Origin of the sequence: Streptomyces sp. NPDC060064, assembly GCF_042736455.1 — a bacterium.
GTDB lineage: Bacteria > Actinomycetota > Actinomycetes > Streptomycetales > Streptomycetaceae > Streptomyces.
In genome coordinates this window covers 1-55,173 of sequence record NZ_JBHWWF010000031.1, presented here as the reverse complement: position 1 = coordinate 55,173, position 55,173 = coordinate 1, and the positions used below count along the sequence as shown (strand labels likewise).

Genomic DNA, 55,173 nt, shown 5'->3' with positions numbered 1-55,173 from the left:
CGACGCACGCCACGTGAAGTGGCACCTGCCCGACAGGCAGGCAGGCAGCCCCTGCTGACCCTGACCTCGGCCCTGTGGATGCGCCGCGGCGCCTGGTCGCACTCCCGTCTTCAACTCGCCACCGGCGCCGCATCGTTGTACTGGATCACCCAGCTGTCGGCGATCGTCTACCCCGGCACGGCGCTCGTCGACCCGCCGAGGACCTTCGCCCCTCAGCCCGCACTCGCCGCCGCGATATTGGCCCTCAACGCGCTCGAGTATGTCGTCGAGAGCCGACGGATCGGGCGCAGCACCAGGCAGAGGCGCATGAAAACCGCTGACCTCAGCGCCGCCGGCACCAGCAGTCCCTGACGATGCGAGCGCCGCGATGCCCACGCCTGCGGCGTGGAACGAGGCCGCGCCCACCCTTCAAGTAGATGCTCGCGGCCAACACCGTCTCATCAGGCGTGTTCCGGGTCCGGCCGCCCTGCGGTCGCACCCGGTCCTCCCGAACTCTCGGGAGACGGCTTGCTGAAGAAGGTGACCGGACGCTGCTGCCGCTCTCCGTCGACGACGATGTCGACGGACTCGTTGTAGAAGGCCACCCGGTGCTTGATGATCCACACGGAAGGCAGAGGATCGGGATAGCTCCAGGCGATGTCGGGCCGCACGTCGGCGCCGCCCGCCCACGACCAGTAGTCGGTCGCCACACCCTTGTACGGGCAGCGGGTTCGCGCACCGGTCGGGGTGAAAAGATCGAGGCGGATGTCCTCCCGCGGAATGTAGTAGCGGACCGGCAGGTGCGTCTCGAACAGCAGAACCGGCGTACGCGTGTCCGCGACGACGGTGCCCTCGATCTCGACCTGGACGTGCCGGGTGCTGGGCAGCGCGTCCACCCGCTTGTACGGGTCACGGGGGTGCACGAAGATCTCCTCGTCCTCTTCGTACCAGTGGTCGAGCACCTCGTGCCCGAACCATTCGAAGCTGATGTAATCGGCCAGCTCCTCGCTGGGATAGGTCCAGGCCGCCGCCTGGACGGTCCGTTCGGCGAGCGCAAGGTCGTAGAAGACCGTCGCTCCCCCGTGACGTCGCGGGTTGGCGGGCCGCTCGGTCCTTCGCAGCAGATCCATCCGGACGTCTGCGGCCGGGAAGGCGTACAGGGGTACGGGACGACCGGGCTCCCACACAAGAACGGGCCGGCGGCTGTCCACGACCGTGACCTCGCCCTTCGTCGCACGCACCCATCGCTCGCTCGGCTCCCAGGTCACGCTGTCGATCGAATCGGGCCGACGGCGTTCGACCGGCACGCCTTCCGGGCCTCCATGCGGAGTGGTCATCGGTCTCCTCCTCGCTCCGGCAGGTGCCTCTGGAAGCCAGTGCCCTCGATACCGCGGTGCCGCACCGGCATCCATGTCCACGCTGCTCCGGATGAGAGCTCCCCGCAAACGCCGCCTTCGGCGCAGCTGCGGCAGCCAGTCGCTCCTCCAGGCCGCCCGCGACCTGCGGCACGACCTCGCCCCCCGGCGGCAGCCAAGCCCCTGGCGCACCGTCCAGTACCAGGACGCGCGGCGGGTGCAAGGGCGCGGTCGGCGCATTGTTCGGGGAATGTACGGGCGGCGGCGTGCCCGCCGGGAGGGCGACTTGATGTGGTTAGCATCGATGAGGTTGCCGCACGTGAGAGGCAGTGATGACGGAGTCCAGGGGCCTCGTGCTGATCGTCGAGGACGAGCGCCACATCGCCGATGTGGAAAGGCTCTACTTGGCGCGCGAGGGCTTCGGTGTCCACGTCGAGACCGACGGGATTGCCGGGCTCGCGGCCGCGAGACGGATGCACCCGGTGGCGATCGTGCTGGACATCGGTCTGCCGGGCCTGGATGGCATCGCCTTCTGCCGTGCCCTGCGTGACGTCGGCGACTGGACGCCGGTGCTGCTGGTCACCGCGCGCGGTGAGGAGGCCGACCGCATCCTCGGGCTCGAGTTGGGCGCGGACGACTACCTGACCAAGCCGTTCTCGCCGCGCGAGCTGGTCGCCCGGGTCAAGACCGTGCTGCGCCGGGCGGCCGGGCCGCCGGGGCAGCCGACCGAGAGCGTCGGCCGGCTCGGCGTGGACCCGATCAGCCGCACTGTGCGCTGCGACGGCGAGCTGGTCGAGCTCACCGCCACCGAGTTCAACCTGCTCGCGTACCTGCTCCAGCACGTGGGGCAGGTCTTCACCCGTGAGCAGCTGCTCGCGCGGGTCTGGGGGTACCCGGGCTACCGCGACACTCGGATGGTCGACGTCTTCGTCTCACAACTGCGCGCCAAGCTCGGCGAGGCGAGCCCGATCCGTACGGTCCGCGGCGTCGGCTACAGCGCGACGGCCTCCAGCAGGTGAACCGCCCCCGCCCCCGTCGTGGCTCGCTCGCACGCAACATCGTGGTGCTGACCACCGTGGTGGCGGCACTCGCAGTGGCGTTGACCGGGCTGATCGCCTGGCAGACCGCCGAGCACGGCGCGGAGCAGCGCGAGCGCGACCAACTGACGCGCCAGGCAAAGGTGCTGAGCCGCCTGCCCGCCTTGTCCGAAGCCCTTTTTACCGGCGCCCAGGTACTGGCCGGGCCGAACAGCGTGCACCTCGCCGTCATCGCCCCGGACGGAACGGTGAGCGGAACCGCCACCCCAGCCGTCGACCTGGCGTCGAAGTCGGACCTGCTGGCGGGAGAGCCGGTCTCCACCGACAGCGTTCTGGGCGGCCAGGACGTGCTGCTGGTGGGGCAGCCCGGCGCGCGCGGCGGCGCGATCGTGCTGACCGAGCCGTACACCGTCGTCACCCAGAACACGAACCAGATCCGCCGCAACGTGATTGCGCCGCTGATCGTCGGCATGCTCGGCGCGGCACTGGCCGGAGCGCTCCTGGCCCGCCGCATCGCCCGCCCGCTCGCGACGGCCGCGCAGATCGCGCACCGGCTCGCCGACGGCGAACGCGGCGTACCGGCCCCGGTCGACGGCCCACGGGAGACCGCGGACATCGGGCGCGCCCTCAACGTCCTGGACGAAGCGCTGGCACACAGCGAGAACCGGCAGCGGGAGTTCCTGCTCTCCGTCTCCCACGACTTGCGCACCCCGCTGACCGCACTGCAGGGATACGCCGAGGCACTCGCCGACGGCCTGGTCGAGCCGGACCAACTGCCCGAGGTCGGCGGCATCCTGGCCGACGAGACCCGCCGCCTGGACCGCTTCCTGGAGGACCTGCTGGACCTGGCCCGGCTGGAGGCGGACGACTTCCGCCTCGACACAGCCCCGACCGACATCTCCGCACTCGTCGCCGAGGCCGCTGCCTTCTGGTCCGGCCCCTGCGCACGCCACGGCGTCGACCTACGGCTCGAGCAGTCCGGGCAGCCCGTCGTCGACACGGACGCCTTCCGGGTTCGCCAGCTGATCGACGGCCTGGTGCAGAATGCCCTACGGGTCACGCCCGAGGGCGCACCCCTGGTCCTCGCCGTCCACGCGGCTGCGGGCGGCGCGGCCGAACTGCAGGTCCGCGACGGTGGACCCGGCCTGAGCGACGACGACGTCCGCATCGCCTTCGACAGCGGCGCCCTCCACGAGCGCTACCGGGGCACCCGCCCGGTCGGCAGCGGCCTGGGCCTGGCCATCGCCCACCGCCTGACCGGCCGCCTCGGTGGCGCCATCGGTGTCGAAGGGCGCGGCCCGGAAGGCGGCGCCTGCTTCACCGTCACCCTCCCGCCGTCACCCGACGGCACTTGAGGACTTCGCGAGCCCTCGTCCCGGCGGGCGCGCAGCCGCCCGTACATTCCCCGAACATTGCGCCAAAGGCCCCCTTACACGCGCCGCGCACAGTGAGGCCCCATGAAAACTGAATCGGCCGAGGGGCCTGGACTGCTCCACCGGAGCGGGCGCTGGTGTGCCCGGCACGCCTGGCGGGTTATCGCCCTGTGGGTGCTGCTCCTTGTCGGCCTCGGGCTGGCCGACCACACGTGGGGCGGCACCTTCGCGGACAGCTTCTCCCTGCCCGGCACCAGTGCCCAGACCGGTGCCGACCTGCTCAAGGCCCACACAAGCAGTTCCGGGGGCACATCCGCCCCGATCGTGATCACGTCCGACCAGGGTTCGGTCGCCAGTCACCGGGCCGCGATCGACGCGGCCGTCAATAACCTGGATCAGCTGCCGAACGTCCTCGCGGTGGCCGACCCGCTCACCACGCCGGGGGCGGTCTCCGCGAACGGCGACATCGCCCAGATGACCGTCCGCTTCAGCAGCAACCCGGCGAGTTTCGACCGCTCCTATCTCGACCGGGTCGACACCGCCGTCGAGCCACTGCGCACCGATCACGTCACGGTCGAATACGGGGACCCGCTCGGGCAGCTGGCCGCGCCCAAATCGGCCGACCGCGTCTCGGAGGCCATCGGTCTGGCTGTCGCCGTGCTCGTGCTGCTGATCGGCTTCGGCAGCGTCGCCGCCACCGGACTGCCGCTACTGACGGCCGTGCTCGGCCTGACCGTCGGCCTGGGCGGCCTCGGCCTGCTCGCCTCACACTTCAGCTTCGCGCAGGCGTCCCCGACCCTGGCCGCGATGATGGGCCTCGGTGTCGGCATCGACTACGCGCTCTTCCTGGCCACCCGCTACCGAGCCCTGCTGCACTGCGGGATGGAACCCGCTGAGGCGGTCGGGCGCACCGTTGCCACCAGCGGCCGTGCCGTGCTGGTCGCCGCCGCCACGGTCGCCATGGCGCTGGGCGGGCTCTGCGTCTCGGGCGTGAGCTTCATCGGCACCCTCGGCGTCGCGGCCGGGCTCACTGTCGTCGTGGCCGCTGCCGCGTCCGTGACACTGACCCCCGCGCTGCTGGGTCTGCTCGGCCGCCGCATCGACCGCCTTCACGTGCGCACGCCGGTCGCCGAACCCACCGGCGAGTCGGACGTGTGGCATCGCTGGGCCGTCAAGGTCAGCCGGCGCCCCTGGCTCTTCCTGGTCAGCGGCCTGCTCCTGCTCGGCACACTGTCCACTCCGGTCGCGTCCATGCAGCTCGGCCACGTCGACGCCGGAGCGCAGTCCACCGGCCGGACCGACCGCCGTGCCTACGACCTGATCACCGTGGGATTCGGCCCCGGCGCCAACGGCCCCCTCACCGTCGTCACCCACCTTGACAGTCGGCAGGTCGCCGGCCAGACCGAGCGCCAGGACCTCGCCACCTCGCTCCAGCACACGCTGGCCACCGTGCCCGGCGTCGCCTCCGTGACACCCCCGGTCCCCAGCCCCGACCACGACCTGCTCATCACCACCGTCACCCCCACCACCGGCCCGCAGGACCAGGCCACCACCGACCTGATCCACACATTGCAGAACGACACGGTGCCGCAAGCGCTGTCCGGCACCGGCGCCACCGGCTACGTCACCGGCACCACCGCCGCCACCCAGACCTTCACCGACACCCTCGTCGCCAAACTGCCCCTGATCATCGGTGTGGTCGTCGCCGCCGCGTTCCTGCTGCTGCTCACCGTCTTCCGCAGCCTGCTGATCGCACTCAAGGCCGCCGTGCTCAACCTGTTCTCCATCGCCGCCTCCTACGGCGTGGTCGTCGCGGTCTTCCAATGGGGCTGGGGCGGCGCGCTGTTCGGCGTCACCGAGAAGGTTCCCGTCGAGTCCTACGTACCGATGATGATGTTCGCCATCGTCTTCGGGCTCTCCATGGACTACGAGGTCTTCCTGCTCTCCCGGATCCGCGAGACCTGGATGCACCGAAAGGACAACCACCTGGCCGTCGCCACCGGCCTCGCCGCCACGGCCCGCGTCATCACCTGCGCAGCACTGATCATGACGAGCGTCTTCCTGGCGTTCCTGCTCTCCACGAACGTCGCCGTCAAGATGCTCGCCCTCGGCCTCGGCGTCAGCGTCATCATCGACGCCACCGTGGTCCGCCTGATCCTGGTGCCCGCGTCCATGTACCTCTTCGGGCGCGCCAACTGGTGGCTACCCGGCTGGCTGGACCGGCTCCTTCCGCATCTCGACCCGGAAGGACCCGCCGCAGCGCCCACCTCCCTGCCCGCACCCGCCCCTGTGCCCGCCCGAGGAGACCAGCGATGAAGCACCGCCTGACGAAGACCCGGGCAGCCATGCGCCGCCACCTCGTCATCACGGTCACGACCGCCGTGGTCCTGGTAGCCGCCGTCGCCACGGGCGCGGCCGAGTTCATGGCCCGCAACATGATCCAGAACCGCATCGCCGAAGCAGCACCCGCCCTCGGCGACAACGTGGCGGTCAGCGTGGCCGGCGACTGGGTCCTGTGGGACCTGGCACACAAGAACATCCCCAGACTCGACATCAGCAGCGACGACGCCCGCCTCGGACCCCTCTCCCAGGTCTCCGTCCACGCACAGCTCGACGACGTCCGCCTCGGCGGGACGGCCACCGTCGGCAGCACCCACGCCCAGGTGACCGCCTGGACGCAGTCCCTCGCCGCCGCGATCCAGACCGCCGCCCCGTCCGTACCGGTCGCATCGGTCACCACCGACCCGGCGAAGGGAACCATCCTCGCCGCCGTCGGCCCGGCCGGCGCCGGACAGCTGACGCTGCGTCCCGTACTCGAGGACGGGAGGGTCACCCTCGCCGTCGACGGGCTCACCGTGTTCGGCCGCTCCGTCCCCACCAGCCGGCTCGGGATGGGCAACGGCAGCCCTGGATCGGCGCCGGGCGCGCAGAAGGACTACCCACTCGGACTCAAAGCCACGTCCGTGCACGTCCGGCCGGACGGCCTGCACATCGCCCTGACGGGCGGCCCCAGCACCCTGGCCGGCGTCTGATGACCGGATACGCCACACACATCACCGCAGTTCAGCGCACCCTTCCCCGTGGCTTCAGGGCCACCGGGGGCAGCTCGGGAGCAGACAGCCGGCCGCCGTCGTAGCCCTTCACCTCGCCGAAGCGGGAGCCGGTCATCCAGTCCGCCCGCGCCTGCGCGATCTCCTCGTTCGTACGCCCGATGAAGTTCCACCACATGACGATCTCCTCTTCGAAGGGCTCGCCGCCCAGGAGCATCAGGCCCGCGTCGGATTCGGCGCGCAAGGGGAGTTCGGTGCGGCCGCAGCCGAGGTAGAGCATCGAACCGGGCAGTACGGGCACGCCGTCGACATGTGTCTCGCCGGACATGCAGAGCACGGCGTACTCGAAGTCGGGGTCCAGCGGCAGGCTCGCCGCCGCGCCCCGGGAGAGCGCCAGATCGGCGCCGACGAGCGGGGTGTAGGTGGTGCCGGGCGAGAGGGCGCCGTCGAGCTGACCGAGGATGACGGTGGCGGTCAGGCCGGGCCCGCTGACGGTCGGCAGGTCCGCGTGGTGCTGGAACTGCGGCTCGACGTTCCGTTCGGCGTCGGGGAGCGCGACCCAGAGCTGGGCTCCGTGCAGGAAGCGGGCGTGCGGCTTGGGGCTCTCCTCGGAGTGACTGATCGCCCGGCCGGAGGTCATCAGGCCGAGTTCGCGCGGTCGGATCGTCGCCAGGCTGCCGTTGCTGTCGCGGTGCAGCACCTCGCCCTCGTGGAGCCAGCTCACGGTCTGGAGTCCCATGTGCGGGTGGGGCGGGACCTGCATGCCGGGCTCGTCGGCGATGTCGTCGGGACCGTAGTGGTCGACGAAGGCCCAGGCTCCCACCATGCGGCGGCCGAGGTTGGGCAGCAGCCTGCGGACCTCGGTGGATTCGCCGAGCCGGACATGGCGCGGGCTGAGGAGTTCGCGGACGGGTTCGGCGACGACGAAGCCACGACCGCCGCAGACGGAGAGGGCGGCCTGACGATCGAGATTGCTCATGGCGCTCAACCTATTCCTGTACGGACGCGAGCCGTCAGCCCCCACGCCCAAATGATAGTGGAATATTCAACCATCTCTCTCTGCTGTGCACCGTGCAAGCAGCAGACCGGGGCTCCGAGGAGGAGAGCACGTGAACGAGACGTACTACGAGTTCGGCACCCCCGCGGAGCGGTGGGATCGCGCCCAATTGTTCTTCGACGCCAAGGAGTACGTCACCGCGGCCCGCATTCTCGCCGGTCTGGTCGCCGAGTCGCCGGAGAAGATCGCGCCGCGTCTGCTGCTCGCCCGCGCCTACTACCACTCGGCACGGCTGCACTTGGCTGAGGCCGAGCTGCGCGCCGTCCTGGAGCTCAGCCCGGTGGAGCACTACGCGCGGCTGATGCTCGGCCGCACACTGGAGCGCCAGGGGCGCCCGCGGGACGCCGCGCCGCATCTGCGGATGGCCGCGGCGATGTCCGGTGAGCCTGTGCCGGAGGCGGTCGAGGGGTAGGGCGGTCGACCGCCGGCGCGATGGCCGGGGCCGTCCGGCTGCCGGGCCGTCCTCAGTCACCGGGCGCCGCGGTCACGCCAGCAGCCAGGCGATGAGTGACAGCGACCCCATCGACAGCAGCGTGGACAGCAGGACGGTGTCCCTGGCCAGATCAGTGTTCAGCCGGTACTCGGAAGCGAAGATGAAGGCGTTCTGCGCGGTCGGCAGACCGGCGCAGAGCACCACGGCGAACAGCTCGTGCCCGTCGAGACCGAAGCCCCAGCGCGCGAGCGCATAGGCGAGCAGCGGCTGGACGGCGATCTTGAGCGCGACCAGCACGCGCCGTTCCGTGCGGCCCATGGCGTCGGGCCGCTGCGCCCGCGCGTTCAGCGACATCCCGAGGGCGAACAGCGCGGCGGGCACGGCCGCGCCGCCGAGCATCTGGACCGGAGCGGTCAGCTCGGCGGGCAGCCGCCAGCCCGCGGCGGCGACCGTCACCCCGGCGGCCGACGCCGCGATGATGGGATTCCGCAGGGGCAGCTTCAGGATCCGGCCCCAGCGGTCGCGGGCTCCGCGCCGTACATCCAGGTCTATGAGCACCAGGATCACCGGCGTGATGAACAGCGTCTGGAACAGCGCAGCCGCGATCACGAACGATGCGTCGTCCAGGACGTGTACGGCGATGGGGATGCCCAGATTGGCAGAGTTGACATAGGCCCCGGCCATCGCGCCTATGGCTCGGTCGGCCTGGCGGCGGCGAAAGACCCACCGGCCAAGCAGCAGGCCCACCCCGAACACGATGACGAGGCTGGCCGCGAACACCGCCACGCCTGGGCCGGCCAGCTCGGACACCCGTGACCTGGACAGCGTCAGGAACAGCAACGCCGGCATGGCGAACGCGAAAGCGAATCGCCCCAGCACGGTCTGCGCCTGAGCGCCGAGCACATTGAACCGGCCCGCCGCCCAGCCGACGGCGGTGATCGCCCAGATGGGCAGGAAGCCGGAGAGCATGGTCACCCGGCCAGCATGCATGGCCGCGATCATCACACCTCGGCCGCCCCCGGCAGTGCCGCGTACACCCCTGAGGCAGGGAGAGTTGGGCGTTCTCGGCGCTGCGTCGCATGTCAGCCAGGTTCGCCCAAAGGAGTGCCCCGAGGCGTCCGACGTGTCAGCATATGGCTCATGCTCTCGCTCGTGCCTGCTGCCGTGGCTCCCGGCAGAATGGCGGACACGCCCCAACCAGTACTCCAGGCCTCGTACGAACTCCTGCTCCGGCCATGGGAAACCGACGACGCTCCGCAGGTCATCGAGGCCTTCAGCGATCCCGAGATCCAGAAGTGGCACATGCTGACAGTGACCACGGAGGAGCATGCCCGCCAGTGGATCATTGCCCGGCAGCGGAGTTGGCAGCGGGAATCCGGGGCGAACTGGGCCATCACGAACGCGAAGACCGGGGATATCGTCGGCCGTGCCGGATTGCGCTACATCGATCTGCGCGCGGGACGAGGCGACTGTACCTACTGGGTCCTCCCGCCGGCCCGCGGACAGGACATCGCGGCAAGGGCGCTTCAGGAACTCGCCCGATGGGCCTTCGAGGACATAGGGCTGCATCGGGTGACGGCGGCGCATTCCACCGTCAACACCGCGTCGTGCCGCGTTGCCACGAAGGCCGCGTTCACGTTCGAAGGCACGATGCGCAGTCAGACGAGACACCTGGACGGCTGGCACGACATGCACCTGCACGCACGCATTCACAGCGACAAGGACTGAAGCTGACGGAAGAAACACCACATCCGTCTGGGGGGACAAGGATGCAGCTCACCGTTTTCCTCAGCTTTGAGAACCACCAGAAGAACCGGGCTGTCTGGCTCGGCCGAGAGCTCGCCGCATCCGGCTTCCGGGTCATCATGGAGGACGATTTCGGGGCCAGTTCACCGCGCGTGGAAATGGCCAACGCCATTCAGGACTGCGACCTCGTCGTGGCCCTGGTCACCAGCGCCTACGCCCACGCACGGGCCACGCAACGGGAGCTCGACTTCGCCGAGGCGTTCGGCAAGAAGGTCGTCGCGGTCTTCACCGGGCTGTCGTCCCGCAGTGCACCGGCCAAGTCGTACACGGCGTACCGCCGCCTGGAGATCAGCGAGACCTGGGAGGACACCGACGCCCAGTGGCGTCAGGTCCACGAGCTGCTCGTACGGCTGCTGCATCAAGAGGTACAGGCCTCGCCGCCCTCAAGGCCGAACCCGCGGAACAATCCATCGGGTGTCCCCCTGGAGAACGCGGTCCTGCTGTACGACATCGAGGACAGAGCGCTGGCCGACCTCATTATTCAGGCGCGGCCCGGATGGCGGAGAAAGGGTGGACCGGGCGAGGCGAATGCCACGGAAATCCCGCACGTTCTCCTGTGGACGGTCGCGTCGGCCGAAACCTACAGCCTGGGACGCAAGGAACTGGAGCATGCCGCTGCCGAGTCCCCGGTGTATCTCGCAGTCGCCGGAGACGCTCCCCCTCCCGCTCCCGAGCTGGACGCGCCCTCGTTCTCGGTGAACGAATTCATCCCCCAGGCCCGCAGGGTGGCGAGCCGGCCCGGACGGAAGGCCGCTCCCCAGTCCCGGGTGGCCAAGCTGAACGAGCAGGTGCTCGCCGCCAACGACAGAACGCCGATCAATGTGCTGGTCGACCGTCTCTGTTGCTCGCCCCGAGTCGCCGAACTGGCCGCTGATGCCTACCGCATCGCTGTGAGTGAGCTCAATGCGGGCGACCATCTGAGGCTCTCCGCGGTCTACAACCAGGCGCTCGCTCTCAGATTCCGCGGCGACTGGCGGCAGGCCGTCGAATTGATCCACAACGAGCTGCTGGCCACACCCTCCGATCTGACCGCACAGGCGGAGAACCTTCGGCTGCATCTCACGCTCGAGCGAATGTCACTCGAATACGAGCTGGGCGACCGGCGGTCGGCCGGTATCGAGCAGGAGATCACGAATCTGCAGCTGGAGTTCCGGGCCGCCGGCGAGCTGCCCGGTTATGTGCAGACCGGCCGTGTCCTCGGGAACGTGCTCCGCGAGCGCGGCAAGTTCGACGCCGGTGAGCGCGTGATTCAGCGCACGATCGGCGTCGCGGAGTATCTCGCGGAATCCACCGACGGCAGCTACGGCGACCTGGTGCTCGCCGACTGCCTGCGGGAGCTGGCGCAGCTGTATGTGGCACGGATGGACTTCACCCGAGCCCGCAGCAGCCTCAAGGACGCCAAACAGCTGCTTGCCGTCCGGGGCGAGGAGACGCATGGAGCGGCGCGCTATCTCTCCGCCGTGCTGATGTACGTCGACGCGACGATCGACGACCGCGACGGGACGCACACCCATGCAGACCCGCCGACCGAGCGTGCTCACAGCGCGCTGGAGATCCTTTCCGGCTTCGAGAACCCGATCCGGCTGGCAACGATCTACGACTGGCTGGGCCGGGCCTGGACCCGGCATGTCCCCAGCAGGCGCGAGAACCTGACGCGCGCGGAAGAGTATCTGCGCAAGGCGCTGCGCATGCGCGAGGTCCACGGACACAGCTACACCCTCGGTCTCTCCCATCTGTCGCTCGGCGGGCTGTACGAAGTGCTGGGGAACATGGAGCGGGCGCTCGACAGCTATGAGCTCGGCCGTCAGGTCTTCAACCAGCGGGGCCTCCGTCCGGCTCTGGCAAGGGCGCATGCGGCCCTGGCCCGCGGCTACTTCCGGATGTCCCGCAGTCCGGACGACGACGCCGGGACCCTGTACCGCGAGCATCTGGAACACGCGGACAGGCTTTATCAGGAAATCCGGCTCGCCAAAGAAGGCATGGAGCTGCGCTTCGAATTGGAGCACAGCGGCCGTCGGGCCATGAACGAGGTTCCGGACAACACCCCACTCATCTCCGTCGGCGAATACCACTTCCACAAGTGGATCCGCGAGCACACCGCTACGCACGGCCCGGAGCTGGACCGCAATTTCAGCCTCACCGTAGGCATCGGTGACGACGCCGCGGTCGTGTCGTTCGACGGAGCATCCAACGGTCAAGGCCTTGTGTACACAACGGACTCCGCTCCGGGATCGCTGGCCGAACCCGGCAAGTCGCCCGAGTACGTGGGCCGTTTCACGGTGGTCCAGACGCTGGCCGACATCATTTCCATGGGTGCCCAGCCGGTCGGGCTGCTCCTCAATCTCTTCCTGTCGCGTTCGGTCTCGGTCGGCTATGCCCGGCGTCTGATCGAGGCTGTGGTGCGCGAGGCCGCTCGCTACGGCGTCGCCGTCATCGGGGGAGACGCCAAGGAGCGCAGCGAGCAGTCGGTGGGCTGTGTGGGCATCGGATACGTCGACAAGTCCCGTATTCTCACCAGGAATTCAGTGCGCCAGGGGCATGCCATCGGCATCACACTCGCTTCCAGCCCCACCGGTGGGTGCCGCCCGATCGGCACTCGATGGGCTCAGGAGCTGGTCGAGTACTACCGTATGGACCGCTCCGGCGTCATGCGTGACTTCCCCCAGCTGCGAAAAGTCGTCGACCCCAAGGCGAAGTACGAGCTGCTGTATCTGCCGGACAGAGTCATGGCAAGCGCCGTACGCACCGGCCTCATGAAGTCCGCCATGGACACCAGCGACGGTGTACTGGCCTGCCTGGAAATTCTCGGGCGGGAGAGCAGTGTGGGCTTCGAACTCGACGAGGCCGCGATCACCGACATCATCGGCGACGAGGCACGCACGCTCGCCGGCATCCTCGGTCTCCCGACGGGACTGTTCCTGTTCAGTGCCGGTCATGACTGGGAAGTGGTCTTCGCCTGCGAGGAAGCAGATTTCGCAGCCGTGGCGGCGGCCGTCGAGCACGATCTGCGGGGGAACGGCCGAGTGGTCCGCATCGGCACAGCAGTGCAGCGCACCGAGCAGGACGAAAGCGGTGTTCGCATTCGGCGGACGAATGGCGAGGAGCGATTGCTGCAGTACTACACGGACGAGAAGTTTGTCCCTCGCAGATATCAGGATCGCCCTTCCCAGTGGCTGACTTTCGCCAATAGATTCGCGCCGGATGATCTGTCCGGCGTCGAATGAGAATCCGCCGCGTCGGTCGCCGCCGACCACTCAACCGATTTCCGGTAAAACGCCATCAGCATATCAATGGCTTCGAACTACCGAGCATCGCGGGGACTCACTCCCCCGCCGTTCGGATATCAGGTTGGTGAAGCATTGCAGACGGGTAATGATATTCTGAAGCCGAAACCGGAGGACCCGAAAGGGACCACCCCGTCACGGGTGGCTGTGGTCGGGTGCGGCCGAAGGTTCGGAACTGCGATACTTCCCGTCCTCAAGGAGTGCGAGGCCCAACTCGTAGCCGTCATCGATCCAAGCCGTCATGCGCGCGACAGCGTGATTTCCGGTCTTCTCGGGCAACCCACTCCGGTGACGTCCGAAGAATTGTCGGCGACTGTCCTGCGCGACAGCAGGCCGGACATGGTCGTCGTGGCCTCCCCCAGCGGACTCCATTTCGAGCACGCCTGGATGGCGCTTGCATCGGGAATGATGACATTCGTGGAAAAACCTCTGGCGCGCTGTGCGGAGGAGGCGGACCGACTGAGAAGCATGAGCGGAAGAAGGCTCGCCGTCTCGGAGCAGCGAGTGCACCGCACAGATCTCAAGTTCGTACGGGAGTGCATTTCGTCCGGCGGCATCGGCAGAGTCACGAAGATCATCTATCACGATACCGTGGCTCCCGCTCCTTCGTTCGGCAAGAGCTGGCGCAACGATCTGCTACTGGCGGGCGGAGGGGTTCTATTCGATCTCGGGTATCACACGATCAATACGCTGCAGTGGCTTCTTGACAGCAGCTGTCACGACCTCGTGCCGCGCTTCGTTCGTCTCGGCCGGGGGAAATTCTCCGTCGAGGACAGTGCCCGCATATCCTGCACGGGTCAGGAAATGGAACTGCGGTTGCGCATCGGTCTCGATGCGGCATGTCCGGGCGAGTATCTCCTGATCGAGGGAACAAGAGCCTCCGTGCGGGTCAGAAGGGAACGTCTGGACGGCTCCCTATCACTGGTCGCCGTGCACACCCCGAAATCCGGAACGCGCATCACCCGTCACCACCTCGACAACGCGCACGACACCCGTTCTCTGAGGGACTTCATGGCCGGAAAAATATCTGAGACATCACTGGACCGTCATGTGGCGACGGTACGGCTGCTCGAAGCATTCTACGAACATGCGAACACCAGAAGGGGCTTCTTATGAATCTGCTGAACTATCAGGAGAAGACATTCATCCAGGAAATTTTGGGGCCGCTCGCCAGCACGGCCCAGGCGGGGAACTTCGAGGATGCGGTGGTGCTCGACCTGGCGAAGATGACCGGACAGAATGATGCCCCTTTTCTTGTCTATTCGATGGACCAGCCCTACTTCATCCAGCAGCCCGACGCCTCCCTTGCCCCCCAGCGCTTCTACGGCCGCTGGATCGCGGGCACCACCTGCAATGACATCATTGCCATGGGCGCCAGATGCCGCGGCTTCTCACTCGCTCTGGCGGCACCCCCCCAGACCCCCGCCGATGACATCCGGTCCATTGCCCTGGGCATCAACGATGTACTGACGAGCATCGGCTCGACATACGAGGGGGGCAATTTCCACAACGGCGACATGGCGACTGTCGGGTTCGCCTGGGGAACCGTGCCCAGACACGGAATTGTCCGGCGGTCGGGTGCTCGCCCCGGTGACAGAATCGTTGTCACGGGCGAACTCGGTTTCGGCTGGCTCGAGTACCAGATCAGAAAGAATCACCTGGAGCATCTGATCGACGATGCGGACAAGGAGAAATTCCGCACCTACAAGTCGATGCCGATCGGTGCCGCATCGGCCGTCGCCGCAGCCGCCGAGAGTGAATGCTTCACCTCCGGCATGGATCTGAGCGACGGGCTGATCGAATTCCTGTACACCGTGAAAACCAGAAACAACGTCGGATGCCTGATCGACGCCGACCTCCTTCCGGTGTCTGCCGCGAGCCGGCGCAACGCCCCTCTTCTCGGCCGGCTCGACCCATCGCTCGGTATCGTCGAGAAGTTTCCGTTCCTCCTCTCCTTCGATCCGGGCTATGACTCCCCGCTGCGGCACGCGTTCACGGTTCGCCCCGAGTCCTTTGCCGACGCAGCGCAGCACTTCAGCGAACACGGCTACGAACTGCATGTCATCGGTGAGGTGACCGATGACCCGGCCGTCCTGCTCAAGACGGACCGGAACGTCTTCGAAATTCCGCCGTTCTGGGACGACAACCTCCGTCAGACCACCACCATGGAAGCCTGGTCCGACTTCATCAAGGGACTCGACCTGAAGGGATGAGCGATGCGGAAGGACGAACTCGCGCTGCATGGAGGCCCGCCCGCCGTGACGGTGGAATGGAGCCAGGACTGGCCGTACATCGGCACGGAAGAGGTCGCCGCGGTGACCGATCTGCTCGAACGCGGCGTCATCTCCATCTACGACCGTTCAGGCATCGTGGCCGAATTCGAGCAGGCCTTCGCGGACTACCACGCGGAGGAACAGGGAGTCCCGTATGCGCTGTCCCACAATTCCGGCACGTCGTCCTTGCACGCCGCATACTTCGGACTCGGCATCCGGCCCGGCGACGAAGTCGTCGTCCCCACCTACACATTCCTCGCCACCGTGACCCCGCTGCTCCAGATGGGCGCGCTGCCGGTCTTCGCCGATCTGGACCCGGTCACGCTGACCATGGACCCGCGGTCGGTCGAATCCCGCATATCTCCGCGTACCCGCGCCATCGTCGTCACCCATATGTGGGGGCATCCCGCAGACATGGCGGCGCTGCTCGCGATTGCCGAGCGTCACGCTCTGCCCGTGGTCGAGGACTGCTCGCACGCCCACGGGGCCACCATTGGGAACCGGAAGGTCGGCACGTTCGGATCGGTGGGCTGTTTCAGTCTCGAAGGCCACAAGGCAGTGGCAGCGGGTGAGGGCGGAATCCTGGTGACGCGCTCGCGCGAGGTCTACGAACGCGCGCTGATGCTGGGTCACTTCGGGCGTCGAGCCAAGGACGAGGTCATGCACAAGGACCTGGTTCCCTTTATCCAGACCGGGTTCGGCCACAAGTACCGTATGCATCCGCTGGCGGCTGCGATAGCCCTTCAGCAGCTGCGCCGACTCGACGCGCGCAACGAGCGCCGTCGTGCCAACCTCGACCTGCTGTGCGAGGTACTGAGCCCAGTACCGGGAATCCGTCCGCCGGCAACACTTCCGGGAGTGGCGCGGGGCGGCTGGTACGGGTTCAAGGCCCGGTATCTGAGTGCCGAACTGGGCGGCCTTCCTCTCCCCCGTTTCATGGACGCCCTGCAGGCCGAAGGAGTGCAGGTGAAACGGCCCGGCTCGCCTCCGCTGCACCGGGTTCCCGTCTTCCGCATCACCCGCACGGAGGCCCAGCGTCTCGGACTCTCCTGGGCCGGCTCTCTGCCGGAGTCGACTCCGCCGTTATGGGATTGCCCCGTGGCCGACGGCGTGTATCCGGAGCTGCTGAGCCTGCCCACGTTCTCCGGGGATTGCTTTCCCGTCGTACGCCAGTACGGTGAGGCGTTCGCCAAAGTCGCCGGCCGATGGCAGGACCTGTTGTGAATCGACAGCCCGCCGCACCGCATCGAACGGACCGCATGAGCCAACTCTTACGCACGTCGGTCGCCCGAGTGCTCTTCTCCGTACTGATAGGCGCCGGCACGGGACTCGTTCTCTTCGGGGTCACCCGGCTCTCCGGCCGCGATCTCTTCGTCGTCACCGGCGGCATCGCCGGTGCGGTCAGCGTCTTGATGTTCCAGGTCTACGGCCGCGCCGCGCGACTGACCGAAGTGACCGTCACAGTGCCGCAGTTCAGTCAGCTGACCTTCATGGTCAACGACGAGTCCCGGCAAGTGGCATGGCGCCTGTTCGTCGAGACGGTCACCCGGGTGAGCACCCAGCCCCTCAAACACGACGACGGCCTGATCCGCGAGACTCTCACCTCGCTGTACGGGCTGTTCGCCACGACGCGTGAGGCGCTGAAGGCCGCACGCCCCTCGGTGCCGGTCTCCGGAGGCCCGACCGTCGAGTATCTCGCCATCACCATGCTCAACCGGGAGCTCCGCCCGTTCCTGTCCAGCTGGCATCCGCGCCTGCTGGCTTACGAGAACGCGACCCCGGACGGGCCCGAGTCGGCCTGGCCGGACAACGCCGACTGCCGTGCCGAACTCCGCCTCGTACAAGCGAACTTGCGCAGTTACGCGCTGGGGTTCGCGCGACTTGCAGGCGTCAAGGAGGGGCAGCTTCTGATCGACGGCGCCCCCTGACAGACGCAGGACCACCGGGTGTCAACGGTCAAGGGCACAAGAAGTGGAAGCCCGGCTTGGGGTGCATCAGGAAGTCGTGGTGGGAGATGTTCCACGCGTACGCCCCGGCCAGCGAGAACACCACACGGTCACCCGCCCGGAGACCCGCCGCCGGGACCCGGCGGGCGAGGACGTCCTTGGGAGTGCAGAGCTGGCCGGCCAGGGTGACCAACTCCTGCTGGGCCGTGGACCGCGGCCAGGGGTGCGGCCAGTCGTTCACCGGAAGCACCGTGCAGGGCTGGTCGTGGCCCTTCGTCGCCGGGGTGCGCAGATGGTGTGTGCCGCCCCGGACGACCGCGAACTCCTCGCCGTGGCTCGGCTTCACGTCCAGCACCTCGGTGGCGTACCAGCCGCAGTACGCGGTCAGCGCGCGGCCCGGCTCGATGCGCAGCGTCAGGCCGGGGTGGGCCGCGGTGAGGCGGGCGAGGCCCGCGCCGTAGGCGGCCCAGTCGAAGCGGGCGTCGGGGTCGTTGTAGTCGACGGTCATGCCGCCGCCCACGTTCACCTCGCGCAGGTCGATGCTGTGGCGTGCGGCGAGACTCGCGGCCCAGGTCACCACGGACTCGGCGACGGCGAGCTGCTGAGGGGCCTGAAGGCCGCTGGCCAGATGGGCGTGGATGCCGAGCAGCTCGAGGTGCGGGCAGCTGCCGTCAGTGAGGAGGCGAACCGCGTCATCCGCCTGGGTCGGGTCGAGACCGAACGGCGTCGGCCGACCGCCCATGGACAGGGCGCTTGCCTCCAACGAACCGTCGGGCAGGGGAAGGTTGAACCGCAGCAGAACTCCGACTGGCGCATCGGAAGCCCGCCGGGAGGCGAGTTCCGCCAGCATCCGGAGCTCGTACGCGCTCTCGACATGGAAGCGCTCCACGCCCAGGTCCAGCGCCGCGGCTATCTCGGCAGGCGTTTTTCCCGGGCCGCCGAAGGCCAGCGGACGCCCTGGAACAGCCTTTGCGACATGGGCGAGTTCACCGCCCGACGAGACCTCGTAGCCGTCCACATACGGGCCGAGGGCAGCCAGGATCTCCGGCTCCGGGTTGGCCTTGGCGGCGTAGTACAACTCGACGCGCTCGGGCAGTGCCGACCGGACGGACGCGGCATGCTCGCGCAACGCGCCGAGGTCGTACAGATAGGCGGGCAGACTCTGGGCCGGGAGCGACAGGGTGCGGTCGCGCACCGGATCGGTGGGGGCGGTCATCGGGCGCTCCAGACGTCGTCGGTGCGGGGCGCTCCGGACAGCACGTCCTCGGCGAACGGGGAAGGAAGGCGGACATAGCCCGCCTCGCGGTCGGCCGTGCGCTCCCAGCGGGTGAGCAGATTGGCCTTGGCGGGCAGCGGCGCGCCGGCCAGCAGGGCGCCGAGGCGGGCCGGGCAGCCGTGCTCGTCCGCGTACTCCTGCAGCACCCGGCGGACCTCGGCCCACAGCGCGGGTTCGGTCTCCGGGTGCAGATCGGCGAGGGCGGCGAGCATGTCGGACACATGGTTCACCACGAGGCAGTAGACGACCCGGTTCCAGCCTCGCTCGGCGTCGTACGTCAGCGGGCCCGCGACCTCGGGCGGCAGCGCGGCAAGAGTGTCGGCGTGGTGCTCGGGGAGGAGCTTGGTGCCTTCGAGATCACGGAAGAGGACCTGGGCGGGTCTGCCGTCGGCGTCGACACAGACGACGACGTTCTGAAGATGCGGTTCGAGGACAAGACCATGGTCGAAGTAGGCGGCCAGGACGGGCGGGAGGAGCAGCTCCAGATAGTCCCGCCACCAACTCAGGGCGCTGCCGGGGTCCGAGTCCGCCAGCAGCCTGGAGATATGGGCGGGGCCCGTGGGGTACTCATCGGCGATGGCGGCCGCCAGCAGAGGTGTCGTGCCGGGCCGGAGATGGACGTCGAGCCCTTCGCGGACGATCACACCGAAGCCTTCGAGAAGAGCGAGGTCGGGCCGGCCGTCCGGGCCGGGGACGGCGAGGCTGCGGTAGGCGGGTTCGCGGAGCATGCCGCTGCCGGGGAAGCGGGTGGCCAGTTCGGTGAGGGCCGGTCCGAGCAGGCGGGTGAGGGCGACCGCGCCGGCCAGTTCGTAACTGGCGTTCTTGCGCAGGCAGTTGGTGATGCGGACGTTGAGGCTGAACTTCAGGAAGGTGTCGCCGTCGTAGAGGGTGCGTACGGACGCGGTGGCGGTGAACCGGCTTCGGCCGCGGCCGAGATCCAGGATGTCGCGCCGGGCGATGGCCGCCCGCAGTGACGGGTGCTCGTGGAGCAGTGCGTACTGCCAGGGGTGTGCGGGGAGCAGCCGGTATCCCTCGGGCACCGCGTGCAGCCGGTCCAGCGGGTCGGTGGCGCCCGGCTCGGCCGACTCCTGGACGGTCAGATGCTCGCGTACGGCGAGCAGGTGGAGGGGGAAGGCGGCCGCGGCTTCGGGGGCGTAGGCGGACCAGAGGGCGGGGTCGCCGCTGCGGGCCTTGGGGGTGGGGTGGAAGCGGTGGCCGAGTCTGAGTGACTGCTCGGATGCCAGGTACGTGGCGAGCCGGCCACCGTCGAGGGCGGGACGCGGCGCGGCCAGGGCTGCGCGGACGCCCTGATGGCTCGCGTCGACCTGGGCCAGGAATTCGGCATTGCGCGCGCCGGTACGGAGCGAGAGCTCGGCATGGGTGTACTCGGCGAGGCGGCGCCAGCCGAGCTCGGACCAGCCGGTGCCGGTCCGTTCGGCGACCGGGCCCCTGAAGCGGTGCGCTCCGATGAAGGATGTACGGCGAAGGGCCACTTTCAGCAGCACCCCGCGGCGTGGCAGGCGCAGCAGCAGATGGCCGTCGATGACGGCGGTCTCGTGCTCGGGGCCGGAGACCTCGCGCAGGAGACAGTTGAGGAGGGTGTGGGCCACGGCCTCGTCGGCGCTCGGCAGCCCGGTCGGGGCGGCGGAATGGGGCGCGGCACGAGTGGAGGAGTAGGTGGAGACAATGTGGGTGGAGACAGTGCTCATGGGCAGTGACATCAACGGCTCCGGCGGATGCGGCGAGCGGCAGGTGGGTTGTGTGCCGGGCATCGCCGCTCACACCTCCCGCAACAGGTAGTTGGGACCGGTGGTGTAGTGCTTGTTGATGTCGACCGCGCCCGAGCGCTCCTTGGTGAGCAGGGTGCCCGCGGTCACCATCGCCTTGACCGGCAGGCGCGCCGCGTCAAGGACGTGTTCGCGCAGTACGGCGCCGGGCTGCCCGGGCCGGGTCCCGAGCCGCTCCACGGCCTCAACCAGCCGGGTGCGTACGAGATTCAGCAGCCGGCCGAGCGGGGCGCGGCCATGGCGGGCGAGACCGAAGGCGTACGCCCCCGCGCACAGATGGACCGTGATGGTGGTGAACAGATCGACGACCGGCGCGTCGCTGTCCCCGAAAATCCGCGCATCGTCGAACTCGGACGGGTCGGGCGCTGCCGCGCCGAGGGCGGCGCGCATCCGTACGGTGTTGATGCGTGGTCCGTCGTTGTCCTTGAGCAGCAGTCTGATCCGGGTGCGGCCCGCCTGCGTGTCCAGCACCAGCGAAATGTTCTGCTGATGGGACTCCAGGGCGATTCCGTACCCGAAGAGCGTTGTCTGCCAGTCGAAGAGCAGGCTGAGCACGGCGTCGAGAAGGGCGAGTGGATCGCCGCCGTGGAAACGGTCGGCGAGATGGTCGATCAGCAGCCGCCCGCCGGGGGCTTCGCTCAGCAGGGCCGCCATCGACACGACGACTGCGTCGTCCAGGCCTGCCGGACAGCGCCGGAGCAGGACGGCGAGAAGTTCATGACCGGCGTGGGCGAAGCGGGTCTCGTCGGCGTTCAGGATGCTGTCCCGGAAGCGCGGCTCGTGGTCGATCACGGTCTGCAGCAGGCACTGCGTCGCCGCGCCGTCGACCAGTGTGCCGGGCTTGATCGTGCGCCGGTTGCGCATGCCCAACGTGGCGGTGGCCAGGGGCAGTTTGAGATGAACGCCGGGGTACGCGGCGAGCGCCACGGTCCGCATCGACAGGGTCGGTACGGCCTCCAGGTACGGACGGTCGGACAGCACCGCCCTACTGTCGAGTCCGGTGGCGCGCAGTGCGTCCCGCAGCGGTTCGCCCACGGTCAGCGGATGGACGGGGATGGCGAGGTGGCTGTCGTCGAGGTCCGGCAGGCCGAGCACCGACGGCGTCGGCCATGGGTCGGCCGGTTCCGCGGGCCCGTTCACGCCCTGTGCGGTGACCGCGTCCTTGGGAAGGGCGATCCAGCGCAGGTCGAATCGCGGATGGAACTCCGGTGCGTACGCACGCAGTTGTGCCGTCGTAAGTCCCAGGCGGCCACGCGCGGTGGGGTAGACGGGGTGGTCGAGGCGGGCGGCGAGGGTGTCGTGGGCGAGTCCGCCCGCGAGTCCGGTCCAGTCCGCGGGATCGGTGCCGTGCCGGGCCCCGAGCATCGCGATGACCTGATGGTGCGTGACGGCGTGCAGCCGCAGGGTGGCGAGCGTCTGGCGGCATTCCTCGGCGAGGGCGTCGAAGCCGTCGTGGTCCACGGGGTCAGCGAGCGCGCCGAGCGCGGCCAGGATGTCGTCGGCGGTGCTCAGTTCCCTGCCGTCGGACTCCCGGCGCAGCAGGGGCAGACGGGCGCGGGTCTCGTACTGGAATCCGTCCTCGCGAATGGGCAGCTCAAGCGCGTCCCCGTCTGCGGCCTGCAGACGCAACCAGGCCCCGTCCGGGCGCTCCAGCGCGGTGGAGCGCGTGCGCAGGCCCACGACATCCTCCCGCAGCAGCGCGCTGAGCAGGCGCAGAAGGAGGTCCTTCTCGGCCGGGCAAGCGACCGTGTTCGTCACCGTCACGGGGTGATCTCCCAGCGCTGAGCGGCGAGGAAGTCGGTCACGGCCCGGTCCACGGTCTCCTGATCGCTACCGATGGCCCGGACGACTCCCAGGAGATCGCGGTTGGTGTGGTGGAGCTCGTGCCGCTCACCGGTCCGCCGCAGCGGCCGGTAGGTCAACTGCACGTCGCCGAGCGTCAGTTCGATGGCGGCAGGGGCGGCGGTGAGCGTTCCGGAGCGCTCGGCGCACGGGTAGTCGAGCCGCGCCGCGCCACCGGTCCGTGCCCCCAGGTCCGCCGGCAGCGGCTCGCCCAGATGCGTACGGAGTATGTGCTCGAAGAGCGGAATGTCCAGCAGCCGCGCGAGGAGCAGGTCGCACTGATCCCCGATGGCGCGGTAGTTGACCTCGATGATGCGCGCGCGTTCTTCGTGCACGACGAACTCGGTGTGGCAGGCGCCGAATCCGACCCCGAGCGCTTCCAGCTGCGCAAGGACCTGCGCGACGACGGGCTCCGGGTGGGCCGGAACGTAGGTCAGACGCTCCTCGATGAAGTACGGGGGTGGAGACAGCTCGGTGTGGAAGCCGCCCAGCACATGAAGGCTGGTGCCGTCGCCGAGTGTCTCCAGGGTGTACAGCTCGCCGGGCAGGTATTCCTCCACGACCAGGGCGGCCCCCGGCCGGTGTGCCCGGATCTCCTTGCACCGCAGCACAAGATCGTCGGGGCCGTCGACCAGGACCACGTCTTCGCTGGCCACGCCCTCACGCGGCTTGACGACGCACGGGTACGGCAGATCGAGGGCGGCCGGGGTGGCGAGTGGGTCCTGTCCGGCGGCGAGTTCCACCGAGCGGACCGTGTCCATGCCGGTGGCGGTGAGGTGGCGGCGCATCTCCGCCTTGTCCTTGGTGCGCAGCGCGGCCTGCCAGCCTTTGGCGGGGAGGCCGAAGTAGTCGGCGGCCAGGGCAGTCTGGGTCTGCAGATGGTCGCTGTTGGTGAAGAGGGCGTCCGGCGGGCGATGGGTCGCTATCCGGGAGATGACCGCGCGGAAGTCGCGGACATCGCACTCGAGGAGCTCGATGTCCGGGCAGGCAGCCCGGTGCGCCGCGGGCTGGTCGGTGAGCAGGGCGATGTCGAGGCCGAGCCGGCGAGCGGCGGGGAGGAATCCCTCGGTGACCGAGTCGGTCGGGTTGAGGGCAAGCAGGTACAGCTGCATGAAGGGATCACTTCCGCGCGCAAGGTCGGACCGTCCGAGAAGGTGAACCAATGGTGCTTGGACACAGACGGAGAGCCTAAGTTAGGCATACCTAACTCTGTCAATTCGCCGCCATGCGGCCCCGGTTCACAGTCAAACCCTTCAGTAGGGTTAAGGTGAGCCTTGCCTTACTGCCCTGTGCCTCCCGTGCGATCTCCCCCGTCCTCGATCTCGGTGTTGAGGAGTACCCGTGACCCTGGCTCCGGCGTTTCCCCTGACCCCGGCGTTTCCCCTGGCCGGACCCGCCGTGAGCTGCTCCACCGTGCTCGCCTCGACCTATCAACGGCTCACCGCGATCTGCGAGTCGTTTAGCGTGGAGGTCATGGCCCCCGGTTCGCAGGCCGCCCAAGGATGGGCCGACGGCACCGAACTGGCGGAGCGTCCGGAATTCCTCGACGCTTTTCTCGACGCCGAGGCTCGGCGCATCCAGGAACGTCACGCGCACACGGTTCGGCGGGACGTCGCCGCGTCCCGGGCCCTGCACGACTACCTCTGGTCCGTCTGCCTGTTGATGAGCGGCCCCTGGTTTCTGGAGCGACGCGTGCCGCGGATCCGCCCGCGCGACGTCCGGATCAGTCTCACCACCGGAGCGTTCGGCATCGTCCCCGGCGGCTTCGCCTGCCTCCCCGACGATCCGGCGGCCGGCCTCCCCGGGGCCCGGGTACGGGCACACGAGGAGGCGCTGCGGGCGGAGTTGCGCGCTGCCGTCGCCGACCACGTACGGCCGCTGCTCGCCGCGATCGGCCCGCAGGTGCGGCGCGGGCCGCGGGCGCTGTGGGGCATGGTCGGCGACGACCTGGTCTCCGGCATCTGGTACCTCGGCCGCATGCTGGACCAGGAGGAGCATGCCGTGCGGGCAGCCGGCGAGCTGCTTCCGGGACCCGTGCCACCGTTCCCCGGCGGCGCCGACTTCCGACGGCTGACGGGCCGGGGAGGGCAGTCGTATCTCACCCGGACCCGTCTCGGCTGCTGTCTCTACTACGCGATCCGCCCTGCCGAGGCATGCGGCACCTGCCCGCGAACCTGCGACTCCGAGCGGCTGCGCCGGCTTGAGGGCGACACATCCGCCCTTGCCGGTGGCAGTGATGGTGTGAACGCGGGTGGCGGTGCCGGTGTCAATGCCGGTGGCTGACGACGTTGACGACCCGGCCGTTGGGATCGCGTACGAAGAACCGGCGCACGCCCCACTCCTCGTCCCGCAACGCGTGCACAATCTCCGCGCCCCGGTCCACCATCGCCGCGTAAACCACGTCGACTTCGTCCACCTCGATGCTCATATCGGCCGCTACCGGCGCGGTCTCGTCGTGGGTGGCGAGGGTGAGCTGGGCGGTGGGGTTGGACGGAGAGGCAAGCGTCATGACCCAGCCGTGGTTCATGACCTCCTCAAGACCGATGAGGCCGTAGAAGTCCCGGCTCTCCTCCATGGCCTTGGTTCGAATGTCGGGCACAACACGGCGCACGGACATCGGTATCTCCTACTCGTTCGACATCTGCTGGTCTCCGGTGATCTCCAGTGTGGCCGACACGCCTGATCGCCCGCGACGGGACCAACAGCACTGAGCGGGGCGCCTGTTCAGCTTCGGTGGTGCTCGGTGTCGACCGTCTGAGTAAGGCTGAACTCCAAGCGCAGGGCGAGTGCTTGCACGTTGGGCGGTTTCCCTGAACACCTTCGCGCTGCCGGGGCCGAGTCGTCCGCGTAGTTCTTTCCAGCCAACCCCGGTTCCGGGGAGCAGGCGCCATTCCCATGGTGCTCAGCTGGAGCGCCCACTCCCCGTACGGTGCTGCTCAGCCGCGGTACGTCTCCAGCAGCCGCAGCCATACCTCGCTGATCGTCGGGTACGCGGGCACGGCGTGCCACAGCCGGTCGATCGGTACCTCGCCCGCGACCGCCACCGTCGCCGAGTGCAGCAGCTCGCCGACGCCCGGACCCACGAAGGTGACGCCGAGCAGGATCTCGCGGTCCAGGTCGACGACCATCCGGGCGCGGCCGCGGTAGCCGTCGCCGTACAGGCCCGCCCCGGCGACCGATGCGATGTCGTAGTCGACGGCGCGTACCCGGTGGCCGGCCGCCTCGGCCTCGGCATGCGAGAGGCCGACGGCCGCGGCCTCCGGGTCCGTGAAGACGACCTGCGGGACCGCCGCACGGTCGGCGGTCGCGGCGTGCGCTCCCCAGCGGTCGGTCTCCAGCAGCGGAACCTGCCGGGCCCTGGCCGCGATGGCGGCTCCCGCGATACGGGCCTGGTACTTGCCCTGGTGGGTGAGGAGCGCCCGGTGGTTCACATCGCCGACCGCGTACAGCCAGTCGCTGCCCTCGACGCGGCAGCTGTCGTCCACGGGAAGCCAGGAGCCCGGTTCAAGGTCCACCGTCTCCAGGCCGAGGTCCTCGGTGCGCGGAGCGCGGCCGGTCGCGAAGAGCACCTCGTCGGCCTCGATCCGCTCGCCGCCGTCGAGGACGAGGGTGACGGGGCCGGAGCAGTCGGAGCGTTCCACGGAGGCGACGGAGGTGTGCGTACGGATCTGGCCGCCGGCCTCGGTCAGCGCGTCGGCCACATGCTCGCCGACGAACGGTTCCATCCGGGGCAGCAGGCCCCCGCCGCGCACGAGCAGGGTGGTCTGCGAGCCGAGTGCCTGCCAGGCGGTGGCCATCTCCACTCCGACCACTCCCCCGCCGACGACCGCGAGCCGCCGCGGCACTCGCTGGGCGCTGGTGGCCTCGCGGCTGGTCCAGGCCTTGGCGCCGGCCAGGCCGGGGATGTCGGGCAGGACGGCGCGACTGCCGGTGGCCACGGCGACGGCATGCCGGGCAGTCAGCACATGGTGCTCGCCCTCGGGGCCGTCCACGACGACCTGTTTCGGTCCGTGCAGCCGGCCCTGTCCGCGGTAGAGGCGGGCGCCGATCGAGTCCATCCAGCCGACCTGGCCGTCGTCCTTCCAGTGGGAGGCGTACTCGTCACGGTGGGTGAGGACGGCTTCGGTGTCGAGCGGTCCCTGTACGGACTGGCGTACGCCCGGGACCCTGCGCGCGTCGGCGCGGGTGATCACCGGGCGCAGCAGCGCCTTGCTGGGCATACACGCCCAGTACGAGCACTCGCCGCCGACCAGCTCGCTCTCCACGACCGCGGCACTCAGTCCTGCCGCTCGGACCCGGTCGGCAACGTTTTCCCCGGCAGGGCCGCCGCCCACCACCACAACGTCGTACTCCACAGGTTCCGTCATAGAGCCAGTCTGGTGCCGGGTGTGCGTCCTGGCCACATGGGCAGGGGGAGGAATAGCACAGCCCCGGGCACCGTTGTCGGGGGCGAGTTCGTCGGACATCAGGAAGAGGTAGCACGTCATGAGCACTGTTGAGCTCACCAAGGAAAACTTCGATCAGGTCGTGACCGACAACGACTTCATTCTGATCGACTTCTGGGCTTCCTGGTGTGGTCCCTGCCGACAGTTCGCCCCTGTCTACGAAGGCGCGTCGGAGCGCCACACCGACCTGGTGTTCGCGAAGGTCGACACGGAGGCTCAGCAGGAGCTCGCCGCCGCCTTCGAGATCCGCTCCATCCCCACCCTGATGATCGTCCGTGACAACGTCGCGGTCTTCGCCCAGCCCGGCGCGCTGCCCGAGGCCACGCTGGAGGACGTCATCGGTCAGGCGCGCGCGCTGGACATGGACGAGGTTCGCAAGTCGATCGACGAGGCGAAGACCGGCGCTGCCGAGACGGAGCCCTCGACAGAGGTCTGACAGCAGCCCGGAGAGGCCTGACAGCAGTCCGGCTCAGCGCTCGAGGACCAGAGCGAGACCCTGGCCCACGCCGATACAGAGGGCGGCGAGGCCGGTTCCGGAACCCGCGGCCGCGAGCTGATGGGCGACGGAGCCGGCCAGCCGCGCGCCGGACGCGCCGAGCGGGTGGCCGATGGCGATGGCGCCGCCGCGCGGGTTGACCAGGGACGGGTCCAGGTCCGGCCATTCGGCGAGGCAGCCGAGCGACTGGGCGGCGAAGGCCTCATTCAGCTCGAAGGTGGTCAGGTCGGCGAAGGATTTGCCGGCCTTGGCCAGCGCCCTGTGCACCGCCTCGACGGGGCCGAGGCCGAAGAGCTGCGGCTCGATACCGGTGACGGCGGACGTACGGATCCTGGCGAGCGGCTCACGGCCGGTCGCGCGCAGGCCCTCCTCGTCGACGAGAAGCAGGGCGGCGGCCCCGTCGTTGAGCGGCGATGAGTTGCCCGCCGTCACAGCGCCGTCCGCACGGAAGGACGGCTTCAGCTTGGCGAGCGCCTCCATGGACGTGGAGTCTCGGATGCATTCGTCGCGGGCCAGGTCCACTCCGTCGTACGGAACGACCTCACCGTCGTACAGCCCCTTGCCCCAGGCCTCGGCGGCCTTCTGGTGGCTCGCGAGCGCGAAGGCGTCCTGCTCTTCGCGGGTGATGCCGTGCTTGTCGGCGATGAGTTCGGCGCTCTCGCCGAGCGGAATGGTCCACTCGGCGGGCATCCGCGGGTTGGTCATACGCCAGCCGAGAGTGGTCGAGTACAGCTGCTGGTGGCCGGCGGGAAAGGCCCGCTCGGGCTTCTGCAGCACCCAGGGGGCACGGGACATCGACTCGACACCGCCCGCGATCGCGATCGACGCGTCGCCGAGCGCGATCGCCCGCGCGGCCTGAATCACGGCCTCCAGGCCCGAGCCGCACAGGCGGTTGACGGTGACGCCGGGGACGGAGACGGGCAGCCCGGCGAGGAGGACTGCCATGCGCGCGACGTCGCGGTTGTCCTCGCCCGCGCCGTTGGCGTCGCCGAAGACCACATCGTCGATACGGGCCGGGTCGAGCTCCGGGGCACGGTCCACGAGCGCCTTGACGACATGCGCGGCGAGATCGTCCGGACGTACGGGGGAGAGTGCGCCGCCGAACTTGCCGATCGGGGTGCGGACGGCGTCGACTATGTAGACGTCGCGGATGCTCATCGGATCTCTCCCAAGGCCTGGGCCGTTCGGCTATTGCCTGGTGAACGATGGTTCACACATGCCCCGCCCGAGTCTCTGCCGGGTGCCGTCCGCTGTCAACGGCCGAAGGAACCCACGGCCAACGGCGGAAGGCGCCCGCTGTCGCTCGACGCAGGAATCCGCCGGAACACGGGCATCGGGCAACGGCGGGCTGTCAGGCGTCCTCCGCGTCGACCACTCTCGCCGAGAGCCCGTAGTCCAGCTCCGACCCGTCCACCAGCAGCGCCTCGACCGTGCGCGTCTCCGGATCGATGTCGGCCACCATGCCGTCGCCGGCATAGCGCGGGTAACCGGAGGATCCGTACCGGCCCGTCGCGTCCACGACCGCCGAGCGGATGGCACTCCTGGCCAGGGATGCCGCGTCGTCGCCCTCGATGTGCTCGGGCACCACCAGGATCTCGAAGCGCTGCGGATGAGTACTCATGCAAGCGACGCTAGACACGCCCCGCCCGGCCCGCATGTCGTTCTTGGCAGACCGGATACCGCCCTCGGCGCGCGGATTCAGCTGGACTCGCGGTGGACGGCCCGCGCCCCCATCAGATCGTGCGGCTCGGGCTCGGCGCCCGGGTCGCGTACGACGCGGTCGACGAGCTCCGCCAGGCGTTGTCCGGTGACCAGGTCGATCCGCACCGTGCTCAGACGTGGCCGCAGCAGCTTGCCCAGCAGCAGATCGTCGGCGCCCACCACCGCGGTCTCTCGCGGGACGTCGATGCCCGCGTCCTGGAGTGCGCGCATCAGGAGCATGGCGTACTCGTCGTTGTAGGCGTAGACCGCGTCGAGGCCCAGTTGCCGCCAGCGGGCGGCGAGTGCGGTGGCCGACTCCTCGTCGTACGACAGGGGCAGCGGCTCGATCCGGGCGCCGGTCCGGGTCGCGGCCTCGGTCGCACCCACGAGCCGGGGGCGGGAGAAGAGCTCCAGGCCGGGTTCCTCGGGCAGCACGACGCCGATGCTGCGGCAGCCTCGGCCGATCAGATGCGTGGCCGCGCAGCCGCCGATCTCCCGCTGGTCCATGACGAGGGAGTGCGCGCCGTCGACATGCTCGGGTCCCAGTGTGATGACGGCCTTGGCGCCGGAGCGTTTGAGGACGTCGACACCGTGCGGGGTGAGCGCGACCTCGCCGAGCGAGACGACCGCGACCGGCCGCAGTTCGGCCCAGGCGCGGGCGGCCTCGTCGCCCTCGAGGCCGAGGCTGCCGTACTGCACGACGGTGTAGTCCAGGCGGCGCAGCGCACACTGGAGTTCCTTGAAGAAACGGCTGTAGAGCGGGCCGACCGGGACATGGGCGGTGGGCAGCAGGACCGTCCGGGTGTGACCGGCGCGCAGGCTGCGGGCCGCGGCGTGCGGCACATAGCCCAGTTCTTCGGCGGCCTCGTGGACCCGCCGGCGGGTGGGCTCACTGATCCGCACGGCCGAGGTGTTGTTGAGCACGTACGAGACGGTGGCACGCGAAACTCCGGCGAGCCGGGCGACATCGGCACTGGTGGGAACGGGGCGTTCTGCGGACTGCTTGGGTGTCTGGCTCATCGCTCTCGGCATCCTTCCAGACCGGTTCCGCACCGGGTTTCGCGGATGGCCGGAAACGAGTGCCGCACAGCGTTTACACGCGTCAACGACCCGTACCGCATTGCTGGTTCCCTCGCTGGTGACGGTCGCCGACCCGAGCCGCGCGGGTAGGCTCCCGCCATGGACGACGAGTCGATGGTGGGGCTGCTCGGGCGGGTGACCGGCACGGTCGGACCCGGGCTCGTCGGTGAGGTCATCGTTCATATCCGCGGCGGCGCCGAGCACTTCCTCGCCTATCCGGCCTCCGCGCAGGACCGCATCGAGACCGGCACAGTGGTCACGGTCGTGGAACATCTGCCGCCGCGCACCGTCTATGTCACGTCCGCGTACGGCAGTTGAGCCCCCTCCCGATCAGGAGGACACTCCCGGTCATCCGGTGCCGGACGGCACCGGGCGAAGGGGGCTGTGCCGATGGTTGTCGGCGTCGCGGCGGGACTCGTACTCGCTGCCATCATTATCCTGATCGGCCTGTTCAAGCTCATGTGGCGAGTCGCCGAGCCGAACGAAGCGCTGATCATTTCTGGCTCCCCGCACCGGACCGAAGGTCTCGGCGAGGGCATGGGGTTCCGTATCGTCACCGGACGCGGAACGCTCGTCCTGCCCGGCATCCAGGCGGTGCGCAAAATGTCGCTGGACCTCAATGAGACCGAACTGCCCGTGGACTGCGTGACACACCAGGGCATTCCACTGAAGGTGCGCGGGTGGTTCATCTTCAAGGTCGGCGACGACTTCGTGTCGATCGCCAACGCCGGACGCCGCTTCCTCGATCAGCAGAAGCTGATGGCGGAGCGTGTCCACAACGTCTTCGCGGGCCATCTGCGGTCCATTGTCGGCGGGTTGACGGTCGAGGACATGATCCGCGACCGGGAGAAGCTGACCGGTCAGACGCGGGCGGCCTGCGGTACCGAGATGGAGAAGTTGGGCCTGATCGTGGACTCGCTGCAGATCCACGAGATCGAGGACCCGACCGGTTACATCAAGAATCTCGCGGCACCGCACGCCGCCGCGGTCCAGCGGGACGCCCGGATCGTGCAGGCGGCCGGAGATCGTCGAGGCGGGCGCCGGTGCGTTCAGCAACGTGGATCACATGATCCTGCTGAACGGGGCCGACGGGATGTCGGACATGTTCGCGAAGGCACTGACCCTGGGCGGTACGGGGCTGGGGCTGGCGCGCCAGCTGCTGTCGACCATGAACCAGGACGGTGGCCGGGGCGGTGGCCGGAGCGCCGGCCAGAGCGCTGTGGGCGGCGCGGTGAACAGCATGGTGCCGCCCGCACCGCACACCGAGAAGATCCCGGTGGCGGACGAGCCGAAGGACTGAGTCCCGCTGACCAACGGCACCCGCCCTGCGGAACCGACCGCACAGGTCCTACCGTGTGGCGGGTGACGATCTTCTCCGGCGCGACGGGCGCATCCGGCGCATTCGACGGCCCCTCCGACCTTCCCGGCAGCAGCGGCCCCGCCGCCACCACCGAGGCCGACCCCACCGAGGTGGGCCCGGTCCGCACCTCGTACGCTCCGGATCGCGACGGCGATCCCGATCCCGGCGAAATCGTCTGGACCTGGGTGCCCTTCGAGGAGAACGACGGTCGCGGCAAGGACCGGCCGGTGCTCGTGGTGGCCCGTGAGGCGGCCGGCACGCTGCTCGCCGTACAGCTCTCCAGCAAGCGCCATGACCACGACCGCGAGTGGGTGGCGATCGGTGTCGGGCCGTGGGACCGCGCCGGGCGCGAGTCCTGGGTCGATCTCGACCGGGTGCTGCGGGTGCATGAGGACGGTATGCGCCGTGAGGCGTGCGCGCTGGACCGGCCGCGTTTCGATGTGGTCGTACAGCGGCTGCGGGAGCGCTACGGCTGGAGCTGACCGGCGAAGGTGCGCCGGAAGGCCTCGAGTGTCGGGCCCTCGGCCGTACGGTCCAGTACCGCGAAGACGACCTCCTCGAAGTGTCCGGCGAACCGGCCGCTCCCGGTGAGCAGGGCGTGGAAGGCGCCCGCGACCGCCGCGGGGTCGTTGCGGAAGACCCCGCAGCCCCAGGCCCCGAGCACAAGGCGCCGGTAGCCGTGTTCCACGGCCGTCTCCAGGACCCGCTCGGCCCGCGCGGCGAGGGCCGCCGGAATGCGGTGCGCCTGGTCGGGGCTGCGGCTGGTGATCACTCCGGCGTTCGGCGCGGGCGAGGTCAGAAAGCCCACGGTGTACGGCGCGTCCAGCAGCCGGCCGCGGTCGTCGCGGAAGACCGGGACGCCGGGCGAGTGGATGACCCGGTCGGTGTAGAACGGGTTGCGCTCGGCGCGGTGATGGTCGTAGAACTCCGGGGCGCGCAGCAGTGTGGCGTACAGCGCGGAGGCGCGGCAGAGCGCCTCCTCCTGGGCCTGTGCGCCGTTGAGATAGCCGCCTCCCGGGTTGCGCGCGGAGGCGAAGTTCAGGACGGCGACCGGCGCCTGGTCGGCGGCCGTCAGCCGGCGGGCCGCTTCCGTGCTGCTCTCGGCCGTGACCTCGAAGGCTGTCGTACGGTCCGTGTCCGGCGTGACCTGGACGGCCCCGGGCCCGTACATCCTGGTGCCGGCCAGGGCGGCGGTCACCGCCCGCCCGATCGGGACCTCTCGTCCATCAGGTCCGAGGTAGTTGCCCGTTTCAACGATCGCCTCGGTCTGCTTCGCGATCCCCCGCAGTCGTGCACTCATGAGGGACATCGTCAGTGACCGGCACCAGACGCGGCAAGCGTATTTCCGACTGCCAAGGGCACTCTTGTGCGAAGCGGCGGCCGTGGCCTTAGGTTGGCAGAGTGCCTTCGACAGGAGGAGTCGATCATGCATCCGCCCGATGCCGGTGACCAAGGCCGGCCGATCTCCGAGGATGAAGCGGAGGACCTGCTCCGATGTATTTGCTTCAAGAACGGCCCGCCCCGCACCGTGGGTGTGGAGGTGGAATGGCTCGTTCATGACCTGGACCGACCCGAGCGCCCGGTCCGGGCCGACCGCCTGACGGCGGCCTTCGACCAGGTGCGTTCCCTGCCACTCAACTCCGCTCTCACCTTCGAACCAGGCGGCCAGCTGGAGCTCAGCTCGCCACCCGCCGCCTCCCTGATGGAGTGCATCGACTCCACCGCCGCCGATCTGGACGCCGTACGCACCGCGCTCCGCCCGGCAGGCCTCACTCTCACCGGACTCGGCCTCGACCCGTGGCATCCGCCGCGCCGGCTCCTCCATGAACCCCGTTACGACGCCATGGAGGCGTTTTTCGACCGGACGGGTCCGTCCGGGCGCGCCATGATGTGCAGCTCCGCATCCATCCAGGTCTGCCTCGACGCGGGCCACGAGGAGCCGGGACCGCTCGGGCACGGCCGGCGCTGGCAGCTCGCGCATCTGCTGGGCGCGGTGCTGATGGCGGCCTTCGCCAACTCCCCCGCACGGGAAGGGCGCTACACGGGCTGGCGGTCGACCCGGCAGGCCGTGTGGGCCGCGCTCGATGCCGTACGGCCGGTGGCGCCGCCCCTGTACATGGAGCCGCACTCCGCCTGGACCGCCCACGCGCTCGACGCGCCGGTGATGTGTGTACGGGCGGCCGACGGGCCGTGGGAGCTGCCGGAGGGACTGACCTTCCGTCAGTGGATGCGCTCAGGGGTGCCGCGTCCGCCGACCCGGGAGGATCTCGACTACCACCTGACCACGCTCTTTCCACCCGTGAGGCCGCGCGGCCATCTCGAGCTGCGCATGATTGACGCCCAGTCGGGAGAGAACGGCTGGATGGTGCCGCTCGCCGTCACCACGGCCCTGTTCGACGACCCCGAGGCGGCGGAGACGGTCTATCGCGCCGTCAAACCGCTGGCAGAGACGGCAGGTCCGCTGCCCGCGCCGCGCAATCCGCTCTGGATCACTGCCGCCAGGGACGCACTGGCGGATCCCGAGCTGCACGCGGCCGCGGTGACCTGCTTCTCCGTCGCGCTGGAGGCACTCCCCCGTATCGGCGCGTCGGACGCCGTGCGGGACGCGGTCGCCGCCTTCAATGAGCGCCATGTACTGCGGGGCCGATGTCCCGCCGACGATCTGCGCTTCCCCGCCCTCGGGAAGGAACTCCGCACATGACCGAAGATCTCCGGCGGCGCGCCCTCGACGCGCTGACCGCCGCCAGAGCCCGGACGGCCACGCTCACCTCGTGCGTCGACGACCATGAACTGACCGCGCAGCACTCTCCGTTGATGTCCCCGCTGGTCTGGGACCTGGCACACATAGGCAACCAGGAGGAGCAGTGGCTGCTGCGTACGGTCGCCGGGCGTGAGGCGCTGCGGCCCGAGATCGACTCCGTCTACGACGCCTTCGAGCATCCGCGCGCACTGCGACCCACGCTGCCGCTGCTGGCCCCGGCCGAGGCACGTGCGTACGCCTCCGACGTCCGCGGCAGGGTCCTGGACGTCCTCGACCGCACCCCGCTGGAAGGCGGACGTCTCGTCGATGCCGGCTTTGCGTTCGGGATGATCGCCCAGCACGAACAGCAGCACGACGAGACCATGCTGATCACCCATCAGCTGCGGAAGGGGCCGGCCGCGCTCACCGCGCCCGAGCCGCCGGCGGGCAGCACCAAGGGCCTGCCGGCCGAAGTCCTCGTCCCCGGTGGCCCGTTTGCCATGGGCACCTCCACCGAGCCATGGGCGCTGGACAATGAGCGGCCCGCGCACCAGCGTCTCGTACCGGCGTTCTTCATCGATACGGTGCCGGTGACCTGCGGCGCGTACCAGGCCTTCATCGAGGACGGCGGCTATACGGAGCGCCGCTGGTGGGCGGCCGATGGCTGGGACCAGATCCGGCAGCACGACATCGCCGCGCCGCTGTTCTGGCGGCGTGAGGGCGGTCAGTGGCTCCGCCGCCGTTTCGGCGTGACGGAGCCGGTGCCCGCGGACGAGCCGGTGCTGCATGTGAGCTGGTACGAAGCCGACGCGTACGCCCGCTGGGCGGGACGGCGGCTGCCCACGGAGGCCGAGTGGGAGAAGGCCGCGCGGCATGATCCGGACGCCGGCCGTTCGCGCCGCTTCCCGTGGGGCGACGACGATCCCACACCGTCACACGCCAATCTCGGCCAGCGCCATCTGCGACCGGCTCCCGTCGGCAGCTATCCGGACGGTGAATCACCGCTCGGTGTACGGCAGTTGATCGGCGATGTGTGGGAGTGGACGTCGAGCGACTTCCTCCCGTATCCGGGTTTCGCCGCCTTCCCCTACCGCGAGTACTCCGAGGTCTTCTTCGGCAGCGCGCACAAGGTGCTGCGCGGCGGTTCGTTCGCCGTGGACGCGGTGGCCTGCCGCGGCACCTTCCGCAACTGGGATCTGCCGGTGCGCCGCCAGATCTTCTCCGGATTCCGCACAGCACGGGACGCGGCTCCGCAGGAAGGCGGCGTCGCCTGATGTGCCGCCATCTCGCCTTCCTCGGGCCTGCGCTGCCGCTCGGGCAGCTGCTCGTCGAGCCCGTGCACGGCCTTTACCGGCAGTCGTGGTCGCCACGCCACCAGCGACACGGAACGGTCAACGCCGACGGTTTCGGGGTCGGCTGGTACGCCGCGGACGATCCCGTACCCGCCCGCTACCGGCGCTCCGGCCCCATCTGGGCCGATCTCTCCTTCGCCGACCTCGCCCGCGTGGTCCGCAGCGGGGCCCTGCTCGCCGCCGTCCGCGACGCCACCGAAGCGGGAGCGGACGGCGAGGCGGCGGCCGCACCGTACGCCGCCGGGCCGTGGCTGTTCAGTCATAACGGCGCGGTCCGCGGCTGGCCCGGCTCCCTGGAGCCGCTCGCCGTGACGCTGCCCGCGGCCGAGTTGCTCTCGCTCGAGGCCCGCTGCGACTCCGCGCTGGTGTGGGCGCTGCTGCTGCACCGGCTGCGCGACGGCGACGACATGGGCCAGGCGCTGGCCGACACAGTCCGCGAGATCGCCGCGGCCGCGCCGGGGTCCCGGCTCAATCTGCTCCTCACGGACGGCGAGACGATCGCGGCGACCGCGTGGGGCGACACGCTCTGGTATCTGGCCGAGCCGGGCCGCCGCACGGTCGTGGCCTCGGAGCCGTACGACGACGATCCGCACTGGCGCGAGGTTCCCGACCGCACCCTGCTGGCCGCCACCCGCACCGATGTCCTGCTGACCCCGCTCAAGGAGCCCACCGCGTGAGCCCGTTCCTGCTGACCCGAACCCTGCCCGAGGACGCGACGGACGCCGCCCTGCGCGCGGATGTGCTGCACGGCCTGACCCGTACGCCCAAGGCTCTGCCGCCGAAGTGGTTCTACGACGCCCGGGGCAGCGAGCTGTTCGAGGAGATCACCCGGCTGCCGGAGTACTACCCGACACGTGCCGAGCGGGAGATCCTGGCCGCCCGCGCATCCGAGATCGCCGCGGTGAGCGGGGCACGCACCCTGGTGGAGCTGGGCTCGGGCTCCTCGGAGAAGACCCGGCATCTGCTGGACGAGCTCCACGGTCTGCACAGCTATGTGCCGGTCGATGTGAGCGAGAGCGCGCTGACGGGCGCGGCCGAGTCGCTGCTCGCCGAGCGGCCCGGGCTGAACGTCCATGCCCTGATCGCCGACTTCACCCGCGGGCTTGCGCTGCCCGGCACCCCGGGGCCGCGTCTGGTCGCCTTCCTGGGCGGCACGATCGGCAATCTGCTGCCTGCCGAGCGCGCCGTCTTCCTGCGCTCCGTGCGCTCACTTCTCGCACCCGGCGACGCGCTGCTGCTCGGCACTGATCTGGTGAAGGACGAGGAAGTCCTGGTCAGGGCTTACGACGACGCGTCCGGGGTGACGGCCGCGTTCAACAAGAACGTGCTGTCCGTCATCGCCAGGGAGTTGGGCGCGGACGTCGACCCCGACGACTTCGACCATGTGGCGCTGTGGGACCGCGAGCAGGAGTGGATCGAGATGAGGCTGCGGGCCCGCTCCGCGCTGAACGTGAAGATCCCCGAGCTGGATCTGGAGGTCTCCTTCGAAGCGGGCGAGGAGATGCGTACGGAGGTGTCGGCGAAGTTCCGTCAGGAGGGTGTACGCACCGAACTGGCCGAAGCCGGGATGGTATTGACGCACTGGTGGACGGATTCGGAAGGCAGGTTCGCGCTCTCTCTCGCGACGGCCAGCTGAGCCGCGCGGGCCAGTGAGCGGCGGTCGGGGCAGCTCCCCGCGGGGATGACCGGCAGCAGCCGGATCTCCGCGGTGAGCCCGCCGGCCGCCGCGACCCGCCACAGGGACGCGGCCAGCGGGTCGTCGCCGACGAACGCGGCCGCGCCGGTGGGCAGATAGCTGATGCGTACGGGCTGGACGGCGGCGCCCGCGTCCAGCGCGGCCTGGAAGACGGCGGGCCGGAATCTGCCCTGGCCGCGTCCGCACCAGGTGGAACCTTCCGGGAAGGCTATGACGCGTGCCCCGTCGTCGAGCGCGGACGCCATCTCGCGGACGGTGGCGGGCAGCGTACGGAGCCGGTCGCGCTCCAGGAAGAGGGTGCCGCCCCGGGCGGCGAGCGGCCCGAGGACCGGCCATCGCCGCACCTCGGTCTTGGCCAGCATCCGTCCGGGCAGGGCCGCCGCGATCAGCGGTATGTCCAGCCAGGAGATGTGGTTGGCGACGACCAGAGAGGCACGGGGCCCGTGCGGCCGGCCAACGATCCGGACGCGTACGCCGAAGGCGCGTACCACCGCACGCGCCCAGCTCCGGGTCATGACGTCCCGGACCCGGGCGCCGAACAGGGTGCCCAGCAGTGCGGCCAACGGTGCGAGCAGCAGACCCACGACGACGGCCAGCGTCCCCGCCAGCAGCCGGGCAGCCGCCCTGAGCACGCCGGCCGTCGGGCCGTGGTGTGTCGCGCAGCCCCGCGGGGTGCAGGGCGCGCTGGGCAGCCAGACGCTCATCGCACCGGGGCGAGTGAGAGGAAGTGCCGCAGGTAGCGGGGGTTGGTGCGGCGCAGCGAGAGCAGGACGTACAGGTCCGCGACGCCGAAGTCGGGGTCGTGGGCGGGCGCTCCGCAGACCCAGGCGCCGAGTCGCAGATAGCCGCGGAGCAGGGCGGGCAGCTCGGTGCGCCCGCCGGGCCGCTCGACGGACTCGGGGTTCCAGAGCTTGTGGGGCGTGACCCAGTACTCCTCGGGAGCGAGGTTCTTGGCCTTCACGGTGTCCCAGGTGGCGGCCGCGAGGGTGCCGCCGTCGGCGAGCGGGATCGAGCAGCAGCCGGCCAGCCAGTTGTGTCCGGTGCGGACCATGTAGCGGGCGAGTCCGGCCCAGATGAGCGCGATGACGGCGCCGTTGCGGTGCAGGGGGTGGACGCACGAGCGGCCGACCTCGACGAGGTCGTCGCGGATCGGGGAGAGCCTGGCGAGGTCGAACTCGCCCTCGGAGTAGAGGCGTCCGGCGACCCGGGCGCGGTCGGGCGGCAGCAGCCGGTAGGTGCCGACGACCTCACCGGTGTCCGCCTCGCGGACCAGAAGGTGGTCGCAGTACGCGTCGAAGGCGTCGATGTCCAGGCCCGGCTCGGGGCCCTCGAGCCTGGCACCCATCTCACCGGCGAAGACCTGGTGACGCAGCCGCTGCGCGGCCCGTACGTCCTCCTGGTCGCGGGCGAGAGCGACGACATAGCGGGGCTGGTCGGTTTCCGGGCCGGGAGCGGCCAGGGGCGAGGGGATGGGCGCGGAGAGCTGTGCGGGGAGAGGGGCGGGGACGACGGCTGGCGATGCGGGCATGGCAGTCTCCTGTGCCGGACGGTAAGGGACGGACCGCGGGTGCGGCGGCCCGGCTCCTTACTTCTTCCGTGGCCGGCTGGATTCGACATGACCGCTCGGCGGAGACTGGATGTGCGACGGCTGAATGCCGGGGAATACGGTGCCACCGAGCGTGCACAGACGGTAGGGGGAGCGCGCGGCCCAGTGGGGCGTGAGCGCCATGGTGATGCGCTTGGACGCGGCTCGCGCCGCTCGTCCGGGCTCCGTGCCCTGGAGTACCGCCGTCATGTACGGCTTGATCGGGTTGTCGGCCTCGACGCTCGGCCAATGCGGAGAATGTGGTGTGGCTGGTCCGGGCGGTGACCTGAGCCCCTCGCGGCGACCGCTACCGCATCGTCCCCCGGTCGCACCCGGCCCGGCCGCGGACGACCGTTCCGTTCCCGACGCCTCGCGCGGCGCCTCCTGGTGGGGCACCGTTGAGTGAACGTACAGAGAGGAGTGCGACACACATGTCGAATCACACCTACCGGGTCACCGAGATCGTCGGCACCTCACCGGACGGCGTCGACCAGGCCATCCACAACGGCATCACCCGTGCGGCCCAGACCCTTCGGGGACTGGACTGGTTCGAGGTGACCCAGGTCCGCGGCCAGATCGTCGACGGGCAGATCCAGCACTATCAGGTCGGCCTCAAGGTGGGCTTCCGCCTCGAGGACGGCGAGTGACCGGCTGACGAGCGGACCGTCCGCCGGCCGTCGGGACCAGGGCGGCTCAGGTCGGAACCAGGGTGGGTCAGGTACGGCCCTCGCGCTCCTGAGCGTCCTTCAGCGCCTCGGTCGTACCGGCCGCCCACCGGGCCCGTACGACCGGGAAGCCGGCCCGTTCGGCCTCGTCGCACACCAGCTCGTCGTCGTCCACCAGCATCCGGATCTCCCGGTCCCGGCCCAGCCGCCGCAGGATCTCCAGCTTGGTGGTGCGGGCCGGCCGGCGGTCGTCGTTGCGCCGCATGAACACCTTCCCCTCCGGCAGCCCCTGCGCCGCCAGCCAGTCGAGGGTGTCCCTGCGGCACCGTTCCGGCCTGCCCGTGAGGTACCTGACCTCGCACTCCTCAGCGGCCTGCAGGCACAGCTCGATGCCCTTCGCCAGCGGCGGGTCGTTGGGGGCAGCCGTGAAGAAGGCGTCCCAGTCGCGCGGCTTGCGCTCGAGGAAGTGCTGCCGGTGCCCGGAGTCGGCGAGCGTCCCGTCCAGGTCGAATACGGCCAGTGGCCTGCTGCTTCGCGTCACGGCCCCAGCCTAGGGAATCCTGGCGTGGCAAGGGCGTTGTAACCGGGTGTGAGCTCAGTGATCGCGTCCGCCCGCCTCTCCGTACTCGACCGTTCCCGCACCCGCGAGGGGCACGACGGGCCCGAGGCCCTGCGCGACACCGTGCGGCTCGCGCAGGAGCTGGAGGCGCTCGGCTATCACCGCTTCTGGGTCTCCGAACACCACAGCGTGCCGGGGGTGGCGGGCTCCGCGCCGACCGTCCTGGCCTCGGCGGTCGCCGCCGCGACCTCGACGATCCGCGTCGGCACGGGCGGTGTGATGCTCCCCAACCATCAACCGCTGGTCGTCGCCGAGCAGTTCGGGGTGCTGGAGTCACTCTTCCCGGGCCGGATCGACATGGGTCTGGGCCGCTCGGTCGGCTTCACGGACGGGATACGCCGGGCGCTGGGCCACGACATGAAGGACGCGGAGGACTTCGGCGGGCAGCTGGAGGAGCTGCTCGGCTGGTTCACGGGAGAACAGGCGGCGCATCCGCAGGTGCACGCCCGCCCGGCGGAGGGTCTGCGCGTCCCGCCGTACCTCCTGGCCACCGGCGAAGGGGCGAAGATCGCGGCCGAGGCCGGGCTGCCGCTGGTCATCGGCGACATCCGGGGCCGTGACCGGATGCTGACCGCCGTCGACCGCTATCGGCAGGACTTCCGTCCTTCCGCCTGGTCCGAGCGGCCCTATGTGGTCATCGCGGGCACGGTCGTGGTCGCCGCCACGGAGGAGGAGGCCCGCCGGCTGTTGATGCCGGAGGCCTGGTCGCTGGCGTACTCCCGTACGCACGGCGTGTTCCCGCCGCTCGTCCCGCCGGAGCGGATCGAGGAGCTGACGATGACGGCGAAGCAGCGCGAGTTCTACGAGTCCGGGCTCACCGGGCATATCGCAGGGACCGAGCAGCAGGTCACGGAGGCGCTGGAAGTGGTGGTGAAGGACAGTGCCGCCGACGAGGTGCTGGTCACGACGAGTACGTACGACCGCGAGGCTCTGCTGGACTCGTTCCGGCGCCTCGCCCGGATCGCCGGGCTGACCAGCGCGGACGCCTAGAATCGTCCGCTATGCACAGCCCTCACGACCCGTACGTCCGTGTCCGCGGCGCCCATGAGCACAATCTGCGCGGCGTCGACGTGGACATCCCGCGCGATGCCCTCGTCGTTTTCACCGGTGTCTCGGGGTCCGGGAAGTCCTCGCTCGCCTTCGGCACGATCTACGCCGAGGCGCAGCGGCGCTACTTCGAGTCCGTCGCCCCCTACGCCCGCCGGCTGATCCACCAGGTGGGCGCGCCCAAGGTCGGCGAGATCACCGGGCTGCCGCCCGCGGTCTCGCTGGAGCAGCGCCGTTCATCGCCCACCTCGCGCTCCTCGGTCGGAACGGTCACCACGCTCTCCAATTCGCTGCGGATGCTGTTCTCGCGGGCGGGTGACCATCCCGAGGGGGCCCAGCGCCTGGACTCGGACGCCTTCTCGCCGAACACGGCCGCCGGGGCCTGCCCCGAGTGCCACGGTCTGGGCCGCATCCACCGCACCAGCGAGGAGCTGCTCGTCCCCGATCCGTCGCTGTCCATCCGGGACGGCGCGATCGCGGCCTGGCCGGGGGCCTGGCAGGGCAAGAACCTCCGCGATGTGCTGGACGCTCTGGGGTACGGCATCGACCGGCCGTGGCGCGAGCTCGATCGGAGGGACCGGGACTGGATCCTGTTCACGGACGAGCAGCCGGTCGTCACGGTACATCCGGTACGGGAGGCGGGCCGTATCCAACGCCCGTACCAGGGCACGTACATGAGCGCCCGGCGCTATGTCCTGCACACCTTCGCGGACTCCAAGAGCCAGACGCTGCGCACCAGGGCCGAGCGGTTCCTGGTCAGTGCGCCCTGTCCGACGTGCGGGGGCAGCAGGCTGCGTCCCGAGGCGCTGGCGGTGACGTTCGCGGGCCGCACGATCGCCGAACTGGCGGCGCTGCCGCTGACCGGACTCGCCGAGGTGCTCGAATCGGGCGCCGCGGGCGGCTCCGAGACCGCACGGGTGCTGACCGCCGATCTCCTCGCCCGGATCGGCACGGTCACCGAACTGGGGCTCGGCTATCTCAGCCTGGACCGCACCGCGCCCACCCTGTCCAGCGGAGAGCTGCAGCGGCTGCGGCTGGCCACCCAGCTGCGTTCCGGTCTGTTCGGCGTCGTGTACGTACTCGACGAGCCGTCGGCCGGTCTGCATCCGGCGGACACCGAGGCGCTGCTGGTGGTTCTGGAGCGGCTCAAGGCAGCGGGCAACTCGGTCTTCGTGGTGGAGCACCATCTCGATGTCGTACGCAGCGCGGACTGGCTCGTCGATGTGGGGCCGCATGCGGGCGAGCACGGCGGTCGTGTGCTGCACAGCGGCCCGGTGGCGGATCTGGCCGGGGTCGGCACGTCGGCGACTCGGCGGTTCCTGTTCGAGCGGCGGTCCGCGCCGGTGCGCGAGGCGCGCGCGCCGGCGGGCTGGCTGCGGCTGAACGGGGTCGAGCGGCACAATGTGCGCGGCGTGGACGCGCGGTTCCCGCTCGGGGTGTTCACCGCCGTGACCGGCGTCTCGGGTTCGGGGAAGTCGACTCTGGTCGGGCAGGTGCTCGCGGGCGCTCTCGCGGAACGGCTGGGCTCGGAGGCGCCGGACAGCGACGGGACGGATGCGACATCGGCGGCCGGGTGCGTCTCGGTCGAGGGGCTGGCGGCCGTGCAGCGTCTGGTCCAGGTGGACCAGCGCCCCATCGGCCGTACGCCGCGCTCCAATCTCGCCACGTACACCGGTCTGTTCGACGTCATCCGCAAGCTCTTCACCGCCACCGGCGAAGCCAAGGCACGCGGCTACAAGGCGGGCCGGTTCTCCTTCAATGTGGCGGGCGGGCGCTGCGGGACCTGTCAGGGCGAGGGCTTCGTCTCGGTGGAGCTGCTCTTTCTGCCCAGCACGTACGCACCGTGCCCGGACTGCCACGGTGCCCGCTACAACCCGGCGACGCTCGAAGTCCGTTACGGGGGCCTGAACATCGCCGAGGTGCTCGATCTGACGGTCGAGGCCGCGGCGGAGTTCTTCACCGGTGTCCCCGCGGCCGAACGCAGCCTGCGGGCCCTGCTCGATGTGGGGCTCGGCTATCTCCGCCTCGGCCAGCCCGCGACCGAGCTGTCGGGCGGCGAGGCTCAGCGCATCAAGCTCGCCACCGAACTGCAGCGGGTGCGGCGCGGGCACACCTTCTATGTGCTGGACGAGCCGACGACCGGGCTGCATCCCGCCGATGTCGAGGTGCTGATGCGGCAGTTGCACGGTCTGGTCGACGCGGGCCACTCGGTGGTGGTCGTCGAGCACGACATGGAGGTGGTGGCGGGCGCGGACTGGGTCATCGACCTCGGTCCGGGTGGCGGCGACGAAGGCGGTCGCATCGTCGCCGCCGGTACACCGGGCGAAGTGGCGGGCACGGCCGGCAGCCGTACCGCGCCCTACCTCGCGCGGTCCCTCCGCTAGGCGGCTGTGTCGAATGTGTAGTAGCGGGTGTGGTCGAGCATGTCGGCAGGGGTCACGTTGTTCCACGGGCGCATCGTGTCGTGGAGGTCCACGACATTGGCCGTCCCGGCGGCCGGCAGATAGGTGGAGCCCGGGTGGCGGGCCTGCCAGTCGGCCCAGAGCTTGTCGATAAAGGCATGGTGCAGCCAGAACACCGGGTCGTTCGGGGAGACTCCGGTGGTCATCTGGCCGCCCACCCACACATGCACCCGGTTGTGCAGGTTGACGCCGCGCCAGCCTTCCAGGTGGTTGCGGAAGCCGTCCGACGCGCTGTTCCACGGCGGAGCGTCATAGGTGGTCATGGCGAGTACGGAGTCGACTTCGGCCCGGGTCGGCAGCTGTTGTCCGCCCGCGCCGAGCTCCCTGCGCAGATAGCCGCGACCGTCGACACGTATGTTCACCGGCCATTTGCCCGCGGCGGACGCGAACGGGCCGTCCATCACCTGGCCGTCCCTGCTGCGGCCGGTGCCGCCGAGGAAGTCCGCCGCCCAGAGGGAGGAGCCCGCGGTACGGTCCGCCGTCCAGTCCCAGTACGGGAGCGCCACGGAGGGGTCCACGGCCTGGAGTTGCTGCTCGAACTGTATGAGGAACCTGCGGTGCCACGGCAGGAAGGACGGCGAGCGATGGCCGACCCGGTCGCCGTTGTCGGTGTCGTTCATGATGAAGCCGTTGTGAGTGGTGACGAAGGTGTCGTACTGCCCATTGCGCTTGAGCTCGAGCAGCGCGTCGACGAAGCGGCGCTTCTCGGTGGCGGTCAGCCGGGCCTGGTTCTTGCGTACGGTCATGGCGGTGCTCCCGGATCAGGCGAGGACGAGGGGGACGAGCTCGGCGCCCTGGAGTTCCACCACGGCGGCGCGGGCCACCGCGCGGGGCGTGGCGAACGTCTCGTAGTGGTTGACGACGCTGATCCAGGTGCCGTCGGCATTGCGCATCACATGCAGCTCATCGCCGTCTATGCGCACCGCGTAGCCGGCGCCGTGGTGTCCGTTCCCGTGGTGCCCGTTCCCGTGGTGTCCGCCGCCGTGCGAGGGTCCGCCCTGTATGCGGCGCCCCTGGTAGACCTCGTCGAACGGCGCAGGGTCGGAGGCGATCGGGGCGGGGTCGGAGGCGTTCGGGGCGGCCGCCGCCGGGTGTGACAGTGCTGTGGTCGCGAGATCCGCGACGGCGAGTCCGGCGAGTGCGCTCGCGGCGGCACCCAGGGCGCGTCGGCGGGTGAGTTCAGGCATGGCAACCCCCAGAGTTGGCAGTGCTTCGGTAGGGCTCGAGCGTGGTCGGCGCCCGTTACCCGGCCATACCTACCGGCTCACCCGAACTCCGGGGAAATCTCCAGGTACTGGGTGGCTGCAATGCGGACATGTCGCGATACACAGTGCAGAGTTGAACCAAGTTGATCTTGCTGTCCACGCGCTCGATCGCTCCCCAGGGCGTAAATCCTGCGGCCGATGTGACAATTACATGAACAATTTGTTGCCCGGGGCGGGGAAGCGTGGGCGCCCTCACACACGAAAGCTGTCCTGAATCTCCTGGCCCCGGCCGCAACATCGGCCTCAGCGACGGACTTTCCGGGTCGCCCGCAACCACTCCTTGTTCATCGCCGCGATCGACGGCAGCGGGATCCCCTTCGGACAGGCCGTCGCGCATTCACCGGTCAGCGTGCAACCGCCGAAGCCCTCCTCGTCCATCGTCGCGACCATCTCGAGCACCCGGGTCTCGCGCTCGGGCGCGCCCTGTGGCAGCACATTGAGGTGGTTGATCTTCGCCGATGTGAAGAGCATCGCGGAGCCGTTGGGACAGGCAGCGACGCAGGCGCCGCAGCCGATGCACTCCGCGTGCTCGAAGGCGAAGTCGGCATCCGGTTTCGGAACCGGCGTGGCGTGGGCCTCGGGAGCGGAGCCGGTCGGGGCGCTGATGTAGCCGCCGGCCTGGATGATCCGGTCGAAGGCCGAGCGGTCCACGACCAGGTCCTTCACCACCGGGAAGGCGGAGGCGCGCCATGGCTCGACGTCGATGGTGTCGCCGTCCTTGAAGGACCGCATATGGAGCTGGCAGGTGGTGGTGCGCTCCGGACCGTGGGCATCGCCGTTGATGACCAGGCTGCAGGCGCCACAGATGCCCTCGCGGCAGTCGTGATCGAAGGCGACCGGCTCGTCGCCCTTGACGATGAGCTCCTCGTTGAGGGTGTCGAGCATCTCCAGGAACGACATGTCCGTCGATATGCCGTCGACCTCGTAGGTGACCATGGCGCCGGGAGCGTCGGGGTTCTGCTGGCGCCAGACGCGCAGGGTGAGCTTCATGCGTAGCTCCGCTGAGTGGGGTGGACGTACTCGAAGACGAGGTCTTCCTTGTGCAGGACGGGCGCCTCGCCGGTCCCGCCGCCGTGCTCTCCCGGGGGACGACCGCCGGGCCCCCGGTACTCCCAGGCGGCCGCGTAGCCGAACTCCTCGTCCTTGCGGGCGGCTTCGCCGTCCGGGGTCTGGGACTCCTCGCGGAAGTGGCCGCCGCAGGACTCGGCGCGGTGCAGTGCGTCGAGGCACATCAGCTCGGCGAGCTCCAGATAGTCGACGATGCGGTTGGCCTTCTCCAGCGACTGGTTGAACTCCTCACCGCTGCCCGGCACCTTGATGCGGCGCCAGAACTCCTCGCGGATCCGCGGAATCCGGTCGAGCGCCTTGCGCAGCCCCTCATCGGTCCGGGCCATTCCGCAGAACTCCCACATGAGCCGGCCGAGTTCGCGATGGAAGGAGTCGGGCGTGCGGTCGCCGTCCACGGCCAGCAGCAGGTTCAGCCGGTCCTCGGTCTCGGCGAGCACCTCCGCCACCGCCGGGTGCGAGGCGTCGAGGGTCTCCGGGTGCGGATTGCGGGCGAGGTAGTCGTTGATCGTGGACGGCAGGACGAAGTACCCGTCGGCGAGACCCTGCATCAGCGCGGACGCGCCCAGCCGATTCGCTCCGTGGTCCGAGAAGTTGGCCTCGCCGATGGCGAAGAGCCCCGGGACGGTGGTCTGCAGGTCGTAGTCGACCCACAGGCCACCCATCGTGTAGTGCACGGCCGGATAGATCCGCATGGGAACCTCGTACGGATCCTCGGCGGTGATCCGCTCGTACATGTCGAAGAGGTTTCCGTACTTCTCAGCGACCTTGTCCCGGCCCATCCGCCGGATGGCGTCGGCGAAGTCCAGGTACACGCCCTGGCCGCCGGGGCCGACGCCGCGGCCCTCGTCGCAGACGTTCTTCGCGGCGCGCGATGCGATGTCGCGGGGGACGAGGTTGCCGAAGGAGGGGTAGATCCGCTCCAGGTAGTAGTCCCGCTCGTCCTCAGGGATCTCGTTCGGCGGCCGCTCGTCGCCGCGCGCCCTGGGGACCCAGATACGGCCGTCGTTGCGCAGCGACTCGCTCATCAGGGTCAGCTTGGACTGGTGGTCGCCGGTGCGCGGGATGCAGGTGGGGTGGATCTGGGTGAAGCAGGGGTTGGCGAAGTAGGCGCCGCGCCGATGGGCCCGCCAGATCGCGGTGGCATTGGAGTTCACGGCGTTCGTCGACAGATAGAAGACATTGCCGTAGCCGCCGGAGGCGAGCACCACCGCGTCCGCGAAGTGACTGGAGATCTGGCCGGTGACCAGATCGCGTGCGACGATGCCGCGGGCCCGTCCGCCGACGACGATCAGATCGAGCATCTCGGTCCGGGCGTGCATCTCCACGGTGCCGGCGGCGATCTGCCGGGAGAGCGCCTGGTAGGCGCCGAGCAGCAGTTGCTGTCCCGTCTGGCCGCGGGCGTAGAAGGTACGGGAGACCTGGACGCCGCCGAAGGAGCGGGTGTCGAGGAGGCCGCCGTACTCGCGGGCGAACGGCACACCCTGCGCCACGCACTGGTCGATGATCTCCACGGAGATCTGGGCGAGCCGGTGGACGTTGGACTCGCGGGCGCGGAAGTCGCCGCCCTTGACGGTGTCGTAGAACAGGCGGTGGATCGAGTCGCCGTCGTTGCGGTAGTTCTTGGCGGCGTTGATTCCGCCCTGGGCGGCGATGGAGTGCGCCCGGCGCGGTGAGTCCTGATAGCAGAACTGGACGACGTGGTAGCCCTGTTCGGCGAGGGTCGCGCCCGCGGCGCCACCGGCGAGGCCGGTGCCGACGACGATGACGGTGTGTTTGCGGCGGTTGGCCGGGTTGACCAGTCCGGCCTCGAAGCGCCGTCGGTCCCAGCGCTCGGCCACGGGTCCTTCGGGGGCCTTGGTGTCGGCGACAGGAGCGCCGGTCGTGTAGTTCAGGTAGTTCATGTCAGCTCACCACTCCGGTCATGACGGCGACGGGTACGGAGATGAAGCCCGCGGTCAGTACCAGCGCGAGGACGTTTGCGACGGTCTTGAGTACGCGGTCGCGGGTGGCGTTGCCCATGCCGAGGGTCTGGGCGGCGCTCCAGAAGCCGTGCCGGATGTGCAGTCCGACGGCGAGCATCGCGACGATGTAGATCACGTTGCCGTACCAGGTGGAGAAGGTCGCGACGATGTTCTCGTAGGGATGATCCGGCTGGGCGTTCTCGTTGACCGTGAGCGTCGTCAGGTCCAGCAGATGCCAGACGATGAACAGCGCCACGATGATGCCGCCCCAGCGCATGGTGCGGGTGGCGTAGCCGGCCCGTCGCCGCTTGTGCGCATACGGGACGGGCCTGGCCTTCAGATCCCGCTTGCTGAGCTGGTACGCCGATACGCCGTGGCCCACGACGGCCGCGAGCAGGACCACGCGGACGATCCAGAGCCCCCAGGAGTAGTGCAGGACGGGCTCCCCCATGGTGCGCAGCCAGTGACCGTAGGCGTTGAACTCCCCCGCCCCGAAGAAGACTTTGAGGTTGCCCATCACATGCGCGACCAGATAGCCGAGCATGATCAGGCCGCTGACGGCCATGACCGTCTTCTTGCCGACGGTCGATCCCCAGAACGTGCGCGTGAGGGACGGTTTTCGATCCGTCCGCGTTGCCAGAGCCATGTACAGAGACGCTAGAGCGGGAGGACCCAAGAGGTCCAAGACATGATCCGGCTCATTTCCATAGGCATGCCCTATCGTGGATGGTATGCAGTTCCAGCAGCTTCTGTACTTCGTGGCGGTCGCCGAGACGCGCCACTTCACCCGCGCCGCCGAGCGGGTGCATGTCGCCCAGCCGTCCCTCTCCCAGCAGATCCGGGCGCTGGAGAAGGAGCTCGGGGCGGAGCTGTTCAGCCGGGCCCGCGGCAATATCGCCCTGACGGACGCCGGGGAGGCGCTGCTTCCGCTGGCCCGCCGCATCCTCGCCGACACCGACACCGCACGCCATGAGGTCCAGGAGCTCGCACAGCTGCGCCGCGGCCGGGTCAGGCTGGGCGCGACGCCGAGCCTCTGCACCGGTCTGCTGCCGGATGTGCTGCGGACCTTCCACGATCTGCACCCGGGCATCCAGCTGCTGATCGAGGAGAGCGGTTCGCACGATCTCGTACGGGAGCTGGCCCGCGGGTCGCTCGATCTGGCTCTGATCGTGCTGCCGTTGCCGCCCGCCTCCCCCGCGCTGACCACGGTCGAGCTGCTGCGGGAGGATCTGGTCGTGGTGTCGTCGGCCGCGGCGAAGGCCCCGCACCGGCCGGTGCGGATCGCCGATCTGCAGGGCGAGCCCCTGGTGATGTTCCGGCACGGCTACGACCTGCGCGAGCTGACGGTCGCCGCATGCCGCGCGGAGGGCTTCGAACCGGCCTTCACCGTGGAGGGCGGCGAGATGGACGCCGTACTCGGTTTCGTACGGGCCGGGCTCGGCGTCGCGGTGGTGCCGAGCATGGTGGCGGAGCGCGCCGGGCGCGATCTGCGGGTCACCCCGCTCGCCCCGCCGGGACTGCGGCGTACGATCGCGCTCGCCCACCGCAGCGATGTCGCCCCGCCGCGGGCCGCGCGCGAGCTGCAGCGGGTGCTGCTGAACTCGCGCGCGGCGGCCGACTGACCGCCGTCGTCGGTGCCCGGCCTTCGGCCGTTGTCCTCAATCGCCGGACGGGCTTGATGGGGCGGCGATTGAGGCGCGGGGCCGGGGCGGAGCCCCGGGAAAACTACACCGCGTCCGCCAGCGACAGTGCGTGCAGCTTGTCCGGCGGCCCGGGCCTCGCGTAGTACCAGCCCTGTGCGGTGTCGCAGCCGAGTTCGCGCAGCTGCTCCGCCTGGGCGCCGGTCTCCACGCCCTCCACCGTCACGGCCAGCTGCAGACTGTGCGCCAGCGAGACGATCCCCTCGACGATCTTCAGATCGACGGGGTCGGCCGGGTGCCGCTGCATGCCCTGGGTGAAGGAACGGTCCAGTTTGAGCACGCTCACCGGCAGTCGGCGCAGATTGGCGAGGTTCGAATAGCCGGTGCCGAAGTCGTCGAGCGCGATGTCCACACCCATCTCGGCGAGCTGGCGCAGCGGTTTGAGCAGATCCTCGTCCGCGCCGATCAGCGCGGACTCGGTGACCTCCAGGCACAGGGCGCCCGGTTCGAGGCCGGAGCGCTGGAGCACGTCGACCGTGTCGGCGACCAGTCCGGGGTGGTGGAGCTGCGCGGGCGAGAGGTTGACGTTGATCCGCAGCGGGCCGCCGTCGGAGTGCCGCCTCTGCCAGTAGCGAGCCTGGCGTACGGCCTCCTGGAGCACCCAGCGGCCCAGCGGCACGATCAGTCCGGTGTGCTCGGCGAGCGGAATGAACCGGTCCGGACCGAGTACGCCGTGCTGCGGATGGCACCAGCGCACCAGCGCTTCGGCCCCGTGCACGCTCCCGTCACCCAGGTGGACCAAGGGCTGGTACTCGATGAAGAACTCACCGCGCTCCAGGGCCGCCGGCAGTGCGGTGGTCAGCCCGTGCCGGGTGATGGCGCGGGCGTCCGCCTCCGGGTCGGCGAGCTCGAAGCGGTTGCCGCCCGCCGACTTGGCGCGGTACATGGTGATGTCGGCGCTGCGCAGCACTTCGGCTGTGGTGCGCTCGCCCGCGGGCCCTTCGACGATGCCGATGCTTCCGCGGACGGTGAACTCCCGGCCGTCGACGCGGATGGGCGAGGCGAGCGCGGCGAGGATACGGGCGGCGAGGTCGTCCACCTCGCGCTGGGTGTCGGGTCCGGTGGTCAGCGCCACGAACTCGTCGCCGCCGAGCCGTGCCACCATCTCACCGGGCGCGGTGGCGCAGCTCTGCAGCCGGTCCGCGACCTCCACCAGCAGCCGGTCGCCCGCCGCGTGACCGAGGCTGTCGTTGATCGCCTTGAAGCCGTCGAGGTCGAGGTAGCAGAGGCCGAAGCGGGCGCCGTCACCGGCGGAGAGCGCCTTCTCCAGCCGTTCGAAGAAGAGTGTGCGGTTGGGCAGCCCGGTCAGCGCGTCGTGCGTGGCCTCGTAGCGCAGCCGCAGATTGAGCAGCCGGCGCTCGGTGGTGTCCTCCATCAGCGCCAACTGGTACTCCGGCCGGCCGTCGGGGTCCCGCAGCAGAGAGACCGTCAGATTGGTCCACAGGACCGTGCCGTCGTTGCGGAAGAAGGGCTTCTCCACGCGGTAGTCGTCACGCTCGCCGCTCACCAGCTCCCGGTACAACTCCCAGACGTGTGGCCGGTCTTCAGGATGGGCCCAGTCGGTCACCTTCCTGCCACGCACATGGTGCTCGAGCCCGCCGAACATCCGCAGCAGAGTCTCGTTGACCTCGAGCACATTGCCGTCGAGGTCGGCGATCCCGATGCCGATCGCAGCGCCCTCGAACACCGCACGGAAGCGGGCCTCGGTGGCGTGCAGCGCCTGCACCGCGTCGCTGCGGGCCAGCAGCGAGGAGCGCGCGATGGCCTCCTGCTCGGCCAGTGTGCGCTCGCGCAGTCCGTGGGCGAAGCCGGCGGCCACCGCGTGCTGCAGCCGGGCGCAGCGGGCCCGGCTCTCCTCGGCGGGCTGCTCGGGGTCACCGGCGCCGCAGTACAGGACCAGATACGCGTCGACGACGCCGAGCGTGCGGCTGAGTGCTTCGGGGTCCGTGCAGTGGGCCTCGACCAGGGCCGCTCCGACCCGCTGCGCGGCCTGCGGGTCGAAGGGCCGTGCGTGCAGGGACTCCCTCAACCGCCGGGCCAGCGGCAGCAGATGCTTCTCGAGCTCGGCCCGGGTCATCGACGTGGCCGTCACCGGGAAGATGGCCCGGCTCCAGATCGTCGCGAACCGCCGGAGTCTGTCCTCCAGGCCGTCCGGGTCCACCGCGGAATCCGTCACCTCCGTCGGCGCCATCACGCCTTGCGCCCTACCCCGGCGAAGCCCGAGAAGGCGTATGGGTCCTCCTGCTCGGCGGGCGCGTCGGGCCTCCAGCGGGGCATGGACACCAGCCCGGGCTCGGCCATCTCGTACCCCTCGAAGAACCGCGCGATCTCCTCGCGCGAGCGCATGACCAGCGGGTTGCGTATGTTCCGGTAGACGTCGACCGCGCCGCCCGCCTGCTCCTCGGGCAGCGGTATTCCTTCGTACGAGGCGTGGGTGATGACGATGAGGCTGCCGGGCGCCAGAGCGTCACGGAGCTGAGCCACGGCGCTCTGCGGATCGTCCTCGTCCTCGAGGAAGTGCAGTACGGCGACGAGGAGCAGCGCCACCGGCCGCTCCAGGTCGAGCAGTCCGCCCACCTCGGGGCTGTCGAGTATCTGCTGCGGCTTGCGCAGATCCGCGGAGACGACGACGGCCTGCTCGTCGCCGTCCAGAACGGCCCTGCTGTGCGCGACGGCAACCGGATCGTGGTCGACGTAGACCACGCGGGAGGCGGCGTCGGCCTTGTGCGCCACCTCGTGGACATTGCCGAAGGTCGGAATCCCGGAGCCGATGTCGAGGAACTGCGTGACACCCTCGCTCACTGCGTAATTCACGGCCCGGCGCATGAACGCCCGGTTCGCCTGCATGATCTTGGGGAGGCCGGGCATGAACTCCATCGCCTTGCGGGCGGCTTCCCTGTCGACTTCGAAATTGTGCGAGCCGCCCAGGTAGTAGTCGTAAATGCGAGACACGCTCGGCACCGATATGTCGATGCCCTGCGGGGCCCAGGCGGGACGCTCCATCGATGTCTCCAACAAGTCGCCACGGGGGAGTTCGGCCATGTTCATGGCCGGTGTTCGAGCCGAGGCTACTGATCGCCCGCCAAGAGAGCGAGCCCAAACGGAAATTAGCGGTCCGTTCTTGGTCACACGCCGCTGGCATAGCAACCGGCCCGCCATCACGCGGGGGGCGTGAGACGGGCCGGTCGGGCCGGACGCGCAGCGTGGGGACTACTTGGGCGCTCCGACCAGCTTGGCCTGGGGCGATACGACGTACCAAGTACCGCCCACACCCTGGCCGTTGGTGTCGCCCGGCTTCTTGTCACCCGCGAAGGTGTAGATCGGCCAGCAGTCGATCGACTGCTGCTTGATGCCGTCAGGGCGGTTGAAGGTGACGAAGCCCTTCTTGATGATTCCCTCGGTGTCGTTCTTGTCGACCGGAGCGACAACAGGCCACTTCTTGAGGCACTCGCCGGTGCACGCCGACTTCATCGGCCAGGCCGAGTCCTTCTTGAACCGGTAGACGGTCATGCCGTTCTTGTCGACGATGATCTCGCCGAGCTTGGGGTCCTTGTGGACGGAGAGTCCGGCGAGGTCGGCGGGCTGGCCGCCGGCCTCCTCGCCACCGTCGCCGTAGCCCGATCCGGACCCGGCGCCCTCGCCGCCGCCGAGCGCCTTCTTGCCGTCGGGGGCCGACGCGAACCAGGTGCCGCCGACGCCCTGCCCCTTCGCGTCACCGGGTTTGGCGTCCTTGGCGTAGCGGTACATCGGCCAGCCACCGATGGTGAGTTGCTTGCTGCCGTCGGCCCGGGTGACCTCGCCGATCAGCGAGGCGTCGGTGCCGGGGGCGGCCGAGGCGCCGCCGGCGGACACGGCGGGCCACGCCTTCGCGCACTCGGCTTCGCAATTCGACTTCGGCGGGCTGGCGGTGTCCTTGTCGAAGCGGTAGAGCGTGAAGCCGGCACTGTCGGTGACGACCTTGCCGAGTTCCTTGCTGTCCCAGACCGCGAGTTGGCCGGCCGGCTTGGCCGCCGCCTGCTCCGCGGCGCCGGCGCCGGAGCCGTAATCCGAGCCGTAGCCGCCGTTCCCGGGCTGGGCCGGCTTGGCCGCGCCGACCGTCTGACCATTGGGGGTCTCGGTGCCCTTGTCCTGACCGCACGCCGTCGTCAGCGCGAGTACGGCCGCCGCAGTCACCGCGAGCGAGGCGTTACGCCAGGTGTTCATGTCCACTCCTGTTGTCCATCGAGCCTGTTGCGACGCCAGGTGCGCCGTGTTCATGGCCCTAGGTACGGACAGGAGGGCTCCGCGTGTTCAACCCGTTTGAAAAAATCTTCGGAGTCGCCAACGCGAATCGTAGAAATCCGGCTTCCATCAGGGGAATTCACCCCAAGACGGATTGGCTTGATCTCATCCGCACCACTGGCTCCACCAGCCACTCCGTCTGCGCAACGATGCGGCGAGCCGTTCGGCTCCTGGGATCGCACGGCGTCCCCCAGGCGCACCGGTCCTCGGCAGCATGCGGCGGGCTGCGCCCGCAGCCGCGCTGTCGGAGAGGACAGCGGCGGTCCGGGTCGCAGTATCCGCGTGCACCCTCGGTGCAGCCCTCGGCCTGGAAGTGTTCCGGCGACCCGGCACCCCGGTCGTACGCACTCTTGCCGCCGGCCCCCTCGCATCCACCGCCGGAACCAACGCCGCGACGCCCCTGGCTGTCCGCCGCATGGGGGACATCGATGCCCCATTCGCGCGACAGCGATCGCGGGCGATCAAGGCCACTCCTAGCGTTTCGGTCATCGAGGTGCATTCCCCGACCCTTGTGGAAACCAGTTCCGCAGCTGCTCCTCGGAGACCCGGAGGATTGACCATGCGCGCGATTCGTGTCGCATCCGCCGCTCTGCTGGGAGTGGCCTCACTCGCACTGACAGCCCCCACCGCGGCGGCGACCGACAGCCGGCTGACGCAGCCCTTCTTCACCGTGAGCCCCTCTACCGTCCCGCCGGGCGGCCGGGTCACCCTGTCCGCCAGCGGATGCAACACCACGGCCACTGCCACGTCCGGGGTCTTCGACCCCGTCACCGTCACCCCGGGCACGTCCACTTCGACCACGGTCGACGCGGACGCCAATCCGGGCACCGTGTACACGGTGCGCTTCACCTGCGGATCGCAGGTGGGAACGTTCGCTCTCGCCATCGCCGGCGGCGGCTCGAATCCGACCATCAGCTCCACCACGACCGTCGGGCCCGGTGCCGTCGGAGCCGTCAGAGGCGGTCTCGGCGGCAGCATCGGCGGACTGAACGCCGGGGAGCTGGCCGGCGGCACCGCGCTGATCGTCGCCGCGGCCACCGCCACCATCTATGTCGTACGGCGGCGCACGTTGAACCGTCAGCACTGACGCAATCGCCTGTACCGGCTTCTCATACCCCGTATACGCCCGTCGCCCCGAGTCCTGGCCAGGAC

51 protein-coding genes and 2 pseudogenes (1 of these 53 only partly in view) are annotated in these 55,173 nt (G+C 69.7%); 28 read left to right on the top strand and 25 right to left on the bottom strand.

Annotation, left to right across the window (positions count from 1 at the left end):
* A protein-coding gene (locus ACFWDI_RS30470; RefSeq protein ID WP_385308887.1) for a luciferase family protein crosses the window boundary here: on the top strand, positions 1–58 show its final stretch. Its footprint begins 683 nt before the window's first position; only the last 58 of its 741 coding nucleotides appear in the window; the start codon falls outside the window, past its left edge; the stop codon is at positions 56–58.
* Positions 19–351, top strand: coding sequence for a DUF6640 family protein (locus tag ACFWDI_RS30465; RefSeq protein ID WP_385308885.1), 333 nt, complete (start codon positions 19–21; stop codon positions 349–351). Before ACFWDI_RS30470 ends, ACFWDI_RS30465 begins: the two co-directional genes overlap by 40 nt.
* An 89-nt stretch (positions 352–440) precedes the next feature.
* Here the strand turns inward: ACFWDI_RS30465 and ACFWDI_RS30460 are convergent, their stop codons facing one another.
* Entirely contained in the window at positions 441–1,316 is an 876-nt protein-coding gene (locus tag ACFWDI_RS30460; RefSeq protein WP_385308883.1) for a DUF427 domain-containing protein, read from the bottom strand.
* A 121-nt stretch (positions 1,317–1,437) separates the two neighbouring features.
* Positions 1,438–1,545 (bottom strand): annotated as a pseudogene (locus tag ACFWDI_RS30455) (glycosyltransferase); the annotation flags it as partial.
* Positions 1,546–1,666: 121 nt separating this feature from the next.
* Here ACFWDI_RS30455 and ACFWDI_RS30450 point away from each other — a divergent pair.
* From ACFWDI_RS30450 to ACFWDI_RS30435, 4 genes are all read left to right on the top strand, one after another.
* Entirely contained in the window at positions 1,667–2,353 is a 687-nt protein-coding gene (locus ACFWDI_RS30450; protein ID WP_385308881.1) for a response regulator transcription factor, read from the top strand.
* Positions 2,350–3,726: a histidine kinase dimerization/phospho-acceptor domain-containing protein gene (locus ACFWDI_RS30445; protein WP_385308879.1), complete on the top strand. Its 1,377-nt coding sequence runs from the start codon at positions 2,350–2,352 to the stop codon at positions 3,724–3,726. The genes ACFWDI_RS30450 and ACFWDI_RS30445 overlap by 4 nt, the downstream gene beginning before the upstream one ends.
* 102 nt (positions 3,727–3,828) lie before the next feature.
* Positions 3,829–6,060, top strand: coding sequence for an MMPL family transporter (locus ACFWDI_RS30440; protein WP_385308877.1), 2,232 nt, complete (start codon positions 3,829–3,831; stop codon positions 6,058–6,060).
* The gene (locus tag ACFWDI_RS30435) at positions 6,057–6,776 is read left to right on the top strand and encodes a DUF2993 domain-containing protein (RefSeq protein WP_385308875.1); all 720 of its coding nucleotides are present in this window, start codon (positions 6,057–6,059) and stop codon (positions 6,774–6,776) included. Before ACFWDI_RS30440 ends, ACFWDI_RS30435 begins: the two co-directional genes overlap by 4 nt.
* A gap of 31 nt (positions 6,777–6,807) precedes the next feature.
* Here ACFWDI_RS30435 and ACFWDI_RS30430 read toward each other — a convergent pair whose 3' ends face one another.
* Positions 6,808–7,773, bottom strand: a complete 966-nt coding sequence (locus tag ACFWDI_RS30430) for a pirin family protein (protein ID WP_385308874.1) — start codon at positions 7,771–7,773, stop codon at positions 6,808–6,810.
* 130 nt (positions 7,774–7,903) lie between these two features.
* Between ACFWDI_RS30430 and ACFWDI_RS30425 the strand changes: the two genes are divergently transcribed.
* Positions 7,904–8,263 carry a tetratricopeptide repeat protein gene (locus ACFWDI_RS30425; RefSeq protein ID WP_385308872.1) on the top strand — a complete coding sequence of 120 codons (360 nt, stop codon included), beginning with the start codon at positions 7,904–7,906 and terminating at the stop codon, positions 8,261–8,263.
* A gap of 72 nt (positions 8,264–8,335) precedes the next feature.
* On the opposite strand, the gene ACFWDI_RS30420 is transcribed toward ACFWDI_RS30425, so the two are convergent.
* The gene (locus tag ACFWDI_RS30420; protein ID WP_385308870.1) at positions 8,336–9,274 is read right to left on the bottom strand and encodes an AEC family transporter; all 939 of its coding nucleotides are present in this window, start codon (positions 9,272–9,274) and stop codon (positions 8,336–8,338) included.
* Positions 9,275–9,424: 150 nt separating this feature from the next.
* Here ACFWDI_RS30420 and ACFWDI_RS30415 point away from each other — a divergent pair, with 150 nt between their 5' ends.
* The 6 genes from ACFWDI_RS30415 (at position 9,425) to ACFWDI_RS30390 (ending at position 17,575) form a co-directional block, all read left to right on the top strand.
* Positions 9,425–10,012 (top strand): GNAT family N-acetyltransferase, encoded by a 588-nt coding sequence (locus tag ACFWDI_RS30415; RefSeq protein WP_385308868.1) that lies wholly within the window; start codon positions 9,425–9,427, stop codon positions 10,010–10,012.
* 41 nt (positions 10,013–10,053) lie between these two features.
* Positions 10,054–13,314 carry an AIR synthase related protein gene (locus tag ACFWDI_RS30410; protein WP_385308867.1) on the top strand — a complete coding sequence of 1,087 codons (3,261 nt, stop codon included), beginning with the start codon at positions 10,054–10,056 and terminating at the stop codon, positions 13,312–13,314.
* A 66-nt stretch (positions 13,315–13,380) separates the two neighbouring features.
* Positions 13,381–14,490, top strand: coding sequence for a Gfo/Idh/MocA family protein (locus ACFWDI_RS30405; RefSeq protein WP_385308865.1), 1,110 nt, complete (start codon positions 13,381–13,383; stop codon positions 14,488–14,490).
* Positions 14,487–15,587, top strand: a complete 1,101-nt coding sequence (locus ACFWDI_RS30400) for a thiamine-monophosphate kinase (protein ID WP_385308864.1) — start codon at positions 14,487–14,489, stop codon at positions 15,585–15,587. Before ACFWDI_RS30405 ends, ACFWDI_RS30400 begins: the two co-directional genes overlap by 4 nt.
* Positions 15,588–15,590: 3 nt before the next feature.
* Positions 15,591–16,871 carry a DegT/DnrJ/EryC1/StrS family aminotransferase gene (locus ACFWDI_RS30395; protein ID WP_385308862.1) on the top strand — a complete coding sequence of 427 codons (1,281 nt, stop codon included), beginning with the start codon at positions 15,591–15,593 and terminating at the stop codon, positions 16,869–16,871.
* A 35-nt stretch (positions 16,872–16,906) separates the two neighbouring features.
* Positions 16,907–17,575, top strand: a complete 669-nt coding sequence (locus ACFWDI_RS30390) for a hypothetical protein (RefSeq protein ID WP_385308860.1) — start codon at positions 16,907–16,909, stop codon at positions 17,573–17,575.
* Positions 17,576–17,603: 28 nt separating this feature from the next.
* Here ACFWDI_RS30390 and ACFWDI_RS30385 read toward each other — a convergent pair whose 3' ends face one another.
* From ACFWDI_RS30385 to ACFWDI_RS30370, 4 genes are all read right to left on the bottom strand, one after another.
* The gene (locus ACFWDI_RS30385; protein ID WP_385308858.1) at positions 17,604–18,809 is read right to left on the bottom strand and encodes a type III PLP-dependent enzyme; all 1,206 of its coding nucleotides are present in this window, start codon (positions 18,807–18,809) and stop codon (positions 17,604–17,606) included.
* Complete coding sequence (locus ACFWDI_RS30380; RefSeq protein WP_385308856.1) at positions 18,806–20,578, bottom strand: IucA/IucC family protein; 1,773 nt, start codon at positions 20,576–20,578, stop codon at positions 18,806–18,808. Before ACFWDI_RS30380 ends, ACFWDI_RS30385 begins: the two co-directional genes overlap by 4 nt.
* Positions 20,579–20,647: 69 nt before the next feature.
* Entirely contained in the window at positions 20,648–22,414 is a 1,767-nt protein-coding gene (locus tag ACFWDI_RS30375; protein WP_385308958.1) for an IucA/IucC family protein, read from the bottom strand.
* 2 nt (positions 22,415–22,416) lie between these two features.
* Positions 22,417–23,610: an acetyl-CoA carboxylase biotin carboxylase subunit family protein gene (locus tag ACFWDI_RS30370; RefSeq protein ID WP_385308854.1), complete on the bottom strand. Its 1,194-nt coding sequence runs from the start codon at positions 23,608–23,610 to the stop codon at positions 22,417–22,419.
* A gap of 229 nt (positions 23,611–23,839) precedes the next feature.
* Between ACFWDI_RS30370 and ACFWDI_RS30365 the strand changes: the two genes are divergently transcribed.
* Positions 23,840–24,781, top strand: a complete 942-nt coding sequence (locus ACFWDI_RS30365) for a (2Fe-2S)-binding protein (RefSeq protein WP_385308853.1) — start codon at positions 23,840–23,842, stop codon at positions 24,779–24,781.
* On the opposite strand, the gene ACFWDI_RS30360 is transcribed toward ACFWDI_RS30365, so the two are convergent.
* The gene (locus tag ACFWDI_RS30360) at positions 24,765–25,115 is read right to left on the bottom strand and encodes a VOC family protein (RefSeq protein ID WP_385308851.1); all 351 of its coding nucleotides are present in this window, start codon (positions 25,113–25,115) and stop codon (positions 24,765–24,767) included. The genes ACFWDI_RS30365 and ACFWDI_RS30360 overlap by 17 nt on opposite strands.
* A 319-nt stretch (positions 25,116–25,434) precedes the next feature.
* Positions 25,435–26,865, bottom strand: coding sequence for a dihydrolipoyl dehydrogenase family protein (locus ACFWDI_RS30355; protein WP_385308849.1), 1,431 nt, complete (start codon positions 26,863–26,865; stop codon positions 25,435–25,437).
* Positions 26,866–26,983: 118 nt separating this feature from the next.
* On the opposite strand from ACFWDI_RS30355, the gene trxA reads away from it, so the two are divergent.
* The gene (gene trxA / locus ACFWDI_RS30350) at positions 26,984–27,379 is read left to right on the top strand and encodes a thioredoxin (RefSeq protein WP_327327444.1); all 396 of its coding nucleotides are present in this window, start codon (positions 26,984–26,986) and stop codon (positions 27,377–27,379) included.
* Positions 27,380–27,412: 33 nt separating this feature from the next.
* Here trxA and ACFWDI_RS30345 read toward each other — a convergent pair whose 3' ends face one another.
* The 3 genes from ACFWDI_RS30345 to ACFWDI_RS30335 form a co-directional block, all read right to left on the bottom strand.
* The gene (locus tag ACFWDI_RS30345; RefSeq protein WP_327327443.1) at positions 27,413–28,597 is read right to left on the bottom strand and encodes a thiolase family protein; all 1,185 of its coding nucleotides are present in this window, start codon (positions 28,595–28,597) and stop codon (positions 27,413–27,415) included.
* A 193-nt stretch (positions 28,598–28,790) separates the two neighbouring features.
* On the bottom strand, positions 28,791–29,060 hold the full coding sequence (locus ACFWDI_RS30340) for a hypothetical protein (protein WP_327327442.1): 270 nt from the start codon (positions 29,058–29,060) through the stop codon (positions 28,791–28,793).
* A 77-nt stretch (positions 29,061–29,137) separates the two neighbouring features.
* Entirely contained in the window at positions 29,138–30,160 is a 1,023-nt protein-coding gene (locus ACFWDI_RS30335) for a LacI family DNA-binding transcriptional regulator (RefSeq protein ID WP_362692164.1), read from the bottom strand.
* A gap of 159 nt (positions 30,161–30,319) precedes the next feature.
* On the opposite strand from ACFWDI_RS30335, the gene ACFWDI_RS30330 reads away from it, so the two are divergent.
* From ACFWDI_RS30330 to ACFWDI_RS30315, 4 genes and pseudogenes are all read left to right on the top strand, one after another.
* Positions 30,320–30,538, top strand: coding sequence for a hypothetical protein (locus tag ACFWDI_RS30330; protein WP_385308847.1), 219 nt, complete (start codon positions 30,320–30,322; stop codon positions 30,536–30,538).
* A gap of 72 nt (positions 30,539–30,610) precedes the next feature.
* Positions 30,611–31,249, top strand: a pseudogene (locus tag ACFWDI_RS30325) (flotillin family protein); the annotation flags it as partial.
* Between the two features lie 37 nt (positions 31,250–31,286).
* Positions 31,287–31,520: a hypothetical protein gene (locus ACFWDI_RS30320; protein WP_385308963.1), complete on the top strand. Its 234-nt coding sequence runs from the start codon at positions 31,287–31,289 to the stop codon at positions 31,518–31,520.
* Between the two features lie 68 nt (positions 31,521–31,588).
* Entirely contained in the window at positions 31,589–32,062 is a 474-nt protein-coding gene (locus tag ACFWDI_RS30315) for a type II toxin-antitoxin system PemK/MazF family toxin (RefSeq protein WP_385308956.1), read from the top strand.
* On the opposite strand, the gene ACFWDI_RS30310 is transcribed toward ACFWDI_RS30315, so the two are convergent.
* Positions 32,047–32,880 carry a TIGR02452 family protein gene (locus ACFWDI_RS30310; protein ID WP_385308845.1) on the bottom strand — a complete coding sequence of 278 codons (834 nt, stop codon included), beginning with the start codon at positions 32,878–32,880 and terminating at the stop codon, positions 32,047–32,049. The two genes, ACFWDI_RS30315 and ACFWDI_RS30310, sit on opposite strands and share 16 nt — an antisense overlap.
* A 126-nt stretch (positions 32,881–33,006) precedes the next feature.
* Here ACFWDI_RS30310 and egtA point away from each other — a divergent pair, with 126 nt between their 5' ends.
* The 4 genes from egtA to egtD are packed head-to-tail and all read left to right on the top strand — an operon-like array spanning position 33,007 to position 37,308.
* Entirely contained in the window at positions 33,007–34,281 is a 1,275-nt protein-coding gene (gene egtA / locus ACFWDI_RS30305) for an ergothioneine biosynthesis glutamate--cysteine ligase EgtA (RefSeq protein WP_385308843.1), read from the top strand.
* A complete protein-coding gene (egtB, locus tag ACFWDI_RS30300) occupies positions 34,278–35,594 on the top strand; it encodes an ergothioneine biosynthesis protein EgtB (RefSeq protein ID WP_385308842.1) in 1,317 nt (438 codons plus the stop codon). The genes egtA and egtB overlap by 4 nt, the downstream gene beginning before the upstream one ends.
* The gene (egtC, locus tag ACFWDI_RS30295; RefSeq protein WP_385308840.1) at positions 35,594–36,349 is read left to right on the top strand and encodes an ergothioneine biosynthesis protein EgtC; all 756 of its coding nucleotides are present in this window, start codon (positions 35,594–35,596) and stop codon (positions 36,347–36,349) included. The genes egtB and egtC overlap by 1 nt, the downstream gene beginning before the upstream one ends.
* A complete protein-coding gene (egtD, locus tag ACFWDI_RS30290) occupies positions 36,346–37,308 on the top strand; it encodes an L-histidine N(alpha)-methyltransferase (protein ID WP_385308839.1) in 963 nt (320 codons plus the stop codon). The genes egtC and egtD overlap by 4 nt, the downstream gene beginning before the upstream one ends.
* On the opposite strand, the gene ACFWDI_RS30285 is transcribed toward egtD, so the two are convergent.
* Both ACFWDI_RS30285 and ACFWDI_RS30280 read right to left on the bottom strand, forming a co-directional pair.
* On the bottom strand, positions 37,203–38,072 hold the full coding sequence (locus ACFWDI_RS30285) for a lysophospholipid acyltransferase family protein (RefSeq protein WP_385308837.1): 870 nt from the start codon (positions 38,070–38,072) through the stop codon (positions 37,203–37,205). The genes egtD and ACFWDI_RS30285 overlap by 106 nt on opposite strands.
* Positions 38,069–38,896 (bottom strand): GNAT family N-acetyltransferase, encoded by an 828-nt coding sequence (locus ACFWDI_RS30280; protein WP_385308835.1) that lies wholly within the window; start codon positions 38,894–38,896, stop codon positions 38,069–38,071. The genes ACFWDI_RS30285 and ACFWDI_RS30280 overlap by 4 nt, the downstream gene beginning before the upstream one ends.
* A gap of 488 nt (positions 38,897–39,384) precedes the next feature.
* Between ACFWDI_RS30280 and ACFWDI_RS30275 the strand changes: the two genes are divergently transcribed.
* On the top strand, positions 39,385–39,600 hold the full coding sequence (locus tag ACFWDI_RS30275) for a dodecin (RefSeq protein WP_385308833.1): 216 nt from the start codon (positions 39,385–39,387) through the stop codon (positions 39,598–39,600).
* A gap of 67 nt (positions 39,601–39,667) precedes the next feature.
* On the opposite strand, the gene ACFWDI_RS30270 is transcribed toward ACFWDI_RS30275, so the two are convergent.
* Entirely contained in the window at positions 39,668–40,159 is a 492-nt protein-coding gene (locus ACFWDI_RS30270; RefSeq protein WP_385308831.1) for a hypothetical protein, read from the bottom strand.
* A gap of 48 nt (positions 40,160–40,207) precedes the next feature.
* Between ACFWDI_RS30270 and ACFWDI_RS30265 the strand changes: the two genes are divergently transcribed.
* Positions 40,208–41,227 carry an LLM class flavin-dependent oxidoreductase gene (locus ACFWDI_RS30265; RefSeq protein WP_385308830.1) on the top strand — a complete coding sequence of 340 codons (1,020 nt, stop codon included), beginning with the start codon at positions 40,208–40,210 and terminating at the stop codon, positions 41,225–41,227.
* A gap of 11 nt (positions 41,228–41,238) precedes the next feature.
* Positions 41,239–43,668, top strand: coding sequence for an excinuclease ABC subunit UvrA (uvrA, locus tag ACFWDI_RS30260; RefSeq protein WP_385308828.1), 2,430 nt, complete (start codon positions 41,239–41,241; stop codon positions 43,666–43,668).
* Here uvrA and ACFWDI_RS30255 read toward each other — a convergent pair.
* From ACFWDI_RS30255 to ACFWDI_RS30235, 5 genes are all read right to left on the bottom strand, one after another.
* Positions 43,665–44,492 (bottom strand): tyrosinase family protein, encoded by an 828-nt coding sequence (locus ACFWDI_RS30255; RefSeq protein ID WP_385308826.1) that lies wholly within the window; start codon positions 44,490–44,492, stop codon positions 43,665–43,667. The genes uvrA and ACFWDI_RS30255 overlap by 4 nt on opposite strands.
* A 15-nt stretch (positions 44,493–44,507) precedes the next feature.
* On the bottom strand, positions 44,508–44,933 hold the full coding sequence (locus ACFWDI_RS30250) for a tyrosinase cofactor (RefSeq protein WP_385308824.1): 426 nt from the start codon (positions 44,931–44,933) through the stop codon (positions 44,508–44,510).
* 321 nt (positions 44,934–45,254) lie between these two features.
* A complete protein-coding gene (locus ACFWDI_RS30245; protein WP_385308822.1) occupies positions 45,255–46,001 on the bottom strand; it encodes a succinate dehydrogenase/fumarate reductase iron-sulfur subunit in 747 nt (248 codons plus the stop codon).
* Positions 45,998–47,980 (bottom strand): fumarate reductase/succinate dehydrogenase flavoprotein subunit, encoded by a 1,983-nt coding sequence (locus ACFWDI_RS30240; RefSeq protein WP_385308820.1) that lies wholly within the window; start codon positions 47,978–47,980, stop codon positions 45,998–46,000. The genes ACFWDI_RS30245 and ACFWDI_RS30240 overlap by 4 nt, the downstream gene beginning before the upstream one ends.
* Position 47,981: 1 nt before the next feature.
* A complete protein-coding gene (locus tag ACFWDI_RS30235) occupies positions 47,982–48,686 on the bottom strand; it encodes a succinate dehydrogenase (protein WP_385308818.1) in 705 nt (234 codons plus the stop codon).
* An 85-nt stretch (positions 48,687–48,771) separates the two neighbouring features.
* On the opposite strand from ACFWDI_RS30235, the gene ACFWDI_RS30230 reads away from it, so the two are divergent.
* The gene (locus ACFWDI_RS30230) at positions 48,772–49,662 is read left to right on the top strand and encodes a LysR family transcriptional regulator (protein WP_385308816.1); all 891 of its coding nucleotides are present in this window, start codon (positions 48,772–48,774) and stop codon (positions 49,660–49,662) included.
* A 103-nt stretch (positions 49,663–49,765) separates the two neighbouring features.
* Here the strand turns inward: ACFWDI_RS30230 and ACFWDI_RS30225 are convergent, their stop codons facing one another.
* The 3 genes from ACFWDI_RS30225 to ACFWDI_RS30215 form a co-directional block, all read right to left on the bottom strand.
* Entirely contained in the window at positions 49,766–51,931 is a 2,166-nt protein-coding gene (locus tag ACFWDI_RS30225) for a putative bifunctional diguanylate cyclase/phosphodiesterase (RefSeq protein ID WP_385308815.1), read from the bottom strand.
* On the bottom strand, positions 51,931–52,743 hold the full coding sequence (locus tag ACFWDI_RS30220; protein WP_385308813.1) for an SAM-dependent methyltransferase: 813 nt from the start codon (positions 52,741–52,743) through the stop codon (positions 51,931–51,933). Before ACFWDI_RS30220 ends, ACFWDI_RS30225 begins: the two co-directional genes overlap by 1 nt.
* A gap of 207 nt (positions 52,744–52,950) precedes the next feature.
* Positions 52,951–53,943, bottom strand: a complete 993-nt coding sequence (locus tag ACFWDI_RS30215; protein WP_385308811.1) for an SCO0930 family lipoprotein — start codon at positions 53,941–53,943, stop codon at positions 52,951–52,953.
* A 637-nt stretch (positions 53,944–54,580) separates the two neighbouring features.
* On the opposite strand from ACFWDI_RS30215, the gene ACFWDI_RS30210 reads away from it, so the two are divergent.
* Positions 54,581–55,108 (top strand): hypothetical protein, encoded by a 528-nt coding sequence (locus ACFWDI_RS30210; protein ID WP_385308809.1) that lies wholly within the window; start codon positions 54,581–54,583, stop codon positions 55,106–55,108.
* Positions 55,109–55,173: the final 65 nt, after the last annotated feature.

Bases quoted from the DNA above. Each gene is read 5' to 3' on its own strand.
- ACFWDI_RS30460 (WP_385308883.1), bottom strand. From the start codon at position 1,316: ATGACCACTCCGCATGGAGGCCCGGAAGGCGTGCCGGTCGAACGCCGT.
- ACFWDI_RS30450 (WP_385308881.1), top strand. From the start codon at position 1,667: ATGACGGAGTCCAGGGGCCTCGTGCTGATCGTCGAGGACGAGCGCCAC.
- ACFWDI_RS30440 (WP_385308877.1), top strand. From the start codon at position 3,829: ATGAAAACTGAATCGGCCGAGGGGCCTGGACTGCTCCACCGGAGCGGG.
- ACFWDI_RS30435 (WP_385308875.1), top strand. From the start codon at position 6,057: ATGAAGCACCGCCTGACGAAGACCCGGGCAGCCATGCGCCGCCACCTC.
- ACFWDI_RS30430 (WP_385308874.1), bottom strand. From the start codon at position 7,773: ATGAGCAATCTCGATCGTCAGGCCGCCCTCTCCGTCTGCGGCGGTCGT.
- ACFWDI_RS30420 (WP_385308870.1), bottom strand. From the start codon at position 9,274: ATGCATGCTGGCCGGGTGACCATGCTCTCCGGCTTCCTGCCCATCTGG.
- ACFWDI_RS30415 (WP_385308868.1), top strand. From the start codon at position 9,425: ATGCTCTCGCTCGTGCCTGCTGCCGTGGCTCCCGGCAGAATGGCGGAC.
- ACFWDI_RS30410 (WP_385308867.1), top strand. From the start codon at position 10,054: ATGCAGCTCACCGTTTTCCTCAGCTTTGAGAACCACCAGAAGAACCGG.
- ACFWDI_RS30405 (WP_385308865.1), top strand. From the start codon at position 13,381: ATGGCTTCGAACTACCGAGCATCGCGGGGACTCACTCCCCCGCCGTTC.
- ACFWDI_RS30400 (WP_385308864.1), top strand. From the start codon at position 14,487: ATGAATCTGCTGAACTATCAGGAGAAGACATTCATCCAGGAAATTTTG.
- ACFWDI_RS30395 (WP_385308862.1), top strand. From the start codon at position 15,591: ATGCGGAAGGACGAACTCGCGCTGCATGGAGGCCCGCCCGCCGTGACG.
- ACFWDI_RS30390 (WP_385308860.1), top strand. From the start codon at position 16,907: ATGAGCCAACTCTTACGCACGTCGGTCGCCCGAGTGCTCTTCTCCGTA.
- ACFWDI_RS30385 (WP_385308858.1), bottom strand. From the start codon at position 18,809: ATGACCGCCCCCACCGATCCGGTGCGCGACCGCACCCTGTCGCTCCCG.
- ACFWDI_RS30380 (WP_385308856.1), bottom strand. From the start codon at position 20,578: ATGAGCACTGTCTCCACCCACATTGTCTCCACCTACTCCTCCACTCGT.
- ACFWDI_RS30370 (WP_385308854.1), bottom strand. From the start codon at position 23,610: ATGCAGCTGTACCTGCTTGCCCTCAACCCGACCGACTCGGTCACCGAG.
- ACFWDI_RS30360 (WP_385308851.1), bottom strand. From the start codon at position 25,115: ATGTCCGTGCGCCGTGTTGTGCCCGACATTCGAACCAAGGCCATGGAG.
- ACFWDI_RS30355 (WP_385308849.1), bottom strand. From the start codon at position 26,865: ATGACGGAACCTGTGGAGTACGACGTTGTGGTGGTGGGCGGCGGCCCT.
- trxA (WP_327327444.1), top strand. From the start codon at position 26,984: ATGAGCACTGTTGAGCTCACCAAGGAAAACTTCGATCAGGTCGTGACC.
- ACFWDI_RS30345 (WP_327327443.1), bottom strand. From the start codon at position 28,597: ATGAGCATCCGCGACGTCTACATAGTCGACGCCGTCCGCACCCCGATC.
- ACFWDI_RS30340 (WP_327327442.1), bottom strand. From the start codon at position 29,060: ATGAGTACTCATCCGCAGCGCTTCGAGATCCTGGTGGTGCCCGAGCAC.
- ACFWDI_RS30335 (WP_362692164.1), bottom strand. From the start codon at position 30,160: ATGAGCCAGACACCCAAGCAGTCCGCAGAACGCCCCGTTCCCACCAGT.
- ACFWDI_RS30330 (WP_385308847.1), top strand. From the start codon at position 30,320: ATGGACGACGAGTCGATGGTGGGGCTGCTCGGGCGGGTGACCGGCACG.
- ACFWDI_RS30320 (WP_385308963.1), top strand. From the start codon at position 31,287: ATGATCCTGCTGAACGGGGCCGACGGGATGTCGGACATGTTCGCGAAG.
- ACFWDI_RS30310 (WP_385308845.1), bottom strand. From the start codon at position 32,880: ATGAGTGCACGACTGCGGGGGATCGCGAAGCAGACCGAGGCGATCGTT.
- egtA (WP_385308843.1), top strand. From the start codon at position 33,007: ATGCATCCGCCCGATGCCGGTGACCAAGGCCGGCCGATCTCCGAGGAT.
- egtB (WP_385308842.1), top strand. From the start codon at position 34,278: ATGACCGAAGATCTCCGGCGGCGCGCCCTCGACGCGCTGACCGCCGCC.
- egtC (WP_385308840.1), top strand. From the start codon at position 35,594: ATGTGCCGCCATCTCGCCTTCCTCGGGCCTGCGCTGCCGCTCGGGCAG.
- ACFWDI_RS30285 (WP_385308837.1), bottom strand. From the start codon at position 38,072: ATGAGCGTCTGGCTGCCCAGCGCGCCCTGCACCCCGCGGGGCTGCGCG.
- ACFWDI_RS30280 (WP_385308835.1), bottom strand. From the start codon at position 38,896: ATGCCCGCATCGCCAGCCGTCGTCCCCGCCCCTCTCCCCGCACAGCTC.
- ACFWDI_RS30275 (WP_385308833.1), top strand. From the start codon at position 39,385: ATGTCGAATCACACCTACCGGGTCACCGAGATCGTCGGCACCTCACCG.
- uvrA (WP_385308828.1), top strand. From the start codon at position 41,239: ATGCACAGCCCTCACGACCCGTACGTCCGTGTCCGCGGCGCCCATGAG.
- ACFWDI_RS30255 (WP_385308826.1), bottom strand. From the start codon at position 44,492: ATGACCGTACGCAAGAACCAGGCCCGGCTGACCGCCACCGAGAAGCGC.
- ACFWDI_RS30250 (WP_385308824.1), bottom strand. From the start codon at position 44,933: ATGCCTGAACTCACCCGCCGACGCGCCCTGGGTGCCGCCGCGAGCGCA.
- ACFWDI_RS30245 (WP_385308822.1), bottom strand. From the start codon at position 46,001: ATGAAGCTCACCCTGCGCGTCTGGCGCCAGCAGAACCCCGACGCTCCC.
- ACFWDI_RS30240 (WP_385308820.1), bottom strand. From the start codon at position 47,980: ATGAACTACCTGAACTACACGACCGGCGCTCCTGTCGCCGACACCAAG.
- ACFWDI_RS30235 (WP_385308818.1), bottom strand. From the start codon at position 48,686: ATGGCTCTGGCAACGCGGACGGATCGAAAACCGTCCCTCACGCGCACG.
- ACFWDI_RS30230 (WP_385308816.1), top strand. From the start codon at position 48,772: ATGCAGTTCCAGCAGCTTCTGTACTTCGTGGCGGTCGCCGAGACGCGC.
- ACFWDI_RS30225 (WP_385308815.1), bottom strand. From the start codon at position 51,931: ATGGCGCCGACGGAGGTGACGGATTCCGCGGTGGACCCGGACGGCCTG.
- ACFWDI_RS30220 (WP_385308813.1), bottom strand. From the start codon at position 52,743: ATGGAGCGTCCCGCCTGGGCCCCGCAGGGCATCGACATATCGGTGCCG.
- ACFWDI_RS30215 (WP_385308811.1), bottom strand. From the start codon at position 53,943: ATGAACACCTGGCGTAACGCCTCGCTCGCGGTGACTGCGGCGGCCGTA.
- ACFWDI_RS30210 (WP_385308809.1), top strand. From the start codon at position 54,581: ATGCGCGCGATTCGTGTCGCATCCGCCGCTCTGCTGGGAGTGGCCTCA.